This is a genomic window from Streptomyces globisporus C-1027 (assembly GCF_000261345.2).
GTDB classification, from domain to species: domain Bacteria; phylum Actinomycetota; class Actinomycetes; order Streptomycetales; family Streptomycetaceae; genus Streptomyces; species Streptomyces pakalii.
In genome coordinates, this window is sequence record NZ_CP013738.1 from 346,029 (window position 1) to 403,699 (window position 57,671).

A 57,671-nucleotide genomic window follows, 5' to 3' on the forward strand; every position below is an offset into this window, starting at 1 on the left:
CGTCGACGGGGACGGCGGGACCCGCTGGTCCAGCGCGTTCGCCGACCCCCAGTGGATCCGGATCGACCTCGGCTCCCCGGCCGCCCTCAGCCGGGTCGAACTCGCTTGGGAGGCCGCGCACGCCAAGAGCTACCGCATCGAGCTCTCGACCAACGGCAACGACTGGACGACCGCCTACAGCACCACCACATCGGCGGGCGGCAACGAGACCCTCACCGTCTCCGGCGACGCCCGGTACGTCCGTCTGACCGGCACCGAGCGGGCCACCGGCTACGGCTACTCGCTCTGGGAGTTCAAGGTCTTCGGTACGCGTGAGGGGGGCGGCGGACCGGAGATTCCGGGCGGCGGCGACCTCGGCCCGAACGTCCATGTCTTCGACCCGTCCACGCCGAACATCCAGGGCAAGGTCGACGAGATCTTCCAACAGCAGGAGGAGGCCCAGTTCGGCAGCGGCCGGCACGCGCTCCTCTTCAAGCCGGGGACGTACAACAACATCAACGCGCAGATCGGCTTCTACACGCAGATCGCGGGTCTCGGCCTCAACCCGAACGACACCACGTTCAACGGGGATGTGACCGTGGACGCGGGCTGGTTCAACGGGAACGCGACGCAGAACTTCTGGCGCTCGGCGGAGAACCTGACCCTGAACCCGGTCAACGGGACCAACCGCTGGGCGGTCTCCCAGGCGGCGCCCTTCCGCCGGATGCACGTCAAGGGCGGGCTGAACCTCGCGCCCGACGGTTACGGCTGGGCCAGCGGCGGCTACATCGCCGACTCCAAGATCGACGGCACGGTCGGCCCGTACTCCCAGCAGCAGTGGTACACCCGCGACAGCTCCGTCGGCGGCTGGACCAACGCCGTGTGGAACATGACGTTCTCCGGTGTCCAGGGCGCCCCCGCGGCGAGCTACCCGAATCCGCCGTACACCACGCTGGACACCACCCCGATCTCCCGCGAGAAGCCGTTCCTCTACCTCGACGGGAACGAGTACAAGGTCTTCGTCCCCGCCAAGCGCGTCAACGCGCGGGGGGTCTCGTGGGACGGCGGAACCCAGCCGGGCGAGTCCATCCCGCTGAACCGCTTCTACGTCGTCAAGCAGGGCGCCACGGCCGCGACGATCAACGCCGCGCTGGCGCAGGGCCTCAACCTGCTGTTCACGCCCGGGGTTTACCACATCGACCAGACGATCAACGTGAACCGGGCGAACACCGTCGTCCTCGGCCTCGGCCTGGCCACGATCATCCCGGACAACGGGGTGACCGCGATGAAGGTCGCCGATGTCGACGGGGTGAAGCTGGCGGGCTTCCTCATCGACGCGGGCCCGGTCAACTCGCCGACGCTGCTGGAGGTCGGGCCGCAGGGCGCGTCCGCCGACCACGCGGCCAACCCGACGTCGCTCCAGGACGTGTTCGTGCGGATCGGCGGCGCGGGCCCCGGCAAGGCGACCACGAGCATCGTGGTGAACAGCGACGACGTGATCATCGACCACACCTGGGTGTGGCGGGCCGACCACGGCGAGGGCTGGGGCTGGGAGACCAACCGGGCCGACTACGGGGTCCGCGTGAACGGTGACGACGTCCTGGCGACCGGGCTGTTCGTGGAGCACTTCAACAAGTACGACGTCGAGTGGTACGGCGAGCGCGGCCGCACGATCTTCTTCCAGAACGAGAAGGCGTACGACGCACCCAACCAGGCCGCCATCCAGAACGGGAACACAAAGGGCTACGCGGCCTACCGGGTCGACGACTCGGTCGAGCAGCACGAGGGCTGGGGCATGGGCAGCTACTGCTACTACAACGTCGACCCGACCATCGTGCAGGAGCACGGCTTCAAGGCACCGGTGAAGCCCGGCGTGAAGTTCCACAACCTGCTGGTCGTCTCGCTGGGCGGCAACGGTCAGTACCAGCACGTCATCAACAACATCGGCTCGCCGACGTCGGGAACGTCGACGATTCCTTCGACCGTCACCAACTTCCCCTAGAACCAGGCTTATTCGGCCGGGACCCGGTGACCCGGGAGCGGTGAGCAGGTCCGGTGTCCGGCGGCCCGGACCGGCCTGCCGCGAACGGAGGGCGGCCTCCGGTGGACGTAACCGTCCGCCGGGGGCCGCCCGTTCCGCGTTGCGGGGCCGGGCGCACCCGGAGATGCGCCCGCCCGGCTCGAGGTCCCGTCAGGAACGGGACAGCAGCGCCCCGCCGGCGTACTGCGCCGAATCGCCCAGCTCCTCCTCGATCCGGATCAGCTGGTTGTACTTGGCCGTGCGGTCGGAGCGGGACAGCGAGCCGGTCTTGATCTGCCCGCAGCCTGTCGCCACCGCCAGGTCCGCGATGGTGGTGTCCTCCGTCTCACCGGAGCGATGGGACATCACAGCGCTCCAGCCCGCACGCCGGGCAGTGGCGACCGTGGCGAGAGCTTCGGTCAGGGTGCCGATCTGGTTGACCTTGACCAGGACCGAGTTGCCGACGCCGGTACGGATACCCTCGCGCACCTGCGCCTCGTCGGTGCAGAAGACGTCGTCGCCGGTGAGCTGGCAGCGGTGGCCGACGCGGGCGGTCAGCTCGCGCCAGCCGTCCAGGTCGTCCTCGGCCATCGGGTCCTCGATGGAGACGATCGGGTACGCGTCGATCAGCCTGGCCAGGTAGTCCGCCTGTTCCGAGGGCGTACGGCGGACCCCCTCGCCCGCGTACACGTAGGCACCGTCGCGGAAGAACTCCGACGACGCCGGGTCCATGATGAGGCCGATGTCCTCGCCGGGACGGTATCCGGTCCGTTCGACGGCGCTCAGGACGAAGTCGAGGGCTTCCTCGGCGGTGCGCAGCGCGGGGGCGAACCCGCCTTCGTCACCGACGCCGGTGGCGTGACCGGCCGCGAGCAGGTCCCGGCGCAGCGTGTGGAAGATCTCGGATCCCATGCGGACGGCTTCCGCGAAGGTCCTCGCCCCCACCGGCGCGATCATGAACTCCTGGAAGTCCAGCGGATTGTCGGCGTGCGCCCCGCCGTTGATGATGTTCATCATCGGCAGCGGGAGCAGGCAGGCGTCGGCGCCGCCGAGATAGTGGTAGAGCGGCTGGCGGTGGGCCGCCGCCGCGGCCTTCGCGGCGGCGAGCGAGACCCCGAGGACGGCGTTCGCCCCGAGCCGGGACTTGCCGGGCGTGCCGTCGAGCGCGACGAGCGCCGCGTCCAGGCCCGCCTGGTCGTCCGCGTCGCGGCCCGCGACCGCGGCCGCGATCTCGCCGTTGACGTGGCCGACCGCACGGTCGACTCCCTTGCCGTGCCACTGCCCGGCGTCCCCGTCACGCAGTTCCACGGCCTCCCGCGCACCGGTGGAGGCGCCGGACGGGACGGCCGCGCGCCCCAGGGACCCGTCGGCGAGGCGGACGTCGACCTCGACGGTGGGGTTGCCCCGGCTGTCGATGATCCGGCGGGCGGTGACGGACCGGATGGCGGTGGGCTCTGCTGTCGTGCGGGACATGCGAGGTCCTTCCGTAGGTGCCTGTCGCGGCACTGGTGCGACAGCGCCGGCGCGAGCCGCGACAGCAAAACTCTACAGCAATGCTGTTCAGATTGACTGTTTAGCTTGGCTGTGCAGTTGTGCTGTCGAGTTTCACCGGGGGCCTCCCTGGGCCGGCCACCTGGGCGGACGCGCCCACAACCGCGGGTTAAAGTGCCCTATGCCCACCCCGGAACCCGCCACCGTCGCCGCCGATCTGCGCACCGCCATGGGCAAACTCGCTCGGCGGGTGAAGCATGAGGACCGGATTCCGCACGGCCAGGTCGCCGTGCTGGGCGTGCTCGACCGGGACGGGGCCATGACCACCAGCGACCTCGCCGCGGACCAGCGCGTACGGCCCCAGTCGATGGCCCGCGCGGTCGGCCTCCTGATGGAACAGGGCCTCGTCGTCCGCCGGGCGCACCCGACGGACGGCCGCAAGTCGCTCGTCGATCTCTCCGAGGTCGGCCGGGCAGCGCTGAAGGCTGAGCGCGACCGGCGGGCCGACTGGCTGGCGCGGGCCATCGACCTCGAACTCACCGCCGAGGAGCAGCGGCAGCTCGCGCACAGCGTGGTCCTGATGGAGCGGCTCGCCGCGTACTGAGCCCGGCCGCTTTTCCGTGTCACATCCCCAACAGCCGTTCAGGGCCGTTGGGTTAGGCTCGCCTTACAAGAGGTGGAGCCCATCTCGGCCTGCCTCTCCGCTCTTCCCTTCTCACAAGGAGACGTTCATGCCTCCGGTGGACGCCGAGAGCCCCTTCGCCGCCTTCGGTCTGCCGGGCCGCCCCGGCACCGACGCGTTCTGGGCGGCGGCGCGCACGACCGCGCCGGTCCCCGCCGACGGCGGTTGGCGGACCCTCTTCCTGTGGCGCGGCTCCGCGGCCGTACTCGACTTCGAGAGCTGGTCGCCGCCGGTGCCGTTGCGGCGCTGGGAGGACACCGACTGCTGGTACGCGGAGGTGTCCATGCCCGCGCGCATGCGGGTGACCTACCGCGTCCTCGTGGCGGGCGAGGCTCATGCCGATCCGTTCAACGCGGTCGGCGCGGGGGCCGACCGTTCCGTCGCCGCGACGCCGGACGCCCCGCCCCAGCCCCACTGGCCCGCCCTCGGCCCGGACGATGTGCCGCCCCTCCCCCGGACCCGGATCCGCTGGAGCAGCGACCGGCTCGGCGGGCGGCGTACCGTGCGGGTCCATCCGGTGGGCGGCGGCGGTCCGGTGGTGCTGCTGCTCGACGGGGACGACTGGCTGTATCTGCATCCGGCCGCGGCCGCCTTCGACGCGGCTTTCGAGGCGGGCGACCTTCCTCCGGTCACCCTGGTGTTCCTGCCGGCCAAGGACCGGGAGGCGGAGTTCGGCTGCCGCCCGGAGCTGTGGGAGGCGGTCCGGGACGAGCTGCTGCCGCTGGTGGGCGACTGCGGTGTGCCGGCCGGCCTGGACCGGCTGGTGGTGGCCGGGCAGAGCCTGGGCGGGCTGAGCGCGCTGTACGCGGCGCTGGAGTTCCCGGAGCTGGTCGCGCGGGTCGCCTGTCAGTCGGGGTCCTTCTGGTGGGCGCCCGGGGCCGTGGACCTGCCGGATCCGCTGGGCGGGGCGGTCGGCGGTGCCGTCGCCGAGCGGCTGCGGCGGGGGGCCGACCTGTCGCGGCTGCGGTGCGCGTTCGACGTCGGGGAGCACGAGACGCGAATGCTGCCCCACTGCGAGCTGACCGAGTCGCTCACCGAGCGGTCCGGTGCCACCGTGCGGGTCTCACGGTCCGCCTCGGACCATGACCGGGCGGGCTGGCGGCACGCCCTGCTCAGGGATGTCGCCTGGGCCCTGGGCTGAACCACGGGCAGAGGCGGGCGGTGGCCGAGCCGCCGGGTAGGGGCGGTGCCTGAGGCCTCGCCCCTACCGGTGCCTCACCGCGCCACCGCCAGGCAGTACGCCTCGTCCCCCGCGAGGAGGTTGCGGTGGGTGTCCTCGGCGGTGATGACGCCCCCGTCCAGGACGAGCACCCGGTCCGCCGCGTCCAGGAGCGCCGGGCTGCTGGTCAGCACGAGCGTGGTACGGCCCCGGCGCAGCTTCGCGACGTTGCGCGCGATGAGCTGTTCGGTGACCGCGTCCACGGCCGTGGTGGGGTCGTGCAGGACGAGCACGTCGGTGTCGGCGGCCAACGCGCGTGCCAGGGAAAGCCGTTGGCGCTGACCGCCCGAGAGGTTCGCCCCCCGGTCACGTACCACGTGGTCGAGCCCCTCGCGGTGGAGGGCGACGACGTCGGTGAGCATGGACGCCTCCACGGCCTCCGCGATCTCCCGCCCGCTGCCCGACGGGTCGATGTTCGTCCGGAGGGTGCCGGCGAAGATCTCCCCGTCGTAGGGGTTCACCAGCAGGTGTGCGCGGACCGCCTCGATCGACAGGTCACCGATCTCCCGGCCGCCGACCCGGACCACTCCCCCGTACGTCCGGGGAGCGGCGTTCACCGCGAGAACGGCGGCGAGGTCGGCCGCCGCGCGCGGCTGGTAGGCGGCGACGGCCACGAACTCGCCTGCGGCGACGGCGAACTTGACCCCCTGGAGCGTCCCGTGGTGGACACCGTCGACCTCCAGGGCTCCGCCGGCGTCCGGGCGCTCGGGGCCCGGTGTCATTACCGGGGGCGCGTTGAGGACGAGGGCCATGCGCTCGGCCGAGGCGCGGGCCATCATCACGTACTTGGGCATCTCGGAGAACATCTTGAGCGGCTCCATGATGAACTGCGCGAGCCCCACGGCCATGACGAGTTCACCGATGGTGATCCGGCCCTCGAACGCCAGCCAGCCGGCGGTCAGGGAGACGGCCGTGGCGAGGGCCGCGTTGAGAGCCAGCGCGGTGCCCGCGTAGGTGCCGTTCACCCGGGCGACGGTGATCGCCTGGCGCTTCGCGTCCGTGCTGACCTCGCGGTAGGCCCCGAACGCCGCGTGGTTGCCGCCGAAGCCGTGCAGTGGGCGCAGCCCGATGATGAGGTCGGCGACCTTGGCGCCCGCCCGGGCCACCCGGGCCTGCTGCTCCTGCGTACTGGCCCCGATCCGCTTGGACATCACGGCGAGGACCGACAGGATCGCGACGGTGCCCACCATCACCAGCAGGCCGAGCCGGAGGTCGGCGAGGCTCAGGGCGAGAGCCGCGACCACGATGGCGACCAGTGAGCTGATCAGCAGCGGCACCACCTCGATGATGTCGGCGGTCTGGTCGGCGTCCTCGGTGGCGACGGTCAGGATCTCGCCGGACTTGAGGCCCACGTCCCTGGCCACCGGCTGGAGCCCGCAGGCGGCCACCTGGACCCGCCAGCGGTGTGCCTCGGTCGTGTTGGCCTTCTGCAGCACGCGCATGCCGAACCGCCACGACAGGGACACCGTCGTGATGATCACGGCGAGCGAGCCGATCGAGACGCCGAGGGAGCCGAGGCTGCGGTCCTGCATCGTGTGCTCGACGATGAGTCCGAGCGCGATGGGGAACGCGGTCTCCGCCGCCTGGTACAGGCCCATCAGGACGGTGCCCGCGATCATGGCGCCGATGTTGCGGCGGAGCGCGGTCCGCAGGATGGCGGCCCCGGGGCGGGGCCGCTCGGTGTCAGGAGTCTTCATCAGGGTCAGGAGTTCTCGTCGAGGTGGCGGGCGATCGCTTCGGGGGTTCGCAGGGTGAACAGGTCGCGGATGGTGATGACAGGACCGTACTCGCGGCGGAGCAGTCCGACGAGCCGCACCGCCAGCATGGAGTGCCCGCCGAGGGACACGAAGTCGCTGACCGCGCTGACCTCGTCGTCGTCGAGGTCGAGCGCCTCGGCGTAGAACTCGCAGACGACGCTCTCGGTCTCGGTCTCGGGGCCGCGCTCCCCCGCCGTGGTGAGGGCGCCGAGCGGCCTGGCCTCGGGGAGCGCCTTGGTGTCGGCCTTGCCGTTCACGGTGAGCGGGATGCTGTCGACCTGGGCGTAGTGCGTCGGGCGCAGGAAGTCCGGCAGCCCGGCGCCCACCTCGCCCGCGACCTGCGCGAGATCGGCGGGGCCCGTGAGGACGAGATAGGCGGCCAGTCGGTACGCCCCGTCGACTCCCGGGTCGGGCTGGGCGACGGCGGCGACGAAGCGCACCGCCGGGTGGGCGGCGAACACGGCCTCGACCTCCCCGAGTTCGACCCGGTGGCCACGGATCTTGACCTGCTGGTCGGTGCGGCCCAGGTAGGCGATGTTCCCGTCGGGCCGGCGGATCACCAGGTCCCCGGTGCGGTACATCCGCTCCCCGGGCGCGCCGAAGGGGCAGGCGACGAAGCGGTGCGCGGTCTGGGCGCTGCGGCCCAGGTAGCCGCGGGCGATGCCGATGCCGGACACGTACAGCTCGCCGGGGACGCCGTCGGGCAGCGGTCGCAGCCAGGGGTCCAGGACGTACACCTCGGTGTTGTCGATGGCCACGCCGACGACCGGGTCCTGGCACTCGAAGGTGCCGACGCCGAGGGTGTTGATGGTGTACTCGGTGGGCCCGTAGAGGTTGTAGCCGACGGTGCCCTCGGTCTCGGCGAGACGCTGCCACAGGGTCGGGGTGACGGCCTCGCCGCCCAGCAGGACGAGCGCGGGACGCCGTTCGGGGTCCTCCAGCAGCCCTTCGGCCACCAACTGCTGGGCGTAGGTGGGTGTCACGTTGATGACGTCGATGCCGTGCCGCAGGCAGTACGCGACGAGCCGGGGTGCGTCGCGGCGCAACTCCTCGTCGCAGATGTGGACTTCATGACCGTCGGCGAGCCACAGCAGCTCCTCCCACGACATGTCGAAGGCGAACGACACGGTGTGCGCGATACGGAAGGTCCGGTGGCCGTGCTCGGCGAGAACGGGTTCGAAGATCCGGCGCTGATGGTTGATCAGCATGTTGGTGAGACCGGCGTGTTCGGTCACCACGCCCTTGGGCTTCCCGGTCGATCCGGAGGTGTAGATGGTGTACGCGGGGTGGCGCAGCCGGTCCGGGTCACCCGGCGCGAACGTCGTGTACGGCGCGGCCTCCGGCAACGGGCGGTCCAGCTCGATGAGTTCGCCGGTCAGCCGGGGCGACACCGCGCTCACGGTGAGGATCACCTCGGGCCGGGCGTCCTCGACGATCGCGGCGATCCGCTCGTCGGGGTGGTCCAGCTCCAGCGGTACGTACGCGGCCCCGACACGCAACACCGCGAACAGCGCGGCGATCCAGTCGAGGGAGCGCGGGATCGCCAGGCCCACCGTCGTCTCGGGCCCGATGCCGCGTGCGGCGAGAACGCCCGCCACGGCCCGGCTGCGCTCCTGGAGTTCGCCGAAGGTCAGGGTCGCGCCGTCGGCGACGAGGGCGGTCCGGTCCGGATCACGGTCGGCCGCGAGGTCGAACCGGTCGACGACGGTGTCGGTGCCGACCTCGGTGCGCGCGGCGGCGGTGGGGTCCGGGCCGAGGCCGGGCAGCGCGCCCATCGGGCCGGTGGCCTGGGCCAGGTCCTCCAGGACGCGCAGGTAGTCGTCGAGGAGGCTGCGGGCGCTGTCGGTGTCGCCGTGGCGGTGCTCCAGCTTGACCGTGAGCCGGTCGCCGGGTGTGACGACCCAGGTGTAGGGGTAGTGCGTGGAGTCGTCTGCCTGGACCTCGGTGATGCCGTGGCGGGCGTTCATCTCGGCGAACGCGTCCAGGTCCAGGAAGTTCTGGAGCACGAACAGGTTGTCGAACAGGGTGTCGTGTCCGGCGGCCCGCTGGATCTCGCCGAGGCCGAGGTGTTCGTGGTCCATCGCCGCCACGCGCGCCGCCTGTACGGAGGAAAGGTAGGCGTCGACCGAGTCGTCGGGCCTGGCCCGCGTCCACAGGGGGACGGTGTTGAGCAGGACACCGACGATGTCGCCGTGCCCTTCGCCCTCACGCCCCGAGACGGTGACGCCGAAGACCGCGTCGCTCCGGCCGGTACGGGCTCCGAGAAGGAGACCGAAGGCTCCGGTCAGCACGGAGTTCAGCGTGACACCCCGGGTCCGGGCCGCCTCGCGCAGCTGCTCCGACAGCTCGGCGGAGAGGGAGCGCACGAGCGGCCGCGGCAGCGCGTCGGCCAGGGCCGGGGCCGGTCCGGCGAGGAGCGTCGGCCCGGCCAGACCTGCCAGGTGCTCCGCCCAGAAGCGTTCCGCCACGGCCGGGTCCTTGGCGGCGAGCTGCCGGGCGTACTCCTCGAAGCCGGGCACGGCGGGCGTCGCGTCCCACGGTTCGCCGGCGACGACGGCCTCGTACGCGTCGAACAGGTCGCGCAGCAGGATCTCGCGGGACCAGCCGTCCCAGAGCAGCAGGTGGTAGCTGAGCAGCAGCCCGTCGCGGCCGTCGGGCAGCCGGGCCACGGTCATCCGGACGAGCGGCGGCTGCCCCGGGTCGAAGCCCTGCTCGCGGTCGCGGGTGCGCACCGCATCGACCTCGGCGTCGTCGGCCAGGTCGAGGGTGCGGACGGGGACCCGGCGGCCCGCCGCGAGGAGCTGGACCGGGTTTCCGTCCTCGTCGGTGGTGAAGCCCGCGCCGACGACGGGGTGGCGGCCGATGACGTACGCCATCGCCTCGGCCAGCGCGTCGGGGTCCAGGCGACGGTCGAAGGCGAACCAGCTCTGCGCGACGTAGTGCCCGGCCGTGCCCGCCGCTTCCGTGCCGGTGCCGATGCCCGTGCCCGGACCCGTGCCCGCCAGCTGAGCCTGGAAGTACAGGCCTCGCTGGAGCGGGGTGACGGGTGCGGTGCGCTCGGCCGTCACGGACGCGTCCGCGATCTGCTCCAGGGCGGTCAGCCAGTGGCCGGTGATCGCGTCGGGAACGGAGTCGGCGAGGGTGAAGGCCGCGTGGAGGGAGCCGGTGCTCTCGTCGGTCCAGGCGTTGACCTCGACGGCGTACGGGCTGTCACCCTGGTCGGCGCCGGTGATCCGCAGGGCTTCCGATTCGCTGCCCCGGCCGAGGTAGTTGAAGAGGACCTGCGGCCGGGCGGTCAGCAGCGGGGCCGTCTGCGGGTTGAGGTAGCGGAGCCTGCCGTACGCGATGTGCCCGTCCTCGTCCGGCTGGCGTTCGGCGGTCTCGCGGGCCGCGGCGACGGGGTCGGTGTGGGCGGTCAGGCGTACGGGGGCGATGGAGGTGAACCAGCCGACGGTGCGGGAGTAGTCGTGGTCGTCCCGCGCCGGAACGCGGCCGTGCCGCTCCAGGTCGACGGCGAGATCGGTGGGCTCGGTCTGGATCCGGGTCAGCGCGGTGCGCAGGGCTCCGCAGAGCAGCTCGGTGAGTCCGAGGCCGAGTGCGCCGGGCGCGTTGCGGGTCACCCGGTCGCTCGCGCCGGGCGGCAGGACGACGGTGGTCTCCCGGAGATCGCGGACCGTGGGCGTCAGCGCCGGGGCATCCAGAGTGGTGAGCCAGTGGCCGAGGCCGTCGGCCGTCTCGGCGGACCGCAGGGCCAGCGCCTCCGCGTACGCGGCGTAGGAGGTGGTCGGCGGCGGCAGGGCGGCCCCGCTGCTCAGGGCGGTGGTCAGGTCGTCGAGGAGGAGGAGCCAGGACACCGCGTCCACGGCGATGTGGTGGACGGTGACGACCAGGGTGCCGCTCGCGGCGAGCCAGGAGAACGCGATGACGTCCCCGGTGGTGGGGTCGAGCCGCCCGGCCGCCTCGTTCGCGGCGGCGGTCGCGTCGGTGGTGTGCCCGGTGACGACGGAGGTCCCGCGGGCGGGTTCGGTGCGCAGGGACCAGACGCCGTGCTCGATGTGCAAGCGCAGCCGCAGGGCCGGGTGTGCGGCCACGACGGCTTCGGCCGCGCGCCGGATGTCCGCGAGGCCGGTGCCTTCGGGGACGGTGAGGGCCCTGGCCTGTGCGAACCGGGCGAGTGAGCCGCCCAGTTCGCGTTGGCGCAGGATGATCGGGGTGAGGGGCAGGGGGCCGTCCTCACGGCGGGAGGGTGCCGACGGCTCGGGGGCCGGGGCGCGCGTCGCGAGGTGGCCGGCGAGGGCGCGCGGCGTCTTGAACAGGAACACGTCCCGGGGTGCGATCGGCAGGCCGAGTGCCCGGGCACGGTTGATCACCGTGATGGCGACGATGCTGTCACCCCCGGCGCCGAAGAAGTCGGTGTCGGCGTCGACGGCGGCGCCGGGCAGGGTCTCGGCGAAGATGCCGGTCAGGGCGGTGAGGGCGGAGTCACCGAGGGGCGGCGTGGTCTCGTCCCGGGCGGCGTCCTGCCGTGCGGCCCGGTCGGTCAGCGCCTTGCGGTCCAGCTTTCCGTTGACCGTCAGCGGCAGCGCGTCGATCGGCAGGACCCGGCCCGGCACCATGTGTGCGGGGAGCTTGGCGGCGAGCAGGGCGCTCACGTCAGCGGGCGGCTCCCCGACGACATGGGCGACGAGGTGGTCGCCGCTGTCCGCCACGGTGACGGCCGCATCGACGACCCCGGTCAACTCCTGTACCGCACTTTCCACTTCGCCCAGCTCGACGCGGAAGCCCTTGAGCTGCACCTGGTCGTCCGCCCGGCCCGCGAACTTCAGCTCGCCGTCGAGCGTCCGGCGGGCGAGGTCGCCCGTGTGGTACATCCGCGAGCCGTCGGCGGCGAACGGGTTCGCCACGAAGCGCTGGGCGGTGAGCCCGGGGCGGCCCAGGTAGCCGAGGGACACCTGGTCGCCCGCGACATAGATGGCGCCCACCCGGCCCGGCGGCACCGGCCGCAGCCGGTCGTCGAGCACATGGACGGTCAGGCCCGGGATCGGACCGCCGATGGGGCTGGCGCCGTCGCCCCGGGTGAAGTCCTCGTCCGTGAGCACCCGGTGGGTGACATGGACGGTGGTCTCGGTGATGCCGTACATGTTGACCAGCTCGGGCGTACCGGTGCCGTGCCGCTCGACCCAGCCGCGCAGCCGCCCGAGGTCGAGCGCCTCGCCACCGAAGACGATGCGGCGCAGCGAGGTGACCGGTTCCTCGGCGTGCAGGTCGGCCTCGATGAACTGGTGGAAGGCGGACGGGGTCTGGTTGAGGACGGTCACGCCGCGTTCGCGGACCAGCCGGTGGAAGTCGACCGGCGAGCGGGTCAGCCCGTACTCCGGTACGAGCAGTTCGCCTCCGTGGGCGAGTGCGCCCCACAGCTCCCAGACGGCGAAGTCGAAGGAGAATGAGTGGAACTGGACCCAGACGTCGCCGGGTCCGAAGTCCATGTCCGGCCGGGTGTTGGCGAGGAGCGTCGTCACCGCGGAGTGCGGGACGACGACGCCCTTGGGCCTGCCGGTCGAGCCCGAGGTGTAGATGACGTACGCCGGGTCTCCCGGGCGGACGTCGGGCGCGGCGGGCCCGGCGGACTGCGGGAGGTCCTCGCCCTGGACGAGCACGCGGGCCGTCACCCCGGCCCTCTCCAGCAGGTCGGTGAAGCGGCCCTGCTGTTCCCGGTCCACGAGAACGACCTGCGGGGCGGAGTCGGCGAGGATGTACTCCAGCCGCTCGTCCGGGTAGGCCAGGTCCAGCGGTACGTACGCGCCTCCTGCGGTGACGACGGCGACCAGGGCGACGACCTGTTCCAGGGAGCGCGGGACGGCGACGGCGACCCGTTGCCCGGGGCGGACCCCGGCCGCGCGCAGGGCCGAAGCCAACGCGTCCTTTTCGGCTGCGAGTTCACCGTAGGTGAGGGAGCGGGTGGTGCCGTCCAGCGCGCACCGGGTGACGGCGGTGGCCGCCGGGTCGCGGTGCGCGGCGGCGTCGAACAGCTCGCCCAGGGTGGCCGGGACCGCCTCCTGCGCCGGGGCCCTGCCCGGCGTGGGAAGCAGGGAGTCGACCGGTGTGTCCGGGCGGCCGAGCAGTCCGGTGAGGGTCCGGGTGAACGTGTCGAGAATGATTTCGGCGCTTGCGGGGCGCAGGAGTTGACCGTCGTAGATGAGGTTGAAGCGCACCCGGCCGTTCTGTGCGCGCTCGACGACGAGGGTCAACGGGTAGTGCGGTGCTCCCTCGTTGACGATGCCGGTGATGACGAGGGTGTCGTCGGGTCCGCGCAGGGTGGCCAGGTCGGTGGCGACGTCGAAGACGACCAGGGTGTCGAAGAGGGTGCCCGTGCCGCTCTGCCGGCCGGTCCGGGCCAGGGAGACGTGCTGGTGCGGCAGGACCGCGCCCTGGTGCCGCTTCACGGCGTCCAGCAGGTCGTACGCCGTGTCGGTCGCGGACCAACGGGCGCGCACCGGAATGGTGTTGATGAAGAGGCCCACCATGTCGCGGATGCCGGGGACGTCGGCGTCACGTCCGGAGACGGTGGAGCCGAAGACGACGTCCCTGCTGCGCAGCAACCCGCCCAGGGTCGCCGCCCACGCGCTGTGCACGGCCACGCTCAGGGAGACTCCGGCGGAGCGTGCGGCGACGTCGATGTCCTCGTCGGGCTCCGCCGTGACGCCGGCGAACCGTTCGGAGGGGGTGTGGCCCTCGGCGACCAGGGACGGGCCGGGCAGTCCGGCGAGCTCCTCGCGCCAGACCCGGTCGCTCTCGTCCTGGTCGCGGGCGGCGAGCCAGTCCACGTAGTCGCGGTAGCCGCCGCGCGCGTACACCGATCCCGGTGCGTGGTATTCGGTCAGCAGGGTGCGGAGCATCGGCGGCACCGACCAGCCGTCCGCGATGATGTGGTGCACGGTCTGGACGAGGACCCAGGGGCCCGTGTCGGAGCGGATGAGCGTGTAGCGCATCAGGGGGCCGGTGGCGAGGTCGAACCCGGCCCGGCGGTCCCGCTCGGCGAGGGCGCGGATCTCCTCGTCGGTGCGGGCGGGGCCGTCCAGGGTGGTGAAGGGGGCGCGCCTGCCGTGTTCGACGACGGAGACGACCCGTCCGTCGGCGAGGGCCGTGAAGCGGGCGGCCAGGTTGGGGTGGAGGGTGAGCAGCCGGGTGGCCGCCGCCGCCAGCCGGTCGGCGTCCACGTCGCCGTCCAGTGTCATCACCTGTTGCTCGACATAGCTGCCCGTGGCGTCGTCGTCGAAGACGGAGTGGAAGTAGAGGCCTTCCTGCAACGGGGTCAGCGGCAGGATGTCGTGCAGTGCCGGGCCGTCCAGGGCGTCGACGTCGGCCTGGGTCAGCGGCACCAGGGGGAAGTCGCTGGGCGTGTGGCCGCCGTCTTCGAGCGCGGCGAGTGCGGTGAGGGCCGAGCGGAAGTGGTCGCCGAGGGTGGTGATGTCGTCCTCGGTGAACACGCCTTCGGGCCAGGAGATGGTGGTGACCAGTTCGTACGCGCCGCTCGCGTCGGGTTCCGCGATCGCGTTGAACTCCAGGGCACGCGGCAGCCGCATGTGGGGGTCGCGCCTCTCGCCCAACTGCCCTGTCGTTCCCGCGAGCTGCCAGTCGCCCGCGCTGCCCGCGTCGAAGCGGCCCAGGTAGTTGAAGAGCACCTGCGGTGCGGGGGCGCCGGTCGGTCCGTCGGCGTCTCGATAGCGCAGGGCCCCGTAGGAGAGGCCACCCGCCGGTACGCGGGCGAGGTCCTCCTTCACTGCCTTGAGGGCGGCGGCCAGGTAGGCCGGTGCGGTGAGGTCGCTCGCCGCACCGGGGTCCACGGTGACCGGGAACAGAGTGGTGAACCAACCAACGGTACGCGAGAGTTCGGGCTCGAAGCCGGCCGCGGGCGCGACGAAACGGCCTTCGCGGCCGTGCCCTTCCAGTTCGATGTGGGCGAAGGTCTGGTCCTGCCCCTGGTCCCGCCGCAGGCGGGCGAGGGCGACGGCGAGGGCGGTCAGCAGGACGTCGTTGACGCCCGCGTGGAACCTGGCGGGGATCTCCCCGAGCAGTGCGGCGGTGGTGGCGGGGCCGACGGAGACCGTCCGGGTCCGTTCGCGGGCCACGGTGTCGGCCGCGCTGAGAGCCCGCCTGCCGATCGGGGCGTCGGCGGCGGGCAGCGCGGAGGCGTAGTGCGGACGGTGCGCATCGAACGGGGTACGGCCCAGGAGCTGCGTCCACCGCCTGAACGACGTTCCGACCGCCGGCAGTTCGACGGCCTCGCCCGAGGAGAGCTGCCGCCAGGCGGTGGCGAGATCGTCCATCAGGATGCGCCAGGACACACCGTCGATGACCACGTGGTGGGCGACCAGGACGAGTTGGCGGTCTGCCCGGCGCCAGACGGCGCGCAGCATGACGCCGTGGTCCGGGTCGAGCGCGGCGGTCGCGAGGGCGACGCAGTCCTCGACGGGGGCGTCGCTCTGCTCCCAGCAGCGGGCAGTCGCACCGGCCTCGGGGATGTCGAAGCCCCAGCGCTCACCGCGCACCAGCCGGGCGCGGAGCATGTCGTGCCGGGTGAGCACGGCGGTGAGGAGGCCGTCGAGGGCCTCGGGGGTCAGTTCGGCCGGGGTGGTGAGGACGACCGACTGCACGAACCCGTCGATGGAGTCGGTGGTCTCACCGAGCCACTGCACGATGGGTGATCCGACGACGGTGCCGGTCGCGACGTCGCCGTGGTCCACGGGGGCGACGGACTCACGGCTCGCCACCGCCGCCAGTGCCCCCACGACGGTGTGGGTGAAGATCTGGCGTGCGCTGACATGGAGACCGACCTCGCGCAGGGCGCTGAGCAGGGAGATCGCCAGGATGCTGTCGCCGCCGAGCTGGAAGAAGTCCTGGTCCACGCCGACGGCGTCCAGGCGGAGCACCGCCGCGACGGCCTCGCACACCAGCCGTTCGTTCTCGGTTGCCGGCGCCTGGAGGGCGCCGGTGTCTGTCGCGGGCTCGGGCAGCGCGTTCCGGTCGACCTTGCCGTTCGCGGTGAGCGGGAACTCCGGCAGGACGACGACGTGGGTGGGCACCATGTACTCCACCATGTTCGCCGCGGCCCACGCCTTGACGTCGTCGGCGCTCAGGTCCTCGTCGCGGCCTGCCGGGATGACGTAGCCGACCAGGGAGGTGCCGCCCGCCGTGTTCTTCTTCGCGACGACGCAGGTGTGCCGTACGCCGGGGTGCTCGGCGAGAGAGGCCTCGACGTCCTCCAGTTCCAGCCGCATGCCCCGGATCTTGATCTGGTTGTCGGCGCGGCCGAGGAAGTCCAGTGATCCGTCCGGGGCGTACCGCGCCAGGTCGCCGGTGCGGTAGAGCCGGGAGCCGTCGGTGGCGAAGGGGTTGGCGACGAAGCGGGAGGCGGTGAGGCCGGGCGCGCCCACGTACCCGCGACCCAGCAGAAGGCCGCCGACGTACAGTTCGCCGCCGACGCCGACCGGGACGGGGCGCAGTTCTTCGTCGAGGACGTAGAGCTGGGTGTTGGGGTTGGCCTTGCCGATCGACGTCGACAGGCGTGTCGCGGCTCCCCGGTAGATGACGTGGGAGACGCCGATGGTCGTCTCGGCGGGGCCGTAGCCGTGGTACAGCGGGATGTCGAGGCGGGTACGGAAGCGTTCGTACAGCTCCGGGGTGAGGACCTCGCCGCCGCACCAGACGTGCCGCAGGCTGTCGAGGCGGCCGGAGTCGCCCACGAGCTCCAGGAGGACGTCCAGCATGGAGGAGACGAGGTAGGTGAAGGTGACGCGCTGTTCGGCGATGACGCCGAGGAGGTGGTGCGGGTCGCGTTCACCGCCGGGCCGCAGGACGATGAGCCGGCCGCCGGTGGTGAGGGGCAGGAAGATCTCGTTGACGGAGATGTCGAAGGAGAGCGGGGCCTTGAAGAGCGAGGCGTCGTCGTGGCCGAACCGGAGGATCTCGCGGGACTGCCAGAGCAGGCGCTCGCTGATCGCTTCATGCCGGATCATGGCGCCCTTGGGCCGCCCGGTCGAACCGGACGTGAAGATGACGTAGGCCAGTGAGTCCCCGGGGGCGGTCGTGTCGGGCGCGTCCGTCGGGTGGGCGCCGTACTTCCAGTCGTCGAGGTCGACGGCGACGGCGTCCGGCTCCCCGGTGTCGGCCTTGCCCGTGGCGTTGAGCTGGAGGACGATCCGGGCGTCCTCGGCGACGACGGACCGGCGGGCGGCGGGCCACCGGGGGTCGAGGGGGACGAACGCGCCCTTGGCCTGGAGGACGGCGAGGAGGCCGACGACCATCTCGGCGGAGCGGCCGAGGGAGATGCCGACGACCTGCTCGGGTGCGAGGCCGCGCTCGACCAGATGGTGGGCCAACTGGGCGGACAGCTGGGCTGTTTCGCGGTACGTCAGTGAGCGGCGCTCGTCGACGATCGCGACGGCGTCCGGCCGCAGGCGTGCCTGCTCGGCGAACAGCTCCATGACGGTCGGGCGGGCCCGGTCGGCCCGGGTGTCGTTCCACCGGGCCAGTTCCTCGGCGCGCGTCAGGGGGTCGGACGGGCCGATGGTGCCGAGGGGCCGGTCCGGGAAGTCGGCCAGGTCGTCCAGGGCCCGCTGCGCGTCGGACCGGTCGACGCCGGGCGGCACGGTGATGCCGAGGGTCTGTACGTCGGTCTCCCACCCCCCGGTGCTGCTCGTGCCGTTGTCGAACCGTCCGAGGAGGTCGGGGAAGGGGGTGGCGGGGGTGAGGTCCATGCCGTCGGGGCCGGTGCCGGTCGCCCAGTACGCAAGCCCGACGGCACACGCCTCGACGACGGTCCGTTCGCTGTGGTCGCCGATCCGCCGACGCAACGAGGCCAGCCGAGTGGGGGAAAGCAGTATGCGAGAAGCGCCCGGTTCCGACATCGAAGTCTCAGCATCCTTTCGAGGCGTGCGAGTTGAACGAGCGTTGGTCTGGTTCTCCGCTAACTTCCCTCGCGCCAGGCGCGCCACAGCCGGGCGTACTGGCCTCCCAGCTCGACCAGTTCGCTGTGGGTTCCCTCCTCCACCACGCGTCCCGCCGAGAGCACGGCGATCCGGTCCGCGGCCATCGCCTGGGTCAGCCGGTGGGCCACGAACAGGGTGGTCCGGCCGGAGCAGGCGGCCAGCACGGCGCGTTCCAGCTCGGCGGCGCCCTCGCTGCCCGCCTCAGCGGTCGACTCGTCGAGCACGACGACCGGCGACCTGGCGAGCACCAGTCTGGCCAGGGCCAGTTGGGCGACCTTGGTGACGTCCAGGCGTTCGCCGCCCTCGCCGACCTGGGTGTTCAGGCCGTCGGGAAGAGCGGCGGCCCATTCCCCGGCGCCGACCGTGCGCAGGGCGTCCATCAGGTCGTCGTCGCTCGCGAGGGATGCGGCGAGCCGCAGGTCGTCGGCGAGCGGTCCGGAGAACACGTGGGTCTCCTGGGTCAGGATGCTCACCAGGGCGCGGGCCCCGGCCTCGTCCATGCCCGCGAGGTCGTGGGTCCCGATGTGCACCGACCCGGCCTGCGGCCTGCCGATGCCGGCGATGAGAGCGGCCAGGGTCGACTTGCCCGCGCCCGTCGCCCCGACGAGGGCGAGCGAGCCGCCGGCCGGGATGGACAGGGAGACGTCCCGCAGCACCGGGTCCTCGGCCCCGGGGTAGGTGAACGTCAGGTCCCGGACGGTGACCGGGTAGGGCGCGACGGCGGCGGTGGCGACCGAGGCGTCGCCCACCAGGCGCGCCTCGGAGGGCTCCGAGAAGACGCCGACCAGACGGGTGAGGCTCGCGCCGGACTTCTGGGCCTCGTCGAAGGTGAACATGATGGCGCCGAGCGGGGTGAACAGGCGGTGGAACATCAGCGGGGCCGCCGACACCTCGCCGAGGGTGGCGGCGTCGGCCTCCAGCAGGGCGTATCCGACGACCAGGATCAGCACGAGTCCGATGAACTCGGCCCGGTTCTCGCGGCCGACGAACCGGCCGAAGAAGCGGAACACCTCGATGCCGAGGTTGCGCACCCGCCAGGACTCGTCCGTGACCTTCTCGCGTACGGCGTCCTCCAGGCGGTAGGCCCGGACCGTGTCGATGCCGTTGAGTCCGCTGATCAGGGCCTGGGCGCGGTGGGCCTGGGCCGCCCGCTGCTTGCGGTAGAGGGGCGCGGAGCGGGGCAGGTACCAGCGCAGTGCCAGCGCGTAGGCGGGCAGGGCGCAGGCTCCGGCCAGGCCGAGCCGCCAGTCGAGGCCGAACATGCCGATCGTCGCGATGACGACCAGGACGCCCGCGGAGAACACGGTGGGGACGGCCGTGCGGATGCCCTTGGAGATGACGGCCACGTCGTCGCCGACGCGGGAGAGCACGTCTCCCCGGCCGACTTCCTCGACGCGCGCGCTGGGCATGCCGAGCACGGCGCGTACGGCTTCCTCGCGGAGCCGGGCGAGCAGTTCGGCCCCGAGCTTCCCGATCAGGAAGGTGGAGGCCGCGGTGGCCGCCGCGCCGAACAGGGCGGCCGCCACCATCAGGATGCCGACGGTGAGGAGTATCGAGCGTGACTCGCCCCCGACGACCCCGTCGACGACCTGGCCGAGCAGCAGCACGGGGAGCACTTGGAGTGCGGCCCCGGCCAGCGTGGTGAGGACGGTGGAGGCCGACAGCCAGGGGGCCTGCCGGCAGTGCCGGGCCACCCAGCGGGCGGCTTCTCCCCCCGTCGCGGTGCGCAGGGTCGTGGGGGCGACGGGGGTGTCGGTGACAGTCACGCAGAGACCGATTCTCGCCGGGGGACGGGCCGTCGGGTGGCCATCACTACTTGGCCGACTCGACGAGTTCGTCGATCGCGTACGGCAGGGAGAGCAGGGTGCCCTGGGACATCGCGGCGCCGACCGCGGGGCCTTCGCTGTCCAGGAGGTAGGAGACCTTGCCGCTCTTGACGGCCGGCAGATTGGCGAACAGCTCGGACTTCTTGAGCGCCTCCGTGTCGGCCTTGTCGTTGACGACGAAGATGCGGTCGACGTCGATCAGGTCGATGCGCTCGGGCGAGAGCTCGGTGGAGAAGCCGCCGTCGGCGATCTTGTCGATCTCGGTCTGGTAGGTGAATCCGGTGCCCGTGACGAGCCGTCCGCGTACGTCGGTGGAGGTGAAGGCCGAGATGGAGTCCTTGTACCAGGACAGGGCGACGGCCTTCTGCCCGCCGAAGTCCGGGTTGGCCTTCTTGGCGGCGTCCAGCTGGGTCTGGATGCCCTTGATCAGTTCGGCGCCCTCCTTCTCCTTGCCGAGCGCCTTGGCGATGTGGGCCGCGTTGTCCTGCCAGGGGGCGCTGAAGAGCTCCTTCTCGCCCTTGGTGCGGCCGACGGTCGGGGCGATCTTGGAGAGCTTCTCGTAGGCCGCCTTGTCGACCTCGGAGTAGACCGCGATGATCAGGTCGGGGCGCAGCGAGGCGATCTTCTCGAAGTTGGGTCCTGCGTCCCCGTTCTTCATGACGACCTCGGGGCGGGCGTCGCCCCACTTGTCCTTCACCCAGGGCCACTGGGTGTTGATGTCGGGGGTCTGGCCGGCCGGGTTCGGGTACTGGTCGACCATGCCGACCGGCTTGATGCCGAACGCCAGGACGGCCTGGTCGTCGGTGTAGCCGACGGTGACGACCCGCTGGGGGGCCTTCTTCACCTCGGTGGACCCGAACGCGTGCTCCACGGTGACCGGGAACACGCCTTCGGCCGCCGCGGGGGCGTCGTCGTTCTTCTTCTCGTCGGCCGAGTCGCTGCCGCATCCGGCGAGGAGGCCGACGCCGAGGGTGGCAGCGGACACCGCCGCGGCCAGTCTCTGCCACGGCTTCAGGGGCGTCGTTCGATGGAGAAGCATCCGTCAAATCCCTTGCTTTCGCGCTGTCCACTGCGCCCCGGTATGAGGGCAGCCAGACTGTACCCCGAGCAAGTGAGGCTAGCCTAGCCTAACCGGTCAACTTTCGACTGGTCAGGACGAGTTGAACCTGTCATTGCGCCAAGATCCCTCAAGCGCTCTTCTGTTCGATTATCGGACTACGCTTCGGTCCGCACATGGGCCCGGCCGATCGGAACGATCAGCGGCCGGTCACCCACCGGGTCGTCGATCACCTTGGCCCGCAGCCCGAACGCCTCGTGGAGCAGCTCCGCGGTGATCACGTCCCGGGGGTGCCCCTGGGCCAGGACGGCTCCCCCGCGCATGACGACGAGGTTGTCGCTGTAGCGCGTGGCCAGGTTGAGATCGTGCAGCACCATGACGACGGTGCAGCCCGACTCGTGCAGATCGTCGACCAGGTCGAGTACGTCGATGGCGTGGGCCAGGTCCAGATACGTGGTCGGCTCGTCCAGCAGCAGCAGATCGGTGCCCTGGGCGAGGGTCATCGATATCCATACGCGCTGGCGCTGGCCGCCGGACAGGGAGTCCACGGTCCGGTCGGCGAGGTCCGCCACCCCGGTCATGGCCAGGGCGCGCCGCACCACGTCGGCGTCGTCCGACGACCACTGCCGCAGCCAGCTCTGGTGCGGGTGGCGTCCCCGGGCGACCAGGTCGGCGACGGTGAGCCCTTCCGGGGCGACCGGTGCCTGCGGCAGCAGGCCGAGCTTCTTCGCCACGTCCTTGGTCCGGAGCGTGCCGATGTCCTCGCCGTCCAGGACGACGGTTCCGCCGGCCGGTTTGAGCAGCCGGGTCAGGGTGCGCAACAGGGTGGACTTGCCGCAGCCGTTGGGGCCGATGATCGTGGTGATCACCCCGGACGGAATGGCCACGTCGAGCTGGTCGATGACCGTCCGGTCGCCGTACCCGACGGTGACGCCCCTGGCGGCCAGCCGTGGGGCGTCCTTGACGCCGACGTCGGTCCGGGCGGTGAACTGAGCGGCCACGAGCCCCCCTTGTTGAGGTCAGCCTTACTTCTACCATCTAGCGGAGGTTCGCCCGTACCAACAGGTAGACGAGGAACGGGCCGCCGATCACGGCGGTGACCACGCCCACCGGGAGACCGATCGGCAGCGCCGCGCGGGCGATCAGATCGGAGCCGATCAGCAGCAGCGCGCCCACCATGCCGGAGGCGATCAACGGCGGTGTGGGCCACCGCGCCAGACGCATCGCCACCTGCGGGGCCACCAGCGCGACGAACGGGACCGGTCCCGCCGCGCTCACCCCGACGGCGGCCAGCAGGACCGCGCAGAGCAGCAGAACGGCCCGCACCCGGCCGAACCGCACGCCCAGCCCGGCGGCGACGTCGTCGCCGAGGTGCATCGGTTTGAACGGGAAGGCCACGGTGGCCACGACGGCCAGCAGGACGAGCGTGGCCCAGAACGCCACCTTGACCTCGTCCCAGGACCGGTTGTCCAGGGAGCCGACCAGCCACACCTGGGCACGCGCCACGTCCCGGATGTCGGCCGAGACCAGCAGCCAGGTCGTGATCGCCTGCATGACGGCGGTCACCGAGATGCCGATGAGGATGAGCCGGAAGCCGTCGACGCCGCGCCGCCAGGCGAGGAAGTAGACCAGCAGCCCCGTGCCGAGACCGCCGAGCAGGGCGGCGGCGGGCAGCCCGACCGAGCCGGTGATCGCCGCGGTGGTCCCGCCCGTCGCCGTCACCAGGAACACCGCGACGGCGCCGGCCCCGGCGGTGATCCCGAGGATGTCCGGGCTGGCGAGCGGGTTCCGGGCCATGGACTGGGTGATCCCCCCGGAGACGCCCAGAGCCACGCCCACGACGAGACCGGCCAGGGCCCGGGGCATGCGGAGGTCCATGACGACGAACTCGTCGACCTGTTCGCCGCGGCCGAGGATGGTGGCGATCACCCGGGACAGGCCGATGGGGAAGTCGCCGACGCTGATGGAGAGGCAGAAGATCAGGAAGGCCGCCGCCGCGAGCACCAGGGTGACCAGCACGAGCCAGGGCCGCCAGACGAACGACACCCGGCCGAGCCGCACACCGGGCGGCATCGACGCCTTCACTTCGGCCCCACCGGCCGCACCGGCCACTTCGGTCCCGTTCATGCGCTCCTGCACTTTTCTCATGCGCTCTTGAACTTCCCTCGCCACACCAGGACCGCGAAGAAGGGGGCCCCGAGGAGGGCGACCACGACACCCGCTTCCAGCTCGCCGGGCCGTACGACCACCCGGCCCACGATGTCGCAGACCAGCAGGACACCGGCCCCGAGGAGACCGGCGTACGGCACCAGCCAGCGGTAGTCGGGCCCGGTCAGATAGCGGGCCACATGGGCCACCATGAGCCCGAGGAAGGCGATGGGGCCGCAGGCGGCGGTGGCGGCCCCGGCCAGCAGGGTGACGGCGACGATGCCGAGGGTCCGGCTCGCCGCGATGTTCACTCCCAGCGCCCGCGCCACGTCGTCACCCAGGTTGAGCAGATTGAGGGCGGGCAGGGTGATCAGCGCCAGGCCCAGCCCGACGGCGATGAACCCGGTCACCGGCCAGATGACGTCGAAGCGGACCCCGGCGACGGAGCCCGCGTTCCAGAACCGCAGCGCGTTCAGCGACTCCTTGTCGGAGAGCGCCACCGCCGCGGTCATCGCCGCGAGGAACACGGTGACGCCCTGCCCGGCCAGGGCGAGGGTCAGCGGGTTGCCCGCGCCCCTGCCGATACTGGCCAGACCGAAGACGACGACACCGGCGAGACCCGCGCCGACGAAGGCGAACCAGACGTACTGGAACGGGTCGGTGAACCCGAACACGGCGATGACCGACACGACGGCGAAGGAGGCCCCGGCGTTCACCCCCAGCAGTCCGGTGTCGGCGATGGGGTTACGGGTGTACCCCTGGATCAGCGCCCCGCCGACCCCCAGGGCCAGGCCCGCCACGATCGCGAGAACCGTCCGGGGCACGCGCACGGTCTGGACGATGAGCCGGATCTCGGTGAGCTTCTGGTCGGGCTCGGGCTCCGCGAACAACCCGTGCCAGACCTCGGCGGGGCTCAGCGCGCGCGCCCCGACGGCCAGGGACACCGTCGCCGCGACCAGCAGGGTCACCGTGAGGACGACCAGCCCCACGACCCGGCGCCGACGGGTGTCCGTCGCCCCTTCCGGGGCGGGGCGCTCCACTGCGGTGGTCAACATGACGACGAACGATATCCCTTTGATCGGACCGGTCGGGCCCGGCCCGCCCGATGGGCCATCGGGCGGGCCGGGCGCTGAACTCGCTTTGTTTCGGAGGTTGCTACGGCCGTGCCTGGCCGCCTGCGCCCTCGACGGCCTGGACCGTCGGCCGGGACTCGTCGGAGGTGGATTTGACCCGCCGGTCGAGCAGCGAGTCCAGGATCTCGCCGACCCGTATCGCGGTGTTGGAGAGCAGCGACGTGGTGATGCCGTGCGTGTGCTCCGTACCGCCCTGGAGGTAGATGCCGCAGCGCAGGGCGGGGTCGGTCGAGATCCGGTAGTCGCGCTGCACGCGGACGCGGCCCTCGTCGTCGCGCAGGCAGTGCTCGCCGACCTGGCCGAGGAGGCCGAGCGGATCGGCGGGGCTGTAGCCCGTGGCGAACACCACGACATCGGCGTCGAGTTCCGACTCCTCGTCGGTCACCAGGGACCTCACGGTGGCGCGGACGCTGTCGGGCTTCTCCACCACCCCGGTGACCCGGGAGACGTTGAGGAAGCGCAGCCGTTCGGTGCCGAGGACCTTCTCCCGGTACATCTGCCGGTAGAGATCGTCGATGAGGTCGATGTCCACCACGGAGTAGTTGGTGTTGCCGTGGTAGGCCATCAGCCGCCTCTTGACCTCCTCGGGGGCGGCGAAGAAGTCGTCGACCGCGTCGGGGTCGAAGATCCGGTTGGCGAAGCTGCTGTCGTCGGCGGGGCTGTAGCCGTAACGGGAGAAGACCGCGCAGACCTCGGCGTCGGGGAACCTGCGGTGCAGGTAGGCGACGTTCTCGGCGGCGCTCTGTCCGGCACCGACGACGACGAACCGGGAGGGCGAGTCGCCTTCCAGCCCGTCGACCTTGCGCAGCAGATCGGAGTTGTGCCAGACCCGGTCGCCGCGTTCCACGCCGTCCGGCATGAGGGGACGCAGGCCGGTTCCGATGACGAGGTTGCGGGCCCGGTGGACCGAGAGCCCTTCCGCGGACCGGACGGTCACGTCCAGGTACTCCACGGTCCCGTCGTGCACGAACGGAGTGACCGCGACGACTTCGTGTCCGTAGGAGACCAGGTCGTCGACCTTGGCCGCGGCCCATTCGAAGTAGTCGTGGAACTCCACCCGCAGCGGGAAGAGGTTCTTGTGGTTGATGAAGTCGATCAGCCGGCCCTGGCTCTGCAGATAGCAGAGGAAGCTGAATTCGCTGGCCGGGTTCCGGAGCGTCACCAGATCCTTGAGGAAGGAGACCTGCATGGTGGCGTCGTCGATGAGCATGCCGCGGTGCCAGCCGAAGCTCGACTGCTGCTCGAAGAAGTGAGCGGTGACCGAATCCTGCCTGCCGACTTTGCTGTTGTGCTCGCTCAGCGCGATAGCCATGGCCACATTGGACGGGCCGAAGCCGATGCCGATGAGGTCGTGGACCAGTGGTGTGTCGCCAGGAAGACCCTGAGACATGTCACTCCCATCATCCGGGAAAGCCGCCTGTCAGGCGTGAGGGGAAGGGCTCGGTAAGTGGGCACGCCGACGGGGGTCACGCACCCAAACTTAGGTGAGCCTAAGCTCATCAACTCGCCTTGTCGATAGGGCACATGGGACGCCATCACGGTGATGATCTGTCAATCATGGCCGGAAATAAGCGCTGTTACCGCGCCATGCGCGACGCCTCGCGGCCCCGCCCCGCAGCCCCCACGCACACCCAGGACCGGCCACTGCCGGAGTACGGCCGAAATGCACGCCATGGATCCGGAAGCCGGCGGTCCGGTGCTCAGGCGTCGGGATCGGCGCGCGGGGGCTCCGACGCGTCGAGGCGGACCAGCCGGTACCCCTTAAGTCCCGTCTTCCGCTTCCGGCCCGGCGACGCGCCCCTGCGGCGCAGGTTCTGCGCCGCGCTGAACAGCGCACCGAGCTGGGGGTTGCCTCGCCTCAGACGGTAGAACGTGTCCCGCTTCACCCCCACGAGGGCGCCCGCCTCGATGAACGGCACGCCGCTCAGGATGGCGTCCAGGGCCACCCTGAGCACAGCCGGGTTGGTGGCGACGTCCGGCACCACGTCGTGCACATGCGCCAGGGACCTGGCTGTCGACAGGGCGGCGTCGAAGACCGGGTCCTCGGCACGCCAGGAGGCGAGCAGCCGCTCGGAGACGCCCGCGGCGGAAGCGCAGCCCGCGGTGCCGAGCCCCATGGCCGCCGCCCGGACCGCCTCGGCCCGCCGCTGCGCCTTCTCCTCCTTCAGGGACATGGCCGGCCGCAGCGCGTCCGCCAGAGCACGCTCCGCAGCCTTCGCTCCGTCGAGCCCGGCGACCACGGCTTCGGCCCAGGCCTCCGACGCCCCGGCCTCCGCGTCACTCCCCGCTCCACCGGCCGACCGGTCGTCCATCGATCCGCTCCTTCACCCGCACGCCGTGTTGTTCAAGATGCAACTATATGACCCGCTCCCCTCGGCCCGGCCTTGCCGACCGGCCGCTCCTGTACCCGCACGTCCTTACGGTCCCGTGACGCCTGCGCGCCGGACCCCGCCCGACGCCGCGCCCGGCCCTAGCGTGGCGGTCATGCGCGTACTGATCACCGGCGGAGCCGGGTTCATCGGGTCACATGTCGTCGCCGCCCTCGCCGCGGCCGGGCACGAGAGCGTGGTGCTGGACGCCCTGCTGCCCTCGGCCCACCCCGGCGGCACACCGCCACAGCTGCCGGGCGTCCGGACGGTCGTCGGCGACGTCCGGGACCGGGAGGCGGTGGCGGAAGCGCTGGCCGGGGTGGACGCGGTGTGCCACCAGGCGGCCATGGTCGGTCTCGGCAAGGACTTCGCGGACGCCCCGCTGTACGTGGGGTGCAACGACCTCGGTACGGCGGTGCTGCTGGCGGAGATGGCCGCGGCCGGGGTCCGGGACCTGGTGCTGGCCGGGTCGATGGTGGTCTACGGCGAGGGGCGCTACGACTGCTCCCGGCACGGCACGGTCCGCCCCGGGCCGCGCGCGGAGGCCGATCTGCGAGCGGGTGACTACGAGCCCCGCTGCCCGCACTGCGGCACGGCACTGACACCCGGCCTGGTGGCCGAGGACGCACCCGTGGACCCGCGCAACGTGTACGCGTCGACCAAGCTCGCCCAGGAGCACCTGGCCGCCTCTTGGGCGCGGGCCACGGGCGGCCGGGCGGTGTCCCTGCGCTACCACAACGTCTACGGGCCGGGGATGCCGCGCGACACCCCGTACGCCGGTGTCGCCTCGTTCTTCCGCTCGGCCCTGGCACGGGGCGAGGCACCCCGGGTCTACGAGGACGGGGGCCAGCGACGCGACTTCGTCCATGTCCACGATGTGGCGGCGGCGAACGCGGTGACCCTGGAGGCGGTGTGGGAGCGGCGGCCCGCGTCCTTCGCCGCGTACAACACCGGCAGCGGCGAACCGCACACCATCGGCGAGATGGCGGCCGCCCTGGCCGGCGCACACGGCGGGCCGGACCCGGTGGTGACCGGGGAGTACCGCCTGGGCGACGTCCGCCATGTCACGGCGGACTCGCGGGCGCTGCGCGAGGAGCTGGGCTGGCGGCCCCGGGTGTCCTTCGCCGAGGGGATGAAGGACTTCGCGTCCGCCCCGCTGCGCGATGCCCGGGGCGGCGGACCGGAGAGCCGGGGCCGCCGCGAGGAGAGCGCCGTCACGCTGTCGGGAGCGTGACCGAGAAGCAGCAGCCGCCCCGGACGTTGCGGACCTCGGCCCGGCCGGCGTGCGCCTCGACGATGCCGCGCACGATGGCGAGGCCGAGGCCCGCCCCGGCCGGCGGGGTACGGGCGTGGCTGCCGCGCCAGCCCGTGTCGAAGACCCGGGGCAGATCCTCCTCCGGGATTCCGCCGCAGCCGTCGGTCACCGACACCACGACACCGCCGTCCGAGCGGTGCGCGGCGACGGCCACGGTGCCGTCGGGCGGGGTGCGGCGGATCGCGTTGATCAGAAGGTTGCCCAGGACCCGGCTCATCTCCTTGCCGTCGACCTCCACCGGCACCTCGTCGATCCGGTGCCCGACCAGCCGCACCCCGTTCTCCCGGGCGAGCGGGTCGGCGCCGGCCAGCGCGTCGCCGACCAGGTCGTGGAGGGAGATCCGGGCCGGCGCGAGGGTGAGCGAACCGGCCTGGATGCGGGAGAGCTCGAAGAGGTCGCCGACCATGGAGTTCATCCGCTCGACCTCGACCCTTATCTGCCGCAGATAGCGCCCGGAGTCGGCCGCCATGCCGTCCTCCAGCGCCTCGGCCATCGCGCGGAGTCCGGCGAGCGGGGTGCGCAGATCGTGCGAGATCCACGCGACGAGTTCGCGCCGCGAGGTCTCCAGCGCCCGTTCCCGCTCCCGCGAGCTGTCCAGTTTCGCGCTGGTGGCGGCCAGTTCACGGGCGAGCGCGGCCAGTTCGGCGGTGGGCTGTCCGGCGGGCGCGGCGAAGGTACCGCCATCGCCGAACGACCGCGTGGCCAGTGTCAGTTCACGGCTCCGGTCGGCCACCCAGCGGCCCAGCAGGACGGCGGTGGCCAGGGAGATGAGGGCGGCCATCGCGACGACGGTCGTGACGACGTAGAGGTCGTGCGGCGACAGGAACATCGCCCAGGCGACCGTCAGCGTCCCCGCGAGCATCGCCGCCACGGCCACCCCGGCGACGACGCTCAGCGAGACGATCAGCGAACGGTGGCGCAGGCGCCGCAGGACGCCTGCGCCGATGAGCCCGGCAGCGGCTGCTCCCAGGAAGGCGAAGAGCGCGATGAGCAGGACGTCGGTCACCGCGACCGGCCCCCGGTCGACGGCACGGCGGGGGCGGCGGGGTCTGCTGGCCGGCGCGCCTCCGCCCCCGGCCTCTCCGGAGCCAGGTCCAGGCGGTATCCGACGCCCCACACGGTGCGGATCAGCCGGGGGCGGGCCGGATCGTCCTCGACCTTGCCGCGCAGCCTGCGGATGTGGACGGTGACCGTCGAGAGGTCACCGAAGTCCCATCCCCAGACCTCGCGCATCAGCTCCTCCCGCCCGAATGCCTTTCCGGGGTGCCGGAGAAGGAAAGCGAGCAGGTCGAACTCCCGCAGTGTCAGGGCGAGTCCCCGCCCGTCACGGGAGGCCTGCCGGGACGCGGGGTCGAGGCTCAGCCCGCCCATGGAGAGCGGGCCGGTGCCGTCCGCCGGTGCGGCGGCCCTGGCGCGGCGCAGCACGGAGTCGACCCGCAGGACCAGTTCGCGCGGGCTGAACGGCTTGGTGACGTAGTCGTCGGCACCGGTCTCCAGCCCGAGGATGCGGTCCTCCTCGTCACCGCGGGCGGTGAGCATGATGACGGGGACCGGCCCGTGCTCCCGCATCCGGCGGCAGACCTCGAACCCGTCCATGGCGGGGAGCATCAGGTCCAGGACGACGAGATCGGGCCGGCGTGCCGCGAACCGCCCCAGGGCGGCGGGCCCGTCGTCGGCCTGCTCGACCGCGTATCCGGCTCGGCGCAGATAGCCGACGACGACTTCGGCGACGGTCGGGTCGTCGTCCACGACGAGGATCCGGCCGCGCGTTCCCGGGGATCCGGGCGGCGGGCAGTCGGGCGGGGTGTTCTCCATGGTCTCCACTCTGGCACCCCGCCCCCGCGCGCCGGGGCCCGAGCACCCCCCATCCGGCCGACGTCCCTGTTTCGTAAGAACCTGTTGCCCCGAATGCCCGTTTTGCCTCCGTAGGGTGATGCGGGTGACTGATTCTTCTGCCGCCCTTCCGTGTCCGCCCGATCCGCACACCGGCCTGCCGACGGCCGATGTCGTTCTGCCCTGCCTCGACGAGGCCGCCGCCCTGCCCTGGGTACTCGATCGCATCCCCGACGGGTGGCGCGCGATCGTGGTCGACAACGGCTCGACCGACGGTTCGGCCGAGCTCGCCCGGTCCCTCGGCGCGACCGTCGTCACGGAGGAACGGCGGGGGTTCGGCGCGGCCTGCCACGCCGGGCTGCTCGCCGCCGAGGCCGAGTTCGTCTGCTTCTGCGACTGCGACGGCTCGTTGGACCCCGCGCTGCTGACCGGCTTCGTGCGGCGGCTCGCGGACGGCGAGTGCGATCTGCTGCTCGGCCGCCGCCGCCCCGAGGGCCGGGGCGCCTGGCCGCCGCACGCGCGCGCCGGCAATCTGGCGCTGGCCCGGATGCTGCGCCGCCGTACCGGCCTGCGCCTGCACGACCTCGGCCCGCTGCGAGCGGCCCGCCGCGCCGATCTCCTGGCGCTGGACCTCACCGACCGGCGCAGCGGCTATCCGCTCCAGATGGTGGTCCGGGCCTCGGACGCCGGGCTGCGGGTCGCCGAGAGCAACGTCCCCTACCGGCCGCGCACCGGGAAGTCGAAGGTGACCGGCACCTGGCGCGGGACCTGGCACGCGGTGCGGGACATGCGGGGCGTCCTGCGCGAGCCACCGGCGGACACCGCCACCGGTGGGGTTGTGCGCGCGGGGACGGGGGCCCTGCGATGAGCCTGTACGAGCCGATGCCCACGGGGCCGACGGAACTGCTGGTCATCGCGAAGGAGCCGGTGGCCGGGCGGGTCAAGACCCGGCTCTGCCCGCCCTTCTCCCCCGTCGAGGCCGCCGAGCTGGCGACCGCGGCCCTCACGGACACCCTGGAGACCCTGCTCACCCTTCCCGCCCGGCGGCGGGTCCTCGTCCTCGACGGGCGGCCGGGCCCCTGGGCACCCCCCGGGTTCGAGGTGGTGCCGCAGAGCGCGGGCGGTCTGGACGAGCGCCTCGCAGCCGCCTTCGGCGGGTGTACCGGGCCGGCCCTCCTGGTCGGCATGGACACCCCGCAGCTGACGGCCGGTCTGCTCGCCCCCGCACTCGCGCCGGACGCCTGGGACGGCTGCGGGGCCTGGTTCGGTCCGGCCGAGGACGGCGGGTTCTGGGCCCTGGGCCTGGCGGAACCGGATCCGGCCCTGCTGCGCGGGGTGCCGATGTCGCTCCCGGAGACCGGTGCGGTGCAGCGGAGCAGGCTGGTGGAGGCGGGGCTCGCCGTGCGCGATCTGCCGGTGCTGGTCGACGTGGACACCGCGGCCGACGCCCACCGGGTCGCGGCGGCCGCGCCGGGCGGCCGGTTCGCCGCGGTGCTCGACCGGCTGACCGGGGCGGGGGTGCGATGAGTACGACCGTGCCCTCGTCCGGGCTCGCGGCGCCGGCCCCCGCAGAATCCGTCGAATCCGCCGAATCGGCCGACATCACCGAAGCCGGGACGGGTCCGGCCGCACCGCGCACCGCTTCCTGGGGTGCCGACCCGTACGCCAACGCCCTGCGTACCGGCCGGGGTCCGCTGTTCCTGCGCCGCAGCGACGGCTGGCTGCTGCCCCTGGACGTGGAGCGCTGGTGCTCCGACGCCGGCTCCGCCGATCTGTCCGCGCTGCACCGGTGCGAGGGGCCGGTGCTGGACATCGGCTGCGGGCCGGGGCGGCTGGTCGCCGAGCTGACCTCGCTCGGGCACCGGGCGCTGGGCATCGACGTCAGCGAGGCGGCGGTGGCCCGTACGCGCGGTCTCGGGGGTGCGGCCCTGCTCCGCAGCGTCTTCGACCCGCTGCCCGGGGAGGGCCGTTGGGGTACCTTGCTGCTCCTCGACGGCAACATCGGGATCGGCGGCGACCCGGCCGCGCTGCTGGCACGGGCGGCCGATCTGCTCGGCGTCGGCGGGCTGCTGATCGCCGAGACCGCCCCCGTCGACGTGGACGAACGGGTCCGGGTCCGGCTCGACGACGGCCGGGGCGGACCGCCCGGGGAGTCCTCCCCCGCCACCGTGTGCGGGGCCGCCGCCGAGCCGTTTCCCTGGGCGCGGATCGGGACGCCCGCCCTGCTGCGGCACGCCCGAGCGTGCGGCTGGCGTACCGCCGATCAGTGGGGCTCGGAGGGGCGGACGTTCGTGTCGCTGCGCCGCCCGGTACGGGAGCGGAGCGCCCGGACCAGCAGCCAGAGCGCGGAGAGCGCGAACAGCATGCCGGTGATCAGCAGCCAGTTGCCGAAGTAGACGTCCGGGGTGGTACCGGCGGCGGCCTCGTACCGCCGTTCGGTCCGCCGGGCGATCAGCGGGAACCAGATCAGCAGGAGCAGTCCGGAGAGGAACGCCGGTACCCGGACGAAGTTCACCAGGGCCGTCCGGGGGCCGAGCGCGGCGCGCAGCGCCCGGTCGGCCCCGGCGTACACCGGCAGCAGCACCAGATCGTGCAGGACGGCCGCCCCGGCGAACCAGAGCAGAACGCCGACGGTGTCCCCGTCCAGCAGCCGTACGCCCGCGTAGCCGGCCAGACAGAACGAGGCGGCGAGCAGGATGAGGTGGAGCGGGCCCTCGCCGTACAGGCGGCGCGGCGAGAAGCGCGGGCGACGGGGGGCGGCGGAGCCCGGCGGCACGGCTCGGGTGGACATCACAGCTCTCCGAACGTCAGGGTCTCGACCCACTTGGTGTTCAGCACTCCGGGCGCGGCGGGGACGATGATCCGGGCCGGGTAGCCGTGGTCGGGCGACAGCGGGGCGCCGTTCACCTCCAGCGCGAGCAGTGAGCGGCCGTCACGGACCTGGTTGTCGCGCAGCGCGGCCTTGCGGAAGGAGCCGCCCCGCTGGAGCGACTCGACGAACACGCCCGGCGGCCGGTCCGGAAATCCGGCGAGCGCCGCCAGATCGGAGAGCCGCACCCCGCGCCACTGCTGGTCCGAGGTGGACCAGCCCTCCACGCAGGCGATCGGGAGCGCCGCGCTGTGCTGTTCCATGGCCAGCAGTTCGGCCCGGGAGAAGCGGAGTTCCCCGGCGGGCCCCCGTACGGTCAGCCGCCAGCGCTCCCCCGTGTCGGCGGGGGTGATCCGTACGGCGGCGGCGGTCTTGTTGACCTGGAAGGCGTTCGGTCCCGGCCCCGGGTCGGTGCCGCCGCGCGGGGTGAGGAGCGCGATGCGGCGCAGCGGCCCGTCGAAGCTCCGGCCGGCCGAGGTGATCAGCAGCAGGAGCGAGCCGGCGCCCACCATGGCCAGCGCGCCGCGCCGGGACAGGGTGGCGGGGAGCGGCTCGGGGGCGGCGAGGGTGTCCGGCTCGCCGCGCGGGATGCCGTTGCGCAACACCCGTACGGCCTGCGGCGCCTTGAGGGCCGTATGGGTGACGAACCCGGCCAGGAAGACCCAGGCGCCGTAGAAGTGCAGGGTGTAGAAGGACCCGGGGAAGAGGTAGTCCAGCTGGATGTTGAGCAGTCCGGTGATGAACTGGAACAACGCCCCGCCGATGAGCAGCAGCAGCGAGAGCCGCTCCAGGGCGTGCCCCACGGAGCGGGCGGGCGGCAGCGCGAAGAGCCGGGGGATCACCGACCAGAGCTTCGCGAGCAGGACGGGCACGAGCACGATGCCGACGGTGACGTGCAGCCCCTGGGTGAGCCGGTAGAGCCAGTGCGGGCCGGTCGGCCAGGAGAACAGGTAGAAGCCCAGCAGGCCCTTGTCCGGGGTCTTGTCGTTGACGGGGTTCAGGTCCGGGTTGTAGGCGGCGTACGAGAGCAGGCCGGTGACGAACAGCAGCGTGAGTCCGGCAAGCAGCACGATGCCGAGGACGGCGGTGAAGCGCGCCCCTCGGACGGGGCTGCGCCAGAACCCCGGATCCGAGGGCGTACGGAGGGAGCGGAGGGCGCCGGGGAGGGTGCGGGTGGGGCGGCGTTCGGGCATGGTCCGACGCTAAGCGCGGAGCACCGTCCACGGGCGGGTACGACTCCTGACGGAATTCTGACGTCGCGGCCGGAGACGCGACGGACGCCACCACGAACGGACGTCACCACGAGAAGCAGCGGCAGGAGCGGATCTGACGGTTCGGTGACGCGGCCCCGCCGGACCGCCCGATCGCCGCCCGATGTGCATAACGTGCCAGCGTGAAGACCGAGGACGTCACCCCCACGGACACCGCCGACGGCACGGGACACGGCCCGCCCGCACCGCCGGACCGCATCGACGAACGCGCGCGGCGCGCGGGGCGGGCCGACCTGGCCGCCGCCGCGGCGGGCGTGCTGCTGGTCGCCGCCGCCGTGCTCATCGGCCGGGTCATCCAGGACCGGGACCAGACCCTGTTCGCGCAGTGGCCACCCTTCCTTGCCTCCTGGGATCCCCACCTGGGCCCCGGCACCCCCGCCGCGCTCACCATGGCCGTCCTGGTCGTCGCGTACGGCCCGTCGCTCGCCGCCCGGCTGCCCTGGCGCGGCCTCCTCGCGGCGGCCTGGGCCGGGTCCACGGCCTGGGTGTTCTCGATGGCGCTGATCGACGGCTGGTACCGGGGTGTCGAGCGGCGCCTCACCACCAAGCACGAATACCTGCAGGTCATCGACCGCTTCGCGGACATCCCCGCCACGCTCCGCGGCTTCACCGACCACATCCTGTTCGACGCGCCCGCCAACTGGCCCGCCCATGTCGCCGGGCATCCGCCGGGCGCGACGCTGACCTTCGTCTGGCTGGACCGCATCGGGCTCGGCGGCGGCGCCTGGGCGGCCGTCTGGTGTGTCGTGGTGGGCAGTTCGGCGGTGCTGGCCGCCCTGATCACCGTGCGGGTGCTGGCCGACGAGCGCCTGGCCCGGCGTGCCGCGCCCTTCCTCGTCCTCGCCCCGGCCGCCGTCTGGGCGGGCGTCTCCGCCGACGGGTACTTCGCGGCGGTCGCCGCCTGGTCGGTGGCGCTGCTCGCCCTGGCAGCCACCCGCCGGGTCCGCTTCCCGGCCCTGGCGGCGGCCGGCGGGGGTCTGCTGTTCGGGTGGACCTGCTACCTGAGTTACGGGCTGGGGCTGATGGCGGCCGTCCTGCTCGCGGTCCTGCTGCTCGCCCGGACCGCCCGCCCGGTGCCGGTGTTCCTGCTCGGCGCGCTCGTGGTCCCGGTGGCCTTCACCCTCGCCGGGTTCAACTGGTGGACCGCCTACCACCTGTTGGTCGAGCGCTACTACCAGGGAGCGGGGGGCGTCCGCCCGTACGCCTACTGGGTCTGGGCCAACCTGGCCTGCGCGACCGTCGCGGCCGGGCTCGCCGCCGTCGCCGGGCTGCGCCGGAGCGTGGTGGCCGCGCCCGGTGCCGTACGGGCCCTGCGGGGCGGATCCGGGGCGGCCTCCCCGGAAGGACGGCTGGCGTTGCTCGTCCTGGCGGCCCTGGTGGCGCTGCTCGCCGCCGACCTCTCCGGGATGAGCAAGGCGGAGACGGAGCGCATCTGGCAGCCGTTCCTGCTGTGGCTGCTGCCCGCGGCGGCGCTGCTGCCCCGCCGGGGCGTACGGTGGTGGCTGGTCGCTTCGGCGGTTCCGGCCCTGCTCGTCAACCACCTGCTGTGGACCGGGTGGTGAGGCCCGGCCCGTGGTGAGCGGCCCTCACTTGGTGTCCAGGTCGCGGCGGCGGAAGCCCGCCAGTCCCAGCGCGATCAGGCCGGCCGCGACGGCGGTCAGCGCGAGCAGCGGGGTCCAGGTCATGGGCGCGGCCGGGAGTCGGGGCACATGGCCGAAGGGCGACAGGTTCGTCAGCCCGTCCGGGAGCTGGAGGACGGGCCCCAGGTATCCGACGAGGAACGCGTACACGGGCACGATCCAGGCCACCGCCCCCGCCCTCGGGAACCAGCCGAAGAGCAGGACGGCCACACCGACGGTGACCCACAGGGCCGGGGCGTACGCGGCTGCCGCCAGGGTCAGTTCGAGGACCAGGCTCCCGTCCCCCGCCGACGCCGCGCCCGAGACGCCGAAGCACAGCCCGGCCAGGACCAGCAGCGCCGTGCCGCCGGTCAGGGCGACGGCGACATGGCTGCCGAGCCAGCGGCTGCGGGAGAGACCGGTGGCCAGGAGCGGTTCGGCGCGGCCGGCGTTCTCCTCGGCGCGCGGTCGCAGCGCGGCCATCACCACGTACACGGCGGCGACGACCGCGACGACGACCATCACCATGGACGCGAACGACTCGGCCACGGTGGCGCCGCCGATGTCCTTGAGCGCCTCCTGGAGCTGCTCGACGCTCTCCACCATGTCGGCGGCCTCGCCGAGGATCGAGCCGTACATGACGCCCATCAGGCACAGCCCTGCGGCGAAGCCGAGCAAGGTCGCCCGGTGCAGCCGGAGGGCGAAGCCGAAGGGCCGGGTGAGTGCCTCGGAGGCGGTACGCCGGCCGAGCCGCGCGGGGCGCAGGCCCGCGCCGACATCGCGCCGGGTGCTCAGGACGAAGCCGTACGAGGCGGTCGCGGCGGCGAGGAGGAGGCAGAGGGCGAGCGGCCACCACCGGTCGTCGACGAAGACGTAGGTGCGCTGGATCCAGCCGATCGGGCTCAGCCAGGACAGGGCGTCGTTGCCCACGTCGCCGGAGGCCCGCAGCACGTAGGCCACGCCGATCGTCGCGAGCGCCAGGCCCGACGCGCCCCGGGTGTGCGCCGTGAGCTGCGCGGTGATCGCGGCGACACCGGCGAAGACGAGTCCGATCGCGGCATGCGCGAGGCCGTAGAGCAGCGCCCCGCCCGGGTCGACTCCGTCGATGCCCGTCGCGGTGAGGCCCAGGGCCAGCAGCAGGGCGAGGGAGAGGTCGGCGACGAGGGCGACCGCCAGGGCGGCGGCGAGGTGCGCGTGGTGGCCGACGACGGTGGAGCGGACCAGTTCGGCTCGGCCGGTCTCCTCCTCGTCGCGGGTGTGCCGGATGACGGTCAGGACGCTCATCAGGCCGACCAGGACGGCCATGAAGCCGAGCATCTGGTGGCCGAGCATCGCGCCCGCGGTGTAGTCGGCCAGATAGGGGCGGGGGCCGGTCATGGCGAGCGCGGCCGGACTGTCCATGGAGCTGACGGCCGCGGCGCGCTCCTCGGGGGTGGAGTACAGCGACGTGTACTCGGCCGCCGTGACCAGGGTGCCCAGGGTGAGGGCGAGCAGCCATACGGACATGCGGACGCGGTCGCGCCGCAGGTTGAACCGGAGAAGAGTCCAGGTGCCGGTGAAGGCAGCGGGCTGGATCCTGGCGGACGTGGACCTGCCGGGGGCGTCGAGGGGCGTGGCGACACCGGTCATCGGGCAACACCCCCCGAGCCGGACGAAGAGGCGGAGAGCGCCAGCTCGTCGCCGTAGTGACGCAGCATCAGCTCTTCGAGCGTCGGCGGGTGGCTGGTCAGACTCCGGATGCCGAACTCGCCGAGCCTGCGGATCGCCGCGTCGAGGTGGGCTCCGTCGACGGCGAAGTGCACCCGCAGGTCCGTCGCCCTCAGTCCGTGGACACCGGGCAGGGCGTCGAGTCCGGTGACCGGGCGTTCGGTCTCGGCCTCGACGGTCGTCCGCGTGAGGTGGCGCATCTCGCCGAGCGTGCCCGACTGGACGGTGCGGCCCTGGCGGACGATGCTGACGCGGTCGCAGAGCTTTTCGACCTGGGCCAGGATGTGGCTGGAGAGCAGCACGGTCTTCCCCGCTGCTTTCGCCTGGAGGATGACGTCCTGGAAGACGACCTCCATCAGGGGGTCGAGGCCCGCCGTGGGCTCGTCGAGGAGGAGCAGTTCGGCGTCGGAGGCGAGCGCGGCGACGATGGCGACCTTCTGCCGGTTGCCCTTGGAGTAGGCGCGGCCCTTCTTGAGCGGGTCGAGGTCGAACCGGTCGATGAGTTCGTCGCGCCGCCGCCGGTCGAGGCCGCCGCGCAGCTTCGCCAGCAGGTCGATGGCCTCACCTCCGGTGAGGCCCGGCCACAGCTCGACGTCCCCGGGGACATAGGCGAGCCGCCGGTGCAGTTCGACCGCGTCCTGCCACGGGTCCTTGCCGAGGAGCTGGACGGCTCCGGAGTCGGCGCGCAGCAGACCCAGCAGGACGCGGATCGTCGTGGACTTGCCCGCCCCGTTGGGTCCGAGGAAGCCGTGGACCTCGCCGGCCTCCACGTCAAGGTCGAGACCGGTGAGGGCGTGTGTCGGGCCGAACGACTTGTGCAGCCCGGAGACGGTGATGGCCTTCTTCATGTTTCGAAGCTACGCTTCTTTCAGAAATGTGTGAAGTTAAGGAAGCGTATGAATCGCTCGTAGACTGGCCGGAGGCGCGGTCGGCACGCGAGCGCCGGGAGCCACGGAGACCGGGGTCGGAACATGGATGAGCGGCGGACGGACAACCGCGCGGACGGCGACGACGAGGCGGCGGCCGTCTCCCGGTTCGTGGAGCGGTTCGCCGCCCAGTTGGTCCAGGCGGGCATGAGCCGCATGCCGGCCAGGATCTTCGCCGCCCTGCTCTCCTCGGAGCAGGGCGCGCTCACCTCCGTCGAGCTGAGCGAGCAGCTGAAGGTCAGCCCGGCGGCCGTGTCGGGAGCTGTCCGCTATCTCGCCCAGGTCAACCTGGTCAGCCGCGAGCGGGAGCCGGGGTCCCGGCGGGAGCGCTATCGCGTCCAGGACGACCAGTGGTACGACGCCCTGCTCGAACGGGACGCCTTCCTGAGGAACTGGCAGACCACGATGCGGGAGGGCGTGGAGCAGTTCGGCCTCGACACCCCGCAGGGCCGCCGGATCAACGACACCCTGGAGTTCTTCCGGTTCCTGGAGAAGGAGCTCGGCTCGCTGATGCAGCGTTGGGCGGCGCACCGGGCGGAACACCTCGGCGGCTGAAGCACGCCCGTCAGCTCACGCGCTGCTCGGCCAGGTCGAGCCAGTGCTCCACCTCGGACGGGGTGAGGTGCCGGATGGCCCAGTCGACCATGCGCCGGCTCATGTGCGCCCACGCGGGCCGCAGGACGTCCGCGGGGAGCGCGTCGAGGACGGCGTCGAGGTGGCGCGCCACCCCGGGGTCCGCTCCCCCGCCGTGGATGCCGAAGCGCAGGGTGACCAGGTCGAACCGGCGGTCGCCGCGCGCGGCTCCGTCCCAGTCGATGACGCCGGTGATCGAACCGCCGGCCGCCAGCAGGTTTCCGGGGTGGAAGTCCATGTGCACGGCATCGTCGCCGGCCAGCCGGCCGGGATGGCCCGCACCGACGGCGGCGACCCACCGCTCCAGCGCGGCACTGCGACGGTTGTGCCGGCGCAGCGGCTCGTGCAGGCAGTAGCCGGGGCCGTCCTGACGCAGGAACAGCTCCGCGGCGGGGACATCGGGATGCCCGGCGAGCCGGCCGGCCTGCGACCGGTTGAGTTCGAGGGCCTGGACCAGACCGCGGTGGTCGAGGCGGGCGATCGCCGTACCGGGCAGCAGCTCCTGCACCGTCACGACCGCGTGGCCCACCTGGGCCACCAGCTCGGTGTCCGGAACCGGACAGCCTGCGCGCCGCAGCACCCGGCTGACGGTGAGCGGCCCCGCCTCCATGTCCGCCACGCGGGTGCGCGGCCGCCATTTGAACACGGAGCGGCGACGGTCCGCCCGGCGCACATAGGCGGCGCCGACCTGCCCGCCCGGGCAGGGGCCGTCCAGGGTCAGCCGGACACCGGTCTCGGCATGGAGGGCATCGAGCATCCGGACCGCGTCGAGGCGCTCGGCCCGCGCCCAGCCGTGCGATGGGGAGGTCATGGGGCCATGATGGCCGCGCGCTGCGGTCGCGGGTTCCGGCGGCCCGGGCCTGGCTCCGGACGCTCACCGCATCCCCGCCGTACTGGCGGGCCGTCCCGCGCCCGCCCCGAAACGGGCCCGGGCGCGGTCGGCCGCGGCCTCGATGCGGCGGGCCCGGTCGTCGTAGGGGCCGAAGGTCAGCTGCCGGGAGGCGGACGCGGCGTCGCCGAGGTCGCCCGCGCGCAGGGCCAGCGAGCGGACCCGGGCCCGTTGGAGTCCCAGAGCGCCGTGCAGCGCGTGGGCCGTGGCGCGGAGTCGGGGGGTGTGCGCGGTGGCCTCGGACAGGGTGCGGCTGCGGGTGATCGACGCCTGCCCCGTACGGTCGGCGTACTGGACGGTCAGGGTCAGCACCCGGCAGGTCTGGCGCTCGTCCCGGAGGCGGGCGCCGAGTTGTTCGGTCAGGTGGGTCAGGGCGGCCCGTCGGCGGGCGGCGTCGGACTCGTCCTGGGCGAAGCGGTGTTCGGCGTCGACCGTTCGGGGCGGGGCGCCGGCGGTGACGCGGGTGGGGTCGATGCCCGCCGCGCGGTCGCGCAGCTCACGCCCGGAGGCCGCGCCCAGGATGCGCTGGAGGGTGAGCAGCGGGGTGGCCGCGATCCGGTCGGCGGTGCGCAGGCCGTACGAGGCCAGGGTGCGGGCGGTGGCCGGGCCGACGCCGGGCAGCGCGGAGGCGGGGAGCCCGGCGAGGAAGCGGGTGACGGCCTCGGGGTCGTCCGGGACCGTGCGGATGGCTCCGGGCTCCCCCCGGTGGGCGGCGAGCCGGGCGAGCAGCGGGTTGGGACCGATGCCGACCGTCACGTCGAGGCCGTGGAGCGCCGCCGCGCGCATCCGGATCAGGGCGGCGAGCCCGGCGGCGTCGCGGTCGAAGTAGCGGGTGCTCCCGGACACGTCGGCGAGGGCCGCGTCCGGCGGCAGGGCCTGGGCGACGGGGGTGAACTCGCCGACCATGTCGAGGAGTCGGCGGTAGGCGGGGCCCGGCTGCGGGTCACCGAAGTGGAGGTAGAGGATCATCCCGGTCACCCCGCGCTTCCGGGGCTCGCGTGGTGGAAGGACCGTCCGTCGAGCGCGTCGAGGGCGGGCAGACCGGCGGAGGCGGGGGTTCCGGGCGGCTGGAGGTCGGCCCAGGGGTGCAGGGCGAAGCCGTTCGGCTGGGTGAGGGTGCGGTGCGGCGCGGCCCTGCGCGGGGTGGACTCGGCGCGGGTGAGCCGGTCGGCGACGGCTGCGGGGCCGCCCTCGCGGTACAGGTCGATCAGCTCGGCCAGGTTCCAGGCTGCCGTGCCGGTGATGCTGAAGGCGCGCGGCGGACGGCGGGCGAGGGTGCCGCGTACGAGCAGCAGGCTGCTGTGGAACACCGTATGGGCGCAACGCCCGTGGCTGTCCTCGAAGAACGCCAGGTCGGACAGGCCGGTGGGGTCGTCCAGGGTGGCGAAGATGACGCGCTTGCCGGAGCGGATCGGCGGGGTCTGGGTGGCGACCTTGACGCCGGCGACGAGCACGGTGGAGCCGTGCCGGAGGCCCGCCAGGTCGGCGGCGGGGGTCGCGCCGATGTCGGCGAGCAGGGAGCGGTGCTCGTCGAGGAGGTGGTGGGAGATGTCCATGCCGAGGACGTCGAGTTCGGCGGCGAGCTGTTCGGACGCGTCCATGGCCGGCAGGCCCGTGACGGCGTCGGCCGTGCTGTCGCCCTCCGTCTCGGAGCGAGTGTCCCCCGCGTCTTCCGCGCCCCCCGCCTCCGCCATGGGGAGCTGACCGGCGGCGGATCCGCCCGCGCCGCGCCGCGAGCGGTGCAGCTCGGCGACCTTCAGCAGCAGCTCGCGGCGGGACCCGAACGCGCTCAACGCGCCGACCCGGGCGAGTCGTTCGGCCAGCGGGCGGCTGGGCCGGGCGCGCTGCCAGAAGTCCTCGACCGAGGCGTACGGCTGCCCGGCCACGATGCGTCCGCTCTCGGCCTCGGTGATGCCGCGCACCTGCGCGAGACCGATCCGCACCCCCCACTTACCGGACACCAGTTCGATTATGTGTGCGACCTGGGAGCGGTTGACGTCGGGCAGCAGCAGCGGCACCCCGTGACGCCGGGCGTCCGCGGCCAGGACCCGCTTGTGGTACATCCCCGGGTCGTGCGTGAGCAGCCCGGCGAGCAGGGCCGCCATCCGGTGGGCCTTGAGCCAGCTCGACTGGTAGGCGGGCTGCGCGAAGGCCGCGGCGTGCGCCTTGGCGAAGCCGAAGCTGCCGAAGTTCTCCAGGGTCTTCCACACGTCCCGTACGACCTGGACCGAGTAGCCGCGCCCGCGCGCCCGGTCGGCGAACCAGGCGCGGACCCGGCCCTGCCGCTCGGGGACGGACAGGGCGCGGCGGGCCTCGTCGGCCGTGCCCCGGTCACAGCCGGTCATCACCTTCATGATCTCGATCACCTGTTCGTGGTAGACCACCTGCCCCTCGGTCTCCGCCAGGATCTTCCGCAGGTCGCGGTGCGCGTAACGGGTCACGCTCCGGCCGTCCCGGGCCTTGATCAGCGGATCCACCATGTTGGCCGCGACCGGCCCGGGCCGGAACAGGCTGATGTCGAGCGCCAGGTCGCCGAACGACCGCGGCCGCAGGTTCCGTACGAGCTCCCGCTGCCCGGGGCTCTCCAGCTGGAAGGTGCCCAGGGTGTCCCCGGAGGAGATCAGGTCGTACGTGGCCGGGTCGTCCGGCGGCACCTGCGCGGGATCGTCCAGGTCGAGCCGTTCGCCGGTGACGCGTTCGATCTCGGCGGCCGCGTGGGCGAGCGCCGACTGCATCCGCACGCCGATGACGTCGATCTTCGGGTGCCCGGTGTCCTCGATGTCCTCCTTGTCGAACTGGGACATGGCGATGTTCTCCACGGTGGTCGGCGCCATCGGGGTACGCCGTACCAGCGCCGCGTCGGAGACGAGCAGCCCGCACGGGTGCATCGCCGCCTCGAACGGCAGCTCGTCGAGCGCCTCCACCAGCTCCCAGAGCCGCCCGTGGTCCTCGGCGGCGACCTCGCGCAGCTCCGGCAGCTCGGCGAGCGCGGCCCTGACGTCCTTGGCCCGGATGTGCGGGAACGCCTTGCCCAGCCGGGCCGCCCGGTCCGGGGCCATGCCGCGGGCGCGGGCGACGACCTCGATCGCCCCGCGCGCCCGGTAGGTCTTGTAGACGGCGAGTGTCGCCACCCGGTCGGCCCCGAACCGCTCCCGTACCGCCTGGTAGACCTCCAGACGACGGGCGGACTCGACGTCCAGGTCGATATCGGGCAGGGCCGAGCGGTGCTCGGACAGGAAGCGCTCCATCACCAGGCCGTGCGCCACCGGGTCGACCGGGCTGACCCCCAGCAGATGCGTGACCAGCGAGCCCACGCCCGAGCCGCGCGCGGCCACGCGGACGCCGAGCCGCCGGGCCTGTGCCGCGACCTCGGCGACGGTCAGGAAGTATCCGGCGAAGCCGTGCCCGGCGATGATCCGCAACTCGTCCTCCAGCCGGTCCCAGCGCTTCCCCTCCCGGTGGTAGCCACGGCCGAGCATGCCCGCCGCGCACCGGTCCGCGAGCGCCCGGTCCACCGACTCGGCGCTCGCGCCCACGAGCTCGGGCTCGGGCAGGTTCAGCCGGCCGAGCCCGAACGCGCCGCCCGGATCGACCACGCAGGCCTCGGCCGTCTCCTCGGTGGCCGCGAGCAGCCGTCGCGCGTCCCCGCTCCGGCCGCCCGCGGCCTCCGCGATCCGTCCGGCGATCCGTTCCATCTCGCCGGTGTCCTTCAGCCACCGCTGCCCGGTGTCGAGCCGGGACGCGTCGCGGGCGTCGATCGGCACCAGGAGGCGGGCGGAGTCCAGGATGTCGGCGACCTCGCCCCGGTCCGGGTCGGCGTAGCGCACGGCGTTGGTGAGCACCGGGGTCACCTGCTGCTCGCCGGCGAAGCCCAGCATGCGCGCGGCCAGCCGCAGCGACCCCGGGCCGGTGCCGGACCGCCCGTGCCAGGACGTCTCGATACGCAAGGACCGGCCGAACCGCTCTCGCCAGGGGCCCAGCAGGACCGCGGCCCGGTCCGGCCGTCCCGATGCCAGCGCCTGCCCCACCTCGGAGTCCGCCCCGAGGAGGACGAACAGCTCGTCGTCCGGACAGGACAGGTCATCCCAGGTGACGCCCTGGTCCGACGCCGCCGTCACCAGCCGGCACAGCTCGGCCCAGCCGCGTTCGGTCCGGGCCAGGAACACCGCGCGCTGCGGCGACTCCGTGACGAACGCACCGCCCCGGGAGGGAGCGGTCCGCTGCCGTTTCCCCGGCGCCGGCCCGGGCGCCGGTACGCCGGGCACCGCCAGATCGACGCCGAACAGCGGCCGGATCCCGGCCTCCGCACACGCCTTGGCGAAGCGCACCGCGCCCGCCAGGGAGTCCCGGTCGGTCAACGCCAGGGCGTCCAGGCCCCGCTCGGCGGCCCGCTCGGCCAGCGCGGACGGGTGACTGGCCCCGTACCGCAGCGAGTAGCCGCTCGCCGCATAGAGGTGCGTAAACGACATACACACCTCCTGTTACCCATGACCCCCCTTTACGGATCTCTGCCAGCACATCCCGATTCATCAAGATTCATCGTGATGAGAAAGAAGCACTCTAACCCCATGTTCGCATATTCGTTCGAATCAAGGCGGGGCGGGAACACTCCCCGGCCGCCGGCCGACCCGAATGGCGTACGCGGTCGGGCAGGCGCAGAGTGATGGAGGGGACCGCACGGGCCGGGAGGGGGAAAGGCCCGCGGCAATGACTCTCTGTGAGGCAGACATGGCCGACACACAAACCCTGAACGCAGGCACCACGACCGACCGCGGCTCGGAAGGATCCCGCGGCCGCGGCAGGACGACCATCGCCGACAACGTCGTCGCCGCCATCGCCGGCATCGCGATAAGGGAGACCGAGGGCGTCCACTCGACGGGGCGAGGAGCGTCGAAGGCCCTGGGAGCCGTCACCGGACGGATGCCCGGCTCCGCGAGCTCCTCCGCCGCGGGGCGCGCCGTCAAGGTGGAGGTGGGTGAGAAGCAGGCCGCGATCGACGTCGACGTCAAGGTGGAGTACGGCACGCCGATCCACGAGCTCGCCGACCGGATCCGGGACAACGTCACCGAAGCCGTGGAAACGATGACGGGGCTGGAGGTCGTCGAGATCAACATCGTCGTCTTCGATGTCCACATCCCCGGTGACGATGATGACGACGATTCCGACGGCCAGAGCGGGTCCGGCTCGGGCGGAGGCTCTCCTCGCGTGCTCTGAGCGCGCGCGGTGAGGGCGGCTCCGGGCGGTCAGGGGAAGTTCTGTGATGCCTCGCCCATGGGCCGAACGGGCGTGGCCGCAGACCTCCTGGCGTGCCCGGCGTGCTTCTCCCCCGGCGGCGCAGGACTGTGGTGATCGTCTCTGTTCGGTGCCCGCTGTCGCGCGGCGCGCACGCCGATCGGTCGCGAACTCATCCAGGTGATGCGCAAACGAAAGCGAACGGGGTACGCGTCCGTGCGAAGTGACGAACCGTTCGTCACCCGTACCCGTCGAAAGGGCGTCAGGATGGGCCGTCCCGAGCCCACGGACCACCACTCGTTCGCCGCCGAGTCCCGGCAATCGGCTTCGACCTGGAGCGGGCGCCCTCACGATGCGGCGCCGCCCCGCACCCCCGAAAGCGTCGACACCCCGGAAAGCGTCGACGCGGACGTGACCGGCGCTGTCGTCCGAACCGCGCAGGAGGTTCTGGCCGGACGGCTCGCCGAAGCCGCCGTATGCGACCCGTCGTTCTCCGACGAGCTGGCCCGACGGGTCGTCGACTTCACCCTCGACGGTGGCAAGCGGATGCGGCCCCGCCTCCTGTGGTGGGGGATGCGGGCCTGCGGTGCGGCGGAGACCACGGCCGCTCTTCGGCTCGGAGTGGCGCTGGAGCTGATCCAGACCTGCGCGCTGATCCATGACGACGTGATGGACCACTCACGGTTACGCCGGGGGAAGCCTGCCGTCCACATCGGCCTGGCCGAGGGTGCTGGTCTCTCGCCGGATTCCGAGCAGGGCTCCGCGTTCGGCACCTCAGCGGCCGTGCTGGCGGGGGATCTCGCCCTCGTCTGGGCCGACGACACCGTGGCGGAGACCGTGCTGTCCGCTGTCCAGCGCCGCCGGATCGGCGGCCTCTGGCGCGCCATGCGCACCGAGATGGTCGCGGGCCAGTACCTGGATCTGCGCGGACAGGCCGGTGGTGGTTCCTCGGAGGCCCACACCCTGCGGACCGCCTGTCTCAAGAGCGCCCTGTACTCGGTCGAGCGGCCTGTGGCGATCGGCGCCGCCCTCGCCGAGGCCGACGAGCGGACCACCGACGCGCTGTGCTCCGCCGGCAAGTACGCCGGTATCGCGTTTCAGTTGCGGGATGATCTGCTCGGGGTCTTCGGTGATCCGTGGGTGACCGGGAAGCCCTCGGGGGACGACATCCGTGAGGGCAAGTCGACCTATCTCCTCGCCGTCGCCCGGTCGCGGGCCGAGGCGGCCGGCGACCACGCGGCGCTGGCCGTGCTGGGCCGGGTCGTCGGCAACAACGAGCTGAACGAACAGGACCTCGCGGACGTACGCGGCATCCTCGAAGTGACGGGCGCGCGAGCTCATGTGGAGAGGAAAGCGGAACGCCTCCGTGAGCAGGCCGCGCACCGGCTGGGCGAAGCCGTCGACGTCGAGACGGGCGTGGGCGGCCGGCTGCTGGACCTGTTGCGCACGGTGTCGGGAGGACGGTCCCCCGGCTCACCCGCCACCGGCACATCACACCCGCACCACAACGCGGGGCCGGCGACGGGCTTCGCCACGGTCGAAGGAGGCCGCACCCGATGATCATCGTCAAGGGGCCCGTCGACCACGTGGTGGTGGTCGGCGCCGGTCTGGCAGGACTGGCCTCCGCGCTTCATCTGCTGGGCGCGGGCCGCCGCGTGACGGTCGTCGAGCGGGATCCCGCGCCCGGGGGCCGGGCCGGGCTGCTGGAGTCGGGCGGCTTCCGCATCGACACCGGGCCGACCGTGCTGACCATGCCGGACCTGGTGGAGGAGGCCTTCGCCGCCGTCGGGGAGCGCATGGCCGACCGGCTGGATCTGGTCCGGCTGGACCCCGCCTACCGGGCCCGCTTCGCCGACGGGTCCCAGCTCGACGTGCACGCCGAAGGTGCGGCGATGGAGGCCGCCGTCGAACAGTTCGCGGGTGCCCGGCAGGCTGTCGGCTACCGGCGACTGCGGATCTGGCTGGAACGCCTCCACCGGGTACAGATGCGCCGCTTCATCGACGCCAACTTCGACTCGCCGCTCCAGCTCGCCCACCCCGACCTCGTCCGGCTCGCCGCACTCGGCGGCTTCGGCCGGCTCGACGCACGGATCGGGCGCTTCGTCTCGGACGAACGGCTCCGCAGGGTCTTCTCCTTCCAGGCCCTGTACGCGGGGGTGCCTCCGGCGCGGGCGCTGGCCGCATATGCCGTCATCGCCTACATGGACACGGTGGCCGGGGTGTACTTCCCCCGAGGCGGTATGCACGCGCTGCCCCGTGCGATGGCGGACGCGGCCTCCGACGCGGGCGCCTCCTTCTGCTACGGACAGAGCGTCACCCGGCTGGAGCGCTCGGGTGACCGGGTCACCGCCGTCGTCACCGACCAGGAGCGCATTCCTTGCGACGCGGTCGTCCTGACACCTGATCTGCCCGTCAGCTACCGGCTTCTCGGCCGCGCCCCGCACCGCCCGCGCCCCCTGCGTCACTCGCCGTCCGCGGTGATCCTGCACGCCGGAACGGACCGCACCTGGCCGGACCTGGCGCACCACACCATCTCGTTCGGCGCGGCCTGGAAGAGCACCTTCCACGAGCTCACCCGCTCGGGGAAGCTGATGTCGGACCCTTCCCTCCTGATCACCCGGCCCACCGCGACCGACCCCTCCCTCGCCCCACCGGGCAAGCACCTCCACTACGTGCTGGCTCCCTGTCCGAACACCGAGGTCGGGCCCGGCGTACGGGAGTGGCGGGAGCTGGGCCCCCGCTACCGGGACGAGCTGCTGACCGAGCTGGAACGCCGCGAGATGCCCGGTCTCGGCGCGGCGATCGAGGAGGAGGGTCTGGTCACGCCGGTCGACTGGACCGCGCAGGGGCATGCGGCCGGCACCCCGTTCTCCGTGGCCCACACCTTCCCTCAGACCGGTCCCTTCCGCCCGCGCAACCTGGTGCGGGGCACGGCCAACGCCGTCCTCGCCGGATGCGGCACCACGCCCGGCGTCGGCGTGCCGACCGTCCTGATCTCCGGGAAGCTGGCAGCGGAAAGGATCACCGGCGCACGGAACGCCCGACCCGCCCCGCACTCTGCCCCGAGAGGTACCAGCACATGACCGTACGCGAACTCGACGCAGCCGGCATCGAGGACCCCGCGCTCCGAGCCGCGTACACCCGCTGCCGCGGCCTCAACGCACAGCACGGCAAGACGTACTTCCTCGCGACACGGCTCCTTCCCGCCGACCGGCGGCCGGCCGTGCACGCGCTGTACGGCTTCGCCCGCTGGGCGGACGACATCGTCGACGACCTCGACAGCACTGCCACCCCCGAGGAGCGCGCCCGCGCCCTGGTCGAACTGGAATCCCAGCTGGAGTCGGGGCTGCGGCACGGCCGGTCCGCCGAGCCCGTGATCCGCGCTCTCGCCGACACGGCGGACCGGTACGGCATCGAATCCCGGCACTTCACGGACTTCCTGGCCTCCATGCGCAGTGATCTGACAGTCGGCGGGTACGCCTCGTACGAGGAGCTCGGCCGGTACATGCACGGCTCGGCCGCGGTGATCGGCCTTCAGATGCTGCCGGTGCTCGGGACGGTGGGTCCGCGCGAGGAGGCGGCCGGGCACGCGGCCGCGCTCGGCGTCGCCTTCCAGCTGACCAACTTCTTGCGGGACGTGGGCGAGGACCTGGACCGGGGCCGGCTCTATCTGCCCACCGATCTGCTGGCAGCCCACGGGGTGGACCGGGACCGCTTCGAGTGGAGCCGGAGCACGGGAAGGCGGGACGGACGGATCACCGACGTCCTGCGGGCCGCCGGGAACCACAACCGGACCGTCTACCGGGACGCCCTGCCCGGGATCGCGATGCTGGCCCCGGTGTCGCGGCCCTGTATCCGGACGGCGTTCGTGCTGTACAGCGGCATTCTCGACGCGATCGAGGCGGACGGCTACGCGGTACTGCACCGCCGGGCGGTCGTCCCGCGCCGTCGACGGGCCGCCGTGGCACTGGACGGGCTGGCCCGGGTGCTCACCGCACGCGCGGTGGCCCGGCTGCGGGAAGAGCCGGCTGCGGCAGGGCGGATCTCCGCCGCCGCCCGTCCGGCGGTGACCGGCACCGCACGCGCGGTGCGGAAGGAGGCGGTGTGAGCCCCGCGCCGGGACGTCCCCGGCGCATTCCGCTGCGGCTGCGGCGCACGGCCGTTCCCTGGGAGCGGCAGGCACCGACGTGGCGGGATGCGAAACCGGCGCTGATCGCCGAGGCCCTCAAGCAGGCGCAGAGCAGGCCTTCGGGCAACTGGTACGTCATCGGCGCCTCGCGCGACCTTCCTCCGGGGCGGGCGCTCGGGGCCACGGTCGGTTCCACCGAAGTGGTGGCGTGGCGCGACGGCGAGGGGAAGCTCCGCACAGGTCCGGGAGCCTGCCCCCACCTGGGGGCGCCGCTGCGCGACAGCCCCGTGCACTGCGGCACGCTGGTCTGCCACTGGCACGGACTGAGCCTGGACGGCGGCCCGTTCGCCGGGTGGGAGCCCTATCCGGCCTTCGACGACGGAGTCCTCCTCTGGGTGCGGCTCGACCGGGTGGGCGGCGAACCTCCTTCGGAGCGGCCGTACGTACCCGTGCGGCCCAGGGCGCGGGACGCCGTGGAGGCGGTCTACCGCGGCGTCGGCCGCTGCGAGCCGGAGGATGTGGTGGCCAACCGCCTCGATCCGTGGCACGGCGCGTGGTTCCACCCGTACTCCTTCGTCGACCTGACGGTGACAGGGACACCCGCCGACGACCCGGCGGACGACGACGGTTTCACCGTCGACGTGTCCTTCAAGGTGGCCGGGCGGCTTGTGGTGCCGGTCCGGGCCCGGTTCTCCGCGCCCGAGCCCCGCACGGTCGTCATGCACATCATCGAGGGCGAGGGCGCGGGGTCGGTGGTGGAGACCCACGCCACGCCCCTGGCTCCGGACGGGTCGGGGCGCCCCCGAACGGCCGTGACGGAGGCGCTGGTCGCGGCGTCGGACCGGCGCGGGTTCGCCGTGGCCCGGGCGGCCGCGCCGCTCCTGCGCCCTTTGATGCGCGCGTCGGCCGGCCGGCTGTGGCGGGACGACCTGGCGTACGCGGAGAGGCGCTGGGAACTGCGCGCCGGCGGGAGGTTCCCGGGCTGATGAGCGCCGCCCATCGCCCGGAAAGCGGCGTCTGCTTCTCCCCCAGCGCCTACTTCTCCCCCAGCGCCGCCAACCGGCGCAGAACGGCCGAGCGTCCCCTGCGCGGGACGGTCCAGAGTGTCTGCCCGCGCACGTGCCACCGTTGCAGCAGGGCGTTCGCCGCGAGGAAACCGCTGGTGGCCGCGCGTTCCATCAGGGCCACCGGCAGCCCGGTGCGGACCATGTCCCCGGCCACCGTGACGGCAGGGTCGGGGCTGCGCACGCCCGGCCGGTTCCGGTAGCCGCCGACCGGGAACATCGGGCAGTCCGCGCGCCATTCGTGACGCTCGTCCATGACGCGGGCGCTGCGGGTCTCCGGATAGACCTGGTGCAGTTGCCGCAGGGACTCGTCCTGCACGGCGGACCGGTCGGCGTCCGGTGCGACGGCGTAGGCGTGCAGTTCGACCACCGACCCTCCGGTGCGCCGGGCCCAGCGGGCGGCCTCTCCCTCCCAGCGGTCCAGGATGCTCACGTTGTCCAGGGGCCCGTAACCGCTGGTGCCCAGGAAGCCCGGGCGGTCCAGCGACACGGGCCGGTCGAGCCAGAGCCGTGACACCAGGAAAGGCGGCGCGGTGCGCAGCCGTGCGATCCGTGCGCGCCAGTCGGCGTCGCCCAGGTCCGGTGAGGCGGCGACGACGTGCCGCAGGCCCCCGCCGTCCAGGGCGAGGACGAGGGCGTCGTAGCGCGTGGTGCGGTCGCCGGTGTCGATGTCGAGACCGCCGTCCGGCCGGGGGCGCACCTGCCGGACCGGCGTCCGGGTCCGCACGTCGACGCGGTGGCCTTCGAGGTAGCGGTGCAGCGGGTCCCACAGGGCGGCCGGGAACGGTTCGGCGGGAACGTCGAAGAGCAGGCCCTCGCTGGACCCGAGGAAGTAGATGTGGAACATCAGCGCCAGTTCGGCCGCGGACAGTTCCCGCGGATCGGCGAAGAAGCTGCGGGAGAACACCTCGAATGCCAGGTGGTGGGCGGCTTCCGGGAAGCGGATGCGATCGAGGAAGTCGGTGGCGCTGATGCCGTCGAGACGGTCGTAGACCTCGGGAACCCGCACGTCCAGCAACGGCAGAGCCGCCTTCGGGTTCATCCGGGTCAGGTCCCGCAGACCGAAGGTGGGGCTGAGGGCGACGAATCCCATGGCGCTGAGCGGAGGCGTGCGCGGCACCCGGGCGAAGCTGTCGTGCAGGCCGGAGCTGTGCCGCAGCGGATAGTCGGGCAGCGGGGTCAGCGAGCCGAGGCCGGGGTCCACCCGGCGCAGCAGGCCGCGGAGGTTGTAGTACTGCCGGAAGAAGGCGTGGAACCCGCGGCTCATCGTCACGGGAGTACCGTCGGCGAGCTCGGTGGGCCACCCCGAAAGCCGTCCCCCCAGGCCGGGTTCACGCTCGTAGAGGGTGACGCGCACGCCGCGCTCGGCCAGGAGAGTGGCCGCGGCGATCCCGGCGATACCTCCACCGACGACCGCCACCGCGGGGGCCTCACCGGTGAACCGGGCGCGGCCGTCCGGGGCCGGCACGACGGCCGCCCGCCGGTCCCGGCCACGCCGGTGGCCCGCACCGTTGTCGCGCAGTGACATCACGACCGCTCCCTCCCCGCGGGGGTGGAACGGGCGACGAAGGTATGGGTGATCCCGGTCTGCCAGCCGGGCAGCGGCAGGACCCGTACGCCGGCGAAGCCCGCCCGGCGCAATCGCCGGGCGAACGCGGGAGCCGCGTCGAACCGGGCGACGCTGTCGCGGAGGTGACGGTAGAGCTCGGGGTCACCGGCGAGCCGTCCGGCGGGCTGGATGATCACCGAGCAGACGGCGTTCCAGACGGCACGGTGAACGGGTGAACCGCCGAGCGTGTACTCGTGGACGGCGAGACGGCCGTCCGGGGCGAGTTGGTCACGTACCAGGGCGAGCGCGCTGTCGGGGTCGTCGAGGTTGCGGAAGAGGTAGCCGGCGAACACCGCGTCGAAGGAGCCGCGCCGCCACCGGCCGGCCAGCTCCTCGACGGAAGCGTGCACGAAGTCGACGCCGGGCGGCCAGCTCTTGCTCATGGCACGGTCCAGCATGCCCGCGGACGCGTCGACTCCGGTGATCCGGGCGTGCGGGGCGGCGGCGAGGAGCGCCGCCGTGGAGGCGCCCGTGCCGCATCCCAGGTCGAGCACGCGCAGCCCGCGCCCCCCTTCCGGAAGGCGTAGTCGGCGTGCGGAGCGGCGCAGGTGCGCGTGGTAACCGGGGCTGGCCGCGACGAGCCGGTCATAGGCGACGGAGCCGTGGTCGAAAGCCGCTGACAGAGCGTCACCGCACAGCAGAGTCATGAGGTGCTCTCTTCGTGGTCGGTCGGTGCGGGGGGAACGAGGGCCGGGGGGCGCTCGCGCCGGGGCCTGAACGGAAGCTCGACGACGGTTCGCAGCATGGGGACGACGGGTGTGCGCAGGCCCATGAGCAGGTCCTCGTGCATCCGCGAACTGCCGTCCATGAAGCCCAGGAGCCGCTCGCCGGGAACGCCCCGGAAGAGGCGGCCGAAGAAGTCGGCGCCGTCCACGCGGCCGCTGTCCAGGGCTCGTAGCATGACCGCGTCCATCATCCGCGCCCGTCGTCCGTAGGGCGCAGGCACGCGCAGCGGTCGTCCGGTGCGCAGTCGGGCAGCGATGGCCCGGCTCTGCCGCTGCACGGCGCCGAACGTGTAACCGGTGGAAGGGCGGGTGGCACCTCCGGCGGTGCCGATGCGGTACACCGACCGCCCCCCGCGGCGCGGGAAGCGGGCGTCCGTCATGGGGATCACCCCGTGCTCCTGGGCTGTGATCCGGAAACGCCCCAGCCCCAGGACGTGGTGGGTGTAGTGGCGCAGAGCTCGCCGGTAGCCGTCGGCGTCCAGGGCGAGGGGGGAGAACTCGGTGTACTCGACCAGCGCCGTGTGCGGGTCCAGCGGCAGGACATAGCCGAACGAGAGCCCGTGGGCGGGCTGCGGTGTACGGAAGTCCATCAGATCCGCGGTCGTCGGGTCGAACACGGCACGCTCGGCGCGGACGAACCAGCCACCGAAGTGCTGGAGCAGGGTGGTGCGGGCAGGCGGCAGACGGCGCGGCGGCCGGGAGTCGAAGACGAGACGGCCCCGCAGGAGGACGCGTTCGCCATGGTCGCCCTGCGTGAGGACCTCGCCGCCGGACGGACCATCACGTACGCCGCTCACGGTCGCCTCGATCCTGACCAGAGTCGGTGTACGGGACAACCGTTGTCCGACCAGTGCCTCGAAGGCGTCCGATCGCACCATCTTGTAGCGCAGCCGGGAAAGCCGGGTGACCGTAGGAACCCCGTCTGCCGCCCTGACCCGCAAGCGAGACCACGAGGCGGCCAGGATCGAATCGTAGGCCCCGCCCGGCGGCTCCCAGAAGCACCAGGTCCGCGGGGGCGCCCTCAGTGGTCCCGGCGGGGCGTCGACGAGGGCGACCGACAGCGATACGGGGCTGTCCGGCGCGCAGAGACGGTACGCCAGGCTCAGCCCGGCCGCTCCGGCTCCCACGATGACCACATCAAAGTCGGCTGGCACGGTTCCCTCTCGGTCGGACGTGTACGGACCCCGGCGGCGGGAGAGAAGTCGATGCCCTCCGGACGAAGCAGCACGCGGGGTACGCGCCCTGCGACCGTATCCCGCTGTCCGCTGCCGGACCCGGCCTGATCGGCCTCGCGCACCTGAGTGGCGGTAGGTTCTGCCCGGCCGCTCCGCGCGTGCGGCACGGCCCGGCCTTTGCCCGAACCTCCTCATCGGCGCCCGAGACACTCACACCCTGCTGTGCCCGGCGTTGCGGTCCGCGCACGGGTGACCGCTCACCGGCCCGTCAAACCTGCCGGTGCCGCGTCTGCTCCCCTTCCGCTCCGGTCCCGTTCGTCCTCGCCCGCCGACCGCCACCGACCGGCCCGGTTGCGGGGGCCGACTCGTGGCGTGACGGTGGTGCGAGGGCAGCCGGGCTCACAGCGGCGAGCGCGACGACCGAGGAGGAACGATGTACGACAGCCCGAGCGGGCGCGGGATCAGCCGTGAGCCCGCCCGTCCTCTGCACGGGCGGGTCGCGGTCGTCACCGGCGCTGCCCGCGGCGTCGGTGAAGCGCTCGCGCACAGCCTCTCCGGGGCCGGGATGCACGTGGCGCTGCTGGGGCGGGAGAAGGCCACCCTGCAGGAAGCGGCGGCGTCCCTGGCCGGCCCGAGCATCTGTGTCGAGTGCGATGTCACCGACCGCGACGCGCTGGCGGACGCGGCGCGCCAGGTGGAAGCCGAACTCGGGCCCGCGTCGGTGGTCGTGGCGAACGCGGGCATCGCGGTGAGCGGCCCCTTCGGCCGTACCGCCGCCGAACTCTGGCAGCGGGTCATCGATGTCAACCTCATCGGTTCGGCGAACACCGCCCGCGCCTTCCTGCCCCAGCTCACCGCCACCCGCGGATACTTCCTCCAAATCGCGTCCACCGCCGCGTTCGGCGCGGCGCCCATGATGAGCGCCTACTGCGCCTCCAAGGCCGGGGCGGAGTCGTTCGCCCTCGCTCTGCGCGGCGAGGTCGAACCGGACGGCGTCCAGGTCGGCATCGCCTACCTGCACTGGACCGGCACCGATATGCTCACCGGCATCGACGATCATCCCGTCCTCGAAGCGCTGCGCCGTAACCAGCCCCGCCCGGCCCGCCGCGTCCACTCCCCCGCCCGGGTCGCCCAGTGGCTCACCCGAGGCATCACCCGGCGCGCCGCCCACATCTACTCCCCGCCCTGGCTCCGCTGGTGTCAGCCTCTGCGCCCCCTGTTCCCGGCGCTCGTCGCCCGGATCACCCGCCGCGAACTGCACAGCCACCACCGCGAAACGCTGTCCGCACCCGCTGAGGTCCTGGGAGCCGGAGGACAGGCCGACTGGAACTCCTACCGGGTCTCCCGGTCCTCCCCTTCACCCGAGGGGTAGCCCGGGCCCGCACGTTTCCCCCGCGGCTCCGCAACCGCCCGACCAGTACCGCGGTGAGGGCCCCGGCGCCGCCGACGGGAACGGGGAAGCCGTGGAACTGCCCCGGCATGGACATCAGCCGGCCGAAGCCGCCGCTGCCCGCCGCTTCGGGGGCCAGATCGGCGTGGAGGGCGCTCCCGGCCAACCGTCCCAGGAACGCTCACCCAGGCCGGTATAGGCTCATGCCGCATGATCGACGAGTTCGCGAAGGACACCCTGCACGGGAGACTGCGACGGGACCGTGAGGCGCTTCTCTGGAAGCTCGACGGCTTGTCGGAATACGACGCCCGACGGCCGTTGACGGCGACCGGGACCAACCTTCTGGGCCTGGTCAAGCACGTGGCCACCGTCGAGGCCAGGTACTTCGGCGAGGTCTTCGGCCGCCCGTCCCCGAAACCGCTGTCCCGGTGGCAGGACCACGACGGCAGCGATCTGTGGGCGGCCGAGAACGAGAGCCGCGACCGGATCACCGGGTTCTACCGGCGCACGTGGGAACACGCGGACGCGACGATCGACGCGCTTCCCCTCGACGCCCCCGGCCATGTGCCGTGGTGGCCCGAGCCTCACTCCGACACGAACCTGTTCGCCGTCATGGTCCATGTCCTCGGCGAGACCGTCCGGCACACCGGGCACGCCGACATCCTGCGCGAGGGGCTCGACGGCCGGACCGGGCTGCGCCCCGAACACGAGAAGCCGATCGACGAGGAAGCCCGCGCGGCGTACCGCGCGAAGATCGAGCGGGCCGCCGCCGGATCGGCGGCATCCGCTCCCCCGGTGATCTCCGGGAGCCGGCCGGACTTCTAGGATCTGCGGCATGGCGACACGACTCGTGCAGATCAACATGAAGGCCCATGACGACGCCGCGCTCGGCCGGTTCTGGGCGGAGGCGCTCGGCTGGGGTATCGACAGCGAGGGGCCCGGGGTGACCAACCTCGAACCCGTGGGCTTCACCTACCCCGACCCCGCGGCCGTCTGCATCGACCTCATCGCCCGCCCGGAACCCAAAACGGTCAAGAACCGTGTGCACCTCGACCTGGCCACCACCTCGACGGCCCATCAGGAAGAGCTGGTCGCACGCCTGAAGAGCCTCGGTGCGACGCCCGTCGACGTGGGGCAGGGCGACGTCCCCTGGACGGTGATGGCCGACCCGGAGGGCAACGAGTTCTGCGTCCTGGAGCCCCGCCCGGTCTACCGGGACACCGGGCCGATCGCCGCCGTGGTGGTCGACTGCACCGATCCACGGGAGATGGCCCGGTTCTGGGGCGAGGCGATGGACTGGACGCTGCACGAGGTCACCGACGACGGTGCGATCATGCGCTCCGCCAAGGGCGTCGGGCCCTACCTGGAGTTTCTCCGTACGCCCGACACCAAGAGCGGGTGGAACCGCGTCCACCTCGATGTCCGCCCCTACCCCGGTGACGACCCGGCGGCAGAGGCGGACCGGCTGCGCTCGCTGGGCGCCACCGACCCCGGTATCGACCAGTCCTCGATCCACTGGACCATCCTGGCCGACCCGGAAGGCAACGAGTTCTGCCTGCTCACGCCTGCCTGACCTCAAGCGCCGGGCGCCTGGTGAGGATTCCGGTGCGGGCCAGGACGATGACCGATGCCGAGCAGGCGAGTCCCGTCGCGACGAGTGCTCCCCACGTCAGCCACTCCGCCCGATGGCTCCGCGCGAAGTCCCATACGGCTCCGACGGCCAGGTTGCCCAGGGTGATGCCGAGGCCGGAGACGGTGTTGTAGAGGCCGTAGTGGGTGGCGACCAGCCGGTTGTCGCACAGGACGACCACCATCTCCATCTCGAAGGGGTAGAGGATCGCCCCGCCGACAGCGAGAAGCACCACGGCGGTCACCAGGGCGGTGAAAGCCATGACGGGCGCGTCGTGAGGGGTGAAGGCCAGAGGGACGAAGGCCAGACCCATGAGGGCGAGTCCGACGGCCAGCGCCTGGTGCGAGCTCCAGCGCTTCTTCGCCCAGGCCGTCAGGCGGAGTTGCCCGACCACCGCGACCGCGGCGGAGACGACGAACAGGCCGCTGGTGACCTCCGTGGCGTTCGGTCCCAGGAACTCCCCGGCGGCGAGCGGGAGCGCGAGGTAGACCTGGAAAGTGAGGACGTACGAGCCGATCATGGCTGCGGAGAACAGCAGGAACGGCCGGTTCGCCAGCACCGATCGCCACTGCGCCAGGACGCTCTCGGCCGGCTCGGACACGTCATCCGTACGCGCGGTGCGACGGTCGGGCAGCGCGCGCCACTGCAGGGCGGTGAGGAGGGCGAAGATCGCGGCGGCGGCCGTGCACACGGTCCGGAAATCGGCTGCGAGCAGAGCGAGGCCGACGAGGGGGCCCAGGAACATGCCCGCCTGGTAGTAGACGTTGAAGGTGGCGAAGGCGTCCACCCTGCGCTCTCCCGCCTCGGCGGCGAGATAGGCGCGTACGGCCGGGTTGAACAGCGCGCCGGCGAATCCGGTGGCGGCGGACGCGGCGATCAGTGCGGGCAGGCTGTCGACCCGGCCGAGCAGTCCGAACCCGGCGGTGCGCAGCAGACAGCCGGCCATGATGGGCGCCTTGTAGCCGAGCCGGTCGGCGATGGTCCCG

At 72.6% G+C, this 57,671-nt stretch carries 39 protein-coding genes and 1 pseudogene (2 of these 40 cut by a window edge); 17 read left to right on the plus strand and 23 right to left on the minus strand.

Translation table 11 applies throughout. The annotated features are described in order from the left end of the window. Positions 1 to 1,981 carry the 3' portion of a discoidin domain-containing protein gene (locus WQO_RS01445; RefSeq protein WP_058953833.1) on the plus strand. Its footprint begins 212 nt before the window's first position, so only the last 1,981 of its 2,193 coding nucleotides appear in the window; the start codon falls outside the window, past its left edge; its stop codon occupies positions 1,979 to 1,981. Positions 1,982 to 2,170: 189 nt separating this feature from the next. Here the strand turns inward: WQO_RS01445 and eno are convergent, their stop codons facing one another. Next, on the minus strand, positions 2,171 to 3,472 hold the full coding sequence (gene eno, locus WQO_RS01450) for a phosphopyruvate hydratase (protein ID WP_010064404.1): 1,302 nt from the start codon (positions 3,470 to 3,472) through the stop codon (positions 2,171 to 2,173). A 199-nt stretch (positions 3,473 to 3,671) separates the two neighbouring features. Between eno and WQO_RS01455 the strand changes: the two genes are divergently transcribed. After that, positions 3,672 to 4,094: a MarR family winged helix-turn-helix transcriptional regulator gene (locus WQO_RS01455; protein ID WP_010064405.1), complete on the plus strand. Its 423-nt coding sequence runs from the start codon at positions 3,672 to 3,674 to the stop codon at positions 4,092 to 4,094. A gap of 127 nt (positions 4,095 to 4,221) precedes the next feature. Further along, the gene (locus WQO_RS01460) at positions 4,222 to 5,313 is read left to right on the plus strand and encodes an alpha/beta hydrolase-fold protein (RefSeq protein WP_029182727.1); all 1,092 of its coding nucleotides are present in this window, start codon (positions 4,222 to 4,224) and stop codon (positions 5,311 to 5,313) included. Positions 5,314 to 5,387: 74 nt separating this feature from the next. Here WQO_RS01460 and WQO_RS01465 read toward each other — a convergent pair whose 3' ends face one another. The 9 genes from WQO_RS01465 to WQO_RS01505 form a co-directional block, all read right to left on the minus strand. After that, on the minus strand, positions 5,388 to 7,088 hold the full coding sequence (locus tag WQO_RS01465; protein WP_010064407.1) for an ABC transporter ATP-binding protein: 1,701 nt from the start codon (positions 7,086 to 7,088) through the stop codon (positions 5,388 to 5,390). A gap of 5 nt (positions 7,089 to 7,093) precedes the next feature. Beyond that, entirely contained in the window at positions 7,094 to 18,055 is a 10,962-nt protein-coding gene (locus WQO_RS01470) for a non-ribosomal peptide synthetase (RefSeq protein WP_058953834.1), read from the minus strand. Positions 18,056 to 18,114: 59 nt separating this feature from the next. Continuing rightward, the gene (locus WQO_RS01475) at positions 18,115 to 19,902 is read right to left on the minus strand and encodes an ABC transporter ATP-binding protein (protein ID WP_010064411.1); all 1,788 of its coding nucleotides are present in this window, start codon (positions 19,900 to 19,902) and stop codon (positions 18,115 to 18,117) included. 46 nt (positions 19,903 to 19,948) lie between these two features. After that, positions 19,949 to 21,001, minus strand: coding sequence for an iron-siderophore ABC transporter substrate-binding protein (locus tag WQO_RS01480; RefSeq protein ID WP_029182728.1), 1,053 nt, complete (start codon positions 20,999 to 21,001; stop codon positions 19,949 to 19,951). Positions 21,002 to 21,177: 176 nt separating this feature from the next. Then, a complete protein-coding gene (locus WQO_RS01485) occupies positions 21,178 to 22,020 on the minus strand; it encodes an ABC transporter ATP-binding protein (protein WP_010064414.1) in 843 nt (280 codons plus the stop codon). A gap of 37 nt (positions 22,021 to 22,057) precedes the next feature. Next, positions 22,058 to 23,146 carry a FecCD family ABC transporter permease gene (locus WQO_RS01490; RefSeq protein ID WP_010064415.1) on the minus strand — a complete coding sequence of 363 codons (1,089 nt, stop codon included), beginning with the start codon at positions 23,144 to 23,146 and terminating at the stop codon, positions 22,058 to 22,060. 17 nt (positions 23,147 to 23,163) lie between these two features. Beyond that, positions 23,164 to 24,222, minus strand: coding sequence for a FecCD family ABC transporter permease (locus tag WQO_RS01495; protein ID WP_010064416.1), 1,059 nt, complete (start codon positions 24,220 to 24,222; stop codon positions 23,164 to 23,166). A gap of 100 nt (positions 24,223 to 24,322) precedes the next feature. Continuing rightward, positions 24,323 to 25,690: a lysine N(6)-hydroxylase/L-ornithine N(5)-oxygenase family protein gene (locus WQO_RS01500; protein WP_010064417.1), complete on the minus strand. Its 1,368-nt coding sequence runs from the start codon at positions 25,688 to 25,690 to the stop codon at positions 24,323 to 24,325. A 310-nt stretch (positions 25,691 to 26,000) separates the two neighbouring features. Beyond that, positions 26,001 to 26,612, minus strand: coding sequence for a hypothetical protein (locus WQO_RS01505; protein WP_010064418.1), 612 nt, complete (start codon positions 26,610 to 26,612; stop codon positions 26,001 to 26,003). Positions 26,613 to 26,784: 172 nt separating this feature from the next. On the opposite strand from WQO_RS01505, the gene WQO_RS01510 reads away from it, so the two are divergent. After that, positions 26,785 to 27,903, plus strand: a complete 1,119-nt coding sequence (locus tag WQO_RS01510; RefSeq protein WP_010064419.1) for an NAD-dependent epimerase/dehydratase family protein — start codon at positions 26,785 to 26,787, stop codon at positions 27,901 to 27,903. Here the strand turns inward: WQO_RS01510 and WQO_RS01515 are convergent. Both WQO_RS01515 and WQO_RS01520 read right to left on the minus strand, forming a co-directional pair. Beyond that, a complete protein-coding gene (locus WQO_RS01515; RefSeq protein ID WP_010064420.1) occupies positions 27,884 to 28,990 on the minus strand; it encodes a sensor histidine kinase in 1,107 nt (368 codons plus the stop codon). The genes WQO_RS01510 and WQO_RS01515 overlap by 20 nt on opposite strands. Beyond that, a complete protein-coding gene (locus WQO_RS01520; RefSeq protein WP_010064421.1) occupies positions 28,987 to 29,799 on the minus strand; it encodes a response regulator transcription factor in 813 nt (270 codons plus the stop codon). The genes WQO_RS01515 and WQO_RS01520 overlap by 4 nt, the downstream gene beginning before the upstream one ends. Before the next feature lie 118 nt (positions 29,800 to 29,917). Between WQO_RS01520 and WQO_RS01525 the strand changes: the two genes are divergently transcribed. From WQO_RS01525 to WQO_RS01535, 3 genes are read left to right on the plus strand one after another with little or no spacing between them, the layout of a single operon-like run. After that, positions 29,918 to 30,685: a glycosyltransferase family 2 protein gene (locus tag WQO_RS01525; RefSeq protein ID WP_010064423.1), complete on the plus strand. Its 768-nt coding sequence runs from the start codon at positions 29,918 to 29,920 to the stop codon at positions 30,683 to 30,685. Then, complete coding sequence (locus WQO_RS01530; protein WP_010064424.1) at positions 30,682 to 31,344, plus strand: TIGR04282 family arsenosugar biosynthesis glycosyltransferase; 663 nt, start codon at positions 30,682 to 30,684, stop codon at positions 31,342 to 31,344. The genes WQO_RS01525 and WQO_RS01530 overlap by 4 nt, the downstream gene beginning before the upstream one ends. Next, the gene (locus tag WQO_RS01535; RefSeq protein ID WP_029182731.1) at positions 31,341 to 32,213 is read left to right on the plus strand and encodes a class I SAM-dependent methyltransferase; all 873 of its coding nucleotides are present in this window, start codon (positions 31,341 to 31,343) and stop codon (positions 32,211 to 32,213) included. The genes WQO_RS01530 and WQO_RS01535 overlap by 4 nt, the downstream gene beginning before the upstream one ends. Positions 32,214 to 32,607: 394 nt before the next feature. Here the strand turns inward: WQO_RS01535 and WQO_RS01540 are convergent, their stop codons facing one another. Then, complete coding sequence (locus WQO_RS01540) at positions 32,608 to 33,879, minus strand: molybdopterin-dependent oxidoreductase (protein WP_010064426.1); 1,272 nt, start codon at positions 33,877 to 33,879, stop codon at positions 32,608 to 32,610. 200 nt (positions 33,880 to 34,079) lie between these two features. On the opposite strand from WQO_RS01540, the gene WQO_RS01545 reads away from it, so the two are divergent. Then, entirely contained in the window at positions 34,080 to 35,519 is a 1,440-nt protein-coding gene (locus WQO_RS01545; RefSeq protein ID WP_079055503.1) for a hypothetical protein, read from the plus strand. Between the two features lie 24 nt (positions 35,520 to 35,543). On the opposite strand, the gene WQO_RS01550 is transcribed toward WQO_RS01545, so the two are convergent. Continuing rightward, positions 35,544 to 37,205, minus strand: a complete 1,662-nt coding sequence (locus WQO_RS01550; RefSeq protein WP_010064429.1) for an ABC transporter permease — start codon at positions 37,203 to 37,205, stop codon at positions 35,544 to 35,546. Beyond that, complete coding sequence (locus WQO_RS01555) at positions 37,202 to 38,131, minus strand: ABC transporter ATP-binding protein (RefSeq protein WP_010064431.1); 930 nt, start codon at positions 38,129 to 38,131, stop codon at positions 37,202 to 37,204. The genes WQO_RS01550 and WQO_RS01555 overlap by 4 nt, the downstream gene beginning before the upstream one ends. Before the next feature lie 123 nt (positions 38,132 to 38,254). On the opposite strand from WQO_RS01555, the gene WQO_RS01560 reads away from it, so the two are divergent. Continuing rightward, on the plus strand, positions 38,255 to 38,764 hold the full coding sequence (locus WQO_RS01560) for a GbsR/MarR family transcriptional regulator (protein ID WP_010064432.1): 510 nt from the start codon (positions 38,255 to 38,257) through the stop codon (positions 38,762 to 38,764). A gap of 10 nt (positions 38,765 to 38,774) precedes the next feature. Here the strand turns inward: WQO_RS01560 and WQO_RS01565 are convergent, their stop codons facing one another. The 3 genes from WQO_RS01565 to dnaE form a co-directional block, all read right to left on the minus strand. Further along, positions 38,775 to 39,653 (minus strand): phosphotransferase, encoded by an 879-nt coding sequence (locus WQO_RS01565; protein WP_010064433.1) that lies wholly within the window; start codon positions 39,651 to 39,653, stop codon positions 38,775 to 38,777. A 63-nt stretch (positions 39,654 to 39,716) separates the two neighbouring features. Further along, entirely contained in the window at positions 39,717 to 40,700 is a 984-nt protein-coding gene (locus WQO_RS01570; protein WP_058954195.1) for a DNA polymerase Y family protein, read from the minus strand. A 5-nt stretch (positions 40,701 to 40,705) separates the two neighbouring features. Continuing rightward, positions 40,706 to 44,200: a DNA polymerase III subunit alpha gene (gene dnaE, locus WQO_RS01575; RefSeq protein WP_010064435.1), complete on the minus strand. Its 3,495-nt coding sequence runs from the start codon at positions 44,198 to 44,200 to the stop codon at positions 40,706 to 40,708. A gap of 259 nt (positions 44,201 to 44,459) precedes the next feature. Between dnaE and WQO_RS01580 the strand changes: the two genes are divergently transcribed. From WQO_RS01580 to WQO_RS01600, 5 genes are all read left to right on the plus strand, one after another. After that, a complete protein-coding gene (locus WQO_RS01580; RefSeq protein ID WP_010064436.1) occupies positions 44,460 to 44,945 on the plus strand; it encodes an Asp23/Gls24 family envelope stress response protein in 486 nt (161 codons plus the stop codon). A gap of 285 nt (positions 44,946 to 45,230) precedes the next feature. Continuing rightward, positions 45,231 to 46,523, plus strand: a complete 1,293-nt coding sequence (locus WQO_RS01585) for a polyprenyl synthetase family protein (RefSeq protein ID WP_010064438.1) — start codon at positions 45,231 to 45,233, stop codon at positions 46,521 to 46,523. Beyond that, positions 46,520 to 48,046, plus strand: a complete 1,527-nt coding sequence (locus tag WQO_RS01590; RefSeq protein ID WP_010064439.1) for a phytoene desaturase — start codon at positions 46,520 to 46,522, stop codon at positions 48,044 to 48,046. Before WQO_RS01585 ends, WQO_RS01590 begins: the two co-directional genes overlap by 4 nt. Then, the gene (locus WQO_RS01595) at positions 48,043 to 49,071 is read left to right on the plus strand and encodes a phytoene/squalene synthase family protein (RefSeq protein WP_058953835.1); all 1,029 of its coding nucleotides are present in this window, start codon (positions 48,043 to 48,045) and stop codon (positions 49,069 to 49,071) included. Before WQO_RS01590 ends, WQO_RS01595 begins: the two co-directional genes overlap by 4 nt. Then, positions 49,068 to 50,078, plus strand: coding sequence for a DUF5914 domain-containing protein (locus WQO_RS01600; protein ID WP_010064442.1), 1,011 nt, complete (start codon positions 49,068 to 49,070; stop codon positions 50,076 to 50,078). Before WQO_RS01595 ends, WQO_RS01600 begins: the two co-directional genes overlap by 4 nt. 49 nt (positions 50,079 to 50,127) lie before the next feature. Here the strand turns inward: WQO_RS01600 and WQO_RS01605 are convergent, their stop codons facing one another. From WQO_RS01605 to WQO_RS01615, 3 genes are read right to left on the minus strand one after another with little or no spacing between them, the layout of a single operon-like run. Beyond that, complete coding sequence (locus WQO_RS01605) at positions 50,128 to 51,684, minus strand: NAD(P)/FAD-dependent oxidoreductase (protein WP_010064443.1); 1,557 nt, start codon at positions 51,682 to 51,684, stop codon at positions 50,128 to 50,130. After that, a complete protein-coding gene (locus WQO_RS01610) occupies positions 51,684 to 52,412 on the minus strand; it encodes a class I SAM-dependent methyltransferase (protein ID WP_010064444.1) in 729 nt (242 codons plus the stop codon). The genes WQO_RS01605 and WQO_RS01610 overlap by 1 nt, the downstream gene beginning before the upstream one ends. Then, positions 52,409 to 53,644 carry a lycopene cyclase family protein gene (locus tag WQO_RS01615; RefSeq protein WP_029182734.1) on the minus strand — a complete coding sequence of 412 codons (1,236 nt, stop codon included), beginning with the start codon at positions 53,642 to 53,644 and terminating at the stop codon, positions 52,409 to 52,411. The genes WQO_RS01610 and WQO_RS01615 overlap by 4 nt, the downstream gene beginning before the upstream one ends. A gap of 454 nt (positions 53,645 to 54,098) precedes the next feature. On the opposite strand from WQO_RS01615, the gene WQO_RS01620 reads away from it, so the two are divergent. Beyond that, on the plus strand, positions 54,099 to 55,037 hold the full coding sequence (locus WQO_RS01620) for an SDR family oxidoreductase (protein ID WP_010064447.1): 939 nt from the start codon (positions 54,099 to 54,101) through the stop codon (positions 55,035 to 55,037). On the opposite strand, the pseudogene WQO_RS36625 reads toward WQO_RS01620, so the two are convergent. After that, positions 55,006 to 55,221, minus strand: a pseudogene (locus WQO_RS36625) (NAD(P)/FAD-dependent oxidoreductase); the annotation flags it as partial. The gene WQO_RS01620 and the pseudogene WQO_RS36625 overlap by 32 nt on opposite strands. Positions 55,222 to 55,265: 44 nt before the next feature. Between WQO_RS36625 and WQO_RS01625 the strand changes: the two are divergent. After that, the gene (locus WQO_RS01625) at positions 55,266 to 55,880 is read left to right on the plus strand and encodes a DinB family protein (protein WP_010064448.1); all 615 of its coding nucleotides are present in this window, start codon (positions 55,266 to 55,268) and stop codon (positions 55,878 to 55,880) included. Positions 55,881 to 55,890: 10 nt separating this feature from the next. Beyond that, positions 55,891 to 56,628, plus strand: coding sequence for a VOC family protein (locus WQO_RS01630; RefSeq protein WP_010064449.1), 738 nt, complete (start codon positions 55,891 to 55,893; stop codon positions 56,626 to 56,628). On the opposite strand, the gene WQO_RS01635 is transcribed toward WQO_RS01630, so the two are convergent. Next, positions 56,615 to 57,671, minus strand: the 3' portion of a protein-coding gene (locus tag WQO_RS01635; RefSeq protein ID WP_010064450.1) for an MFS transporter. It continues 206 nt past the right edge of the window; the window shows 1,057 of its 1,263 coding nt (coding positions 207-1,263); its start codon lies off the right edge, out of view — the gene reads right to left on this strand; it ends in the stop codon at positions 56,615 to 56,617. The genes WQO_RS01630 and WQO_RS01635 overlap by 14 nt on opposite strands.

Excerpts from the sequence above, each read along its gene's own strand:
- eno (WP_010064404.1), bottom strand. The coding sequence starts at position 3,472 with ATGTCCCGCACGACAGCAGAGCCCACCGCCATCCGGTCCGTCACCGCC.
- WQO_RS01455 (WP_010064405.1), top strand. The coding sequence starts at position 3,672 with ATGCCCACCCCGGAACCCGCCACCGTCGCCGCCGATCTGCGCACCGCC.
- WQO_RS01460 (WP_029182727.1), top strand. The coding sequence starts at position 4,222 with ATGCCTCCGGTGGACGCCGAGAGCCCCTTCGCCGCCTTCGGTCTGCCG.
- WQO_RS01465 (WP_010064407.1), bottom strand. The coding sequence starts at position 7,088 with ATGAAGACTCCTGACACCGAGCGGCCCCGCCCCGGGGCCGCCATCCTG.
- WQO_RS01470 (WP_058953834.1), bottom strand. The coding sequence starts at position 18,055 with ATGTCGGAACCGGGCGCTTCTCGCATACTGCTTTCCCCCACTCGGCTG.
- WQO_RS01480 (WP_029182728.1), bottom strand. The coding sequence starts at position 21,001 with ATGCTTCTCCATCGAACGACGCCCCTGAAGCCGTGGCAGAGACTGGCC.
- WQO_RS01490 (WP_010064415.1), bottom strand. The coding sequence starts at position 23,146 with ATGAACGGGACCGAAGTGGCCGGTGCGGCCGGTGGGGCCGAAGTGAAG.
- WQO_RS01495 (WP_010064416.1), bottom strand. The coding sequence starts at position 24,222 with ATGTTGACCACCGCAGTGGAGCGCCCCGCCCCGGAAGGGGCGACGGAC.
- WQO_RS01500 (WP_010064417.1), bottom strand. The coding sequence starts at position 25,690 with ATGTCTCAGGGTCTTCCTGGCGACACACCACTGGTCCACGACCTCATC.
- WQO_RS01505 (WP_010064418.1), bottom strand. The coding sequence starts at position 26,612 with ATGGACGACCGGTCGGCCGGTGGAGCGGGGAGTGACGCGGAGGCCGGG.
- WQO_RS01510 (WP_010064419.1), top strand. The coding sequence starts at position 26,785 with ATGCGCGTACTGATCACCGGCGGAGCCGGGTTCATCGGGTCACATGTC.
- WQO_RS01520 (WP_010064421.1), bottom strand. The coding sequence starts at position 29,799 with ATGGAGAACACCCCGCCCGACTGCCCGCCGCCCGGATCCCCGGGAACG.
- WQO_RS01525 (WP_010064423.1), top strand. The coding sequence starts at position 29,918 with ATGCGGGTGACTGATTCTTCTGCCGCCCTTCCGTGTCCGCCCGATCCG.
- WQO_RS01530 (WP_010064424.1), top strand. The coding sequence starts at position 30,682 with ATGAGCCTGTACGAGCCGATGCCCACGGGGCCGACGGAACTGCTGGTC.
- WQO_RS01535 (WP_029182731.1), top strand. The coding sequence starts at position 31,341 with ATGAGTACGACCGTGCCCTCGTCCGGGCTCGCGGCGCCGGCCCCCGCA.
- WQO_RS01540 (WP_010064426.1), bottom strand. The coding sequence starts at position 33,879 with ATGCCCGAACGCCGCCCCACCCGCACCCTCCCCGGCGCCCTCCGCTCC.
- WQO_RS01550 (WP_010064429.1), bottom strand. The coding sequence starts at position 37,205 with ATGACCGGTGTCGCCACGCCCCTCGACGCCCCCGGCAGGTCCACGTCC.
- WQO_RS01555 (WP_010064431.1), bottom strand. The coding sequence starts at position 38,131 with ATGAAGAAGGCCATCACCGTCTCCGGGCTGCACAAGTCGTTCGGCCCG.
- WQO_RS01560 (WP_010064432.1), top strand. The coding sequence starts at position 38,255 with ATGGATGAGCGGCGGACGGACAACCGCGCGGACGGCGACGACGAGGCG.
- WQO_RS01565 (WP_010064433.1), bottom strand. The coding sequence starts at position 39,653 with ATGACCTCCCCATCGCACGGCTGGGCGCGGGCCGAGCGCCTCGACGCG.
- WQO_RS01570 (WP_058954195.1), bottom strand. The coding sequence starts at position 40,700 with ATGATCCTCTACCTCCACTTCGGTGACCCGCAGCCGGGCCCCGCCTAC.
- dnaE (WP_010064435.1), bottom strand. The coding sequence starts at position 44,200 with ATGTCGTTTACGCACCTCTATGCGGCGAGCGGCTACTCGCTGCGGTAC.
- WQO_RS01580 (WP_010064436.1), top strand. The coding sequence starts at position 44,460 with ATGGCCGACACACAAACCCTGAACGCAGGCACCACGACCGACCGCGGC.
- WQO_RS01585 (WP_010064438.1), top strand. The coding sequence starts at position 45,231 with ATGGGCCGTCCCGAGCCCACGGACCACCACTCGTTCGCCGCCGAGTCC.
- WQO_RS01590 (WP_010064439.1), top strand. The coding sequence starts at position 46,520 with ATGATCATCGTCAAGGGGCCCGTCGACCACGTGGTGGTGGTCGGCGCC.
- WQO_RS01595 (WP_058953835.1), top strand. The coding sequence starts at position 48,043 with ATGACCGTACGCGAACTCGACGCAGCCGGCATCGAGGACCCCGCGCTC.
- WQO_RS01605 (WP_010064443.1), bottom strand. The coding sequence starts at position 51,684 with ATGTCACTGCGCGACAACGGTGCGGGCCACCGGCGTGGCCGGGACCGG.
- WQO_RS01610 (WP_010064444.1), bottom strand. The coding sequence starts at position 52,412 with ATGACTCTGCTGTGCGGTGACGCTCTGTCAGCGGCTTTCGACCACGGC.
- WQO_RS01620 (WP_010064447.1), top strand. The coding sequence starts at position 54,099 with ATGTACGACAGCCCGAGCGGGCGCGGGATCAGCCGTGAGCCCGCCCGT.
- WQO_RS01625 (WP_010064448.1), top strand. The coding sequence starts at position 55,266 with ATGATCGACGAGTTCGCGAAGGACACCCTGCACGGGAGACTGCGACGG.
- WQO_RS01630 (WP_010064449.1), top strand. The coding sequence starts at position 55,891 with ATGGCGACACGACTCGTGCAGATCAACATGAAGGCCCATGACGACGCC.